Consider the following 56,248-nt stretch of genomic DNA (forward strand, 5'->3'; position numbering starts at 1 on the left):
TGTATTTTTGATTCGTCGCCTGAAGGAGAATACTTTTCGACGCAATTCTATATTTTTAGACCAATTGTTTGTAATTTGTGCGTTCGAATGGGTATTACTGCTGCATGCTCTTGTTATTGCCTGTGTAAAACACTATTGTACTAGCCAACTAGTTCGCAAGTGTGTCAGTAGCGTAGTATGGCAAATACAAGAGAAAATTTTGGATCGAGATTGGGCTTCGTGTTGGCGGCAGCTGGTGCAGCGGTAGGTCTTGGAAATATATGGGGTTTCCCCACTCAGGCTGCGAGTAATGGGGGCGGTGCATTTTTAATGGTGTACCTCTTCATGATCCTTGTCGTGGCTTTTCCTATGTTGGTTGTTGAAATGGCGATAGGACGTCATGGTCAAGCCAACCCAGTCGATAGTATGAAGTCACTTACGGAGAACCCGCTAGGTAAAAAAGTCGGAGGCTTAGTCGGTTGGATTGGTCTTAGCGTACCAAGTGCCGTTCTTGCTTTTTATTCCATCGTGGGTGGGTGGTTAATCTGTTTCTTGTTAGGGGCGATAACCGAGCTGTTCGGTTTTGCGTCCGTAGCTCAATGGTTTAAAGGCTTTAGCGTTGAAAGAAACCTGTTTGGAACATTGGTTTTTTATGTTCTGACTATTTTGATTGTTCAAGGTGGGGTTAAGCAGGGGATAGAAAAGTGGTCGACTCGATTAATGCCCGCGCTGTTTGTTTTGTTTGCATTGCTTTTCGTCTACATCATGATGCAATCAGGTGCGGTAGAAGGGCTTAAGCATTATTTGATTCCTGACTTCGAAAAAATTTGGGATAGAAAACTGATTCTGGCGGCAATGGGACAAGGCTTTTTCTCACTGACGATTGGTGGGTGTTCGATGCTCATTTATGGTTCATACCTGAGCAAAAAAGAAAATCTGCCTAAAATGGCAATGAATGTCACGCTGGTGGATACCGCGGTCGCTTTCATCGCTGGTTTAGTGGTTTTGCCTGCGATGTTCGTTGCCATGCAAAAAGGCGTACAGATTTATGCAGAAGATGGTTCTTTACTGAGCTCTGATACTTTAGTTTTCACTGTTCTGCCTTTGATGTTCGAAAGCCTTGGTTTGCTTGGTCAGCTGTTTGCGATCATTTTCTTCTTACTTCTTACAATTGCAGCGCTCACGTCATCTATCTCCATGCTGGAGTGCCCAGTCGCTTTGGTGAGTGAACGTTTGGAATCGAAACGCAGCACCACAAGCTGGATATTAGGCGGTTTAATTGCACTGTTTAGTGTCGTCATTGTATTTAATTTTGGTGAGCTGTTTGGATTGGTTGCAATGGTTGCGACTCAATATTTACAGCCTACCGCTGCATTAATGTTCTGCCTGTTTGGTGGATGGGTGTGGAATCGACATTCAAAAATTAAAGAACTCGAACTCGGTAACCCAGACTTTCAATTGGGCTGGTTCGGTAAAATTTGGCCAGCGTACGTGAAGTTTGTTTGCCCAGTGCTTGTCGCTACGGTCATCTGGGCTTCATTTGGTTAATAGAAATTAGAAATAAAAAATGCCGCTCAAGTTTGAACTGAGCGGCATTTTTTTATCTGAACTGTCCAGCATCAGGTAAAAAGTCAAAACCTGCTGTTGCCAATCTCGCTTCCAGCTTGCTTTTATCAATGTCAAAAAATACAACGAGCTTGTCGAGGTCGCCGCCAAAATCATCGCGAAGCTTCATATTTACAATGCTCATCAGCATGACGGGGTCCATTGATTCGTAGTTGGCTAAATTCATTATTTGTCCTCAAAATCCGAAATCAATAAATTAGCTGCAGCAAAAGCGGCTTTCTCACGCACTTCGTTAGGGAGGGCTGTGTCTGATGCTATGTCGTTAAAGGTACGAATTGAACATGCAATCGCGTTCGGCACGTAAGCTTGATCACCACTGCCAATTTGAGCGTACATCTGACGAATGAGTTCACAACAATCGAATACTTTCATAAAGATTACCTAGAAAATGAAAACTGGAGTCAATATACAGAGTTACGATATTCACCTCAATATACAAAAAAACAAACTCAAAATAGGAATTTGTCTTAGCGCAATATGGGGAATGGAGTGATTGTTATTTGAGCATTTTAAGGCAGGGTAAAGTCTCAGATGGCTCCTAAAAGGGGGAGCAGAGCCATCTGAGTAAAACGGTTATGTATTAACTTGAGCCTCTAGCTGCAACACTAAGTCATCAGCAAGCCCTAACTGGGTAGCAAGTTCTTTTAAATAACTTCTTTCCATGAAATTTTGCTCGTCAACGACAAGTAATGACGCGAGATAGACTTCGGCTGCTTGCTCTTTATTGGAGACAGATCGAGCGATGTCTGAAGGATCGAGAGGTTTGTTTAACTCCGATTGAACCAATTGGTTGACTGAATCGTCCGCACCGAGCTCTGTGACGGCTTGTTGAATTTTTAATTGTTCCTGTTCATCAACATGACCATCCGCTTTTGCGGCAGCTATCATAGCTTTTAGAATTAAAATACTGTGTTGATCTTCACTCAACTGAGGTGAAGAAGAGGGAGAAGGGGAAGTATTCCCCGGCTGGCTTTTCTGCCAGTCGTTGTACACTTTAAAAGCCAAAGCACCTAAAGCTGCGGCACTGCCGACTCCTAATGCTTTCTTCCCCATTTTACGGGACTTTTTGGATCCCATGAGTAACCCAATTAAACCACCTCCTACTGCACCAGCTCCTAATGTTGCTAACTGGCTTTTGTCTTGACCTAGCTTTTGCGCACTGTTTCCGAGACTTTGTGCACTTTGGCTAAGAGTTTGACTGCCTTGTTTCATCAAATCAGAATTTAGTGCTTGGTTTAATAGGCTTTTGAGATCCATACTCGACTCCGTTTTAAACAACAAACCCAGAATACGTTTCGCAATATGAATTAAAGATGAATGGTGGTCAGAAAAGAAAAAAGAGCAACAATGTTGCTCCTTTGGAAGATTTCGAACTGATGAAAGAAGTCAGTGAATTGTATTAGGCAAGTTGCGCTTGAATATGCTCTATGATGTTATCGATAGCTACAGCTGTTTTCTCACCTTTACGGCGGTTTTTATATTCGAAGTTACCTTCGTCCATACTGCGATCACCGATAACGATAGTATGAGGAACACCCACCAGCTCGATATCCGAGAACATGACACCTGGGCGCTCTTTACGATCATCAAACAGGACTTCAATGCCTGCTGCGGTTAGTTCAGCGTACAGTTTTTCTGCTGCTTCCTTAACACGTTCTGATTTGTGCATGTTCATAGGAACAATGGCAACTTGGAATGGTGCGATAGCATCTGGCCAAATAATGCCGTGTTTGTCGTGGTTTTGTTCTATTGCAGAAGCAACAACACGAGTAACACCAATGCCATAACAACCCATTTCTAGAATGGTATTTTTACCATCAGGACCAAGCACGCCACAATTCATCTTCTCTGAGTAGCTTTTACCTAGCTGGAAAATATGGCCGACTTCGATACCGCGCTTCAGCTGAATTGTGCCTTGACCGCATGGGCTAGGATCGCCTTCGACAACGTTACGTAGGTCTTCGACTTGTCCAAGCTCGACATCACGACCCCAGTTAATACCGAAGTAGTGTTTGTCATCAATGTTTGCACCCGCACCAAAATCGCTCATTGCAGCAACGCTACGATCAACGATGAACGGCAATTCAAGACCAACTGGACCTAAAGAACCTGGACCCGCTCCAATCAGTGCGCGAATTTCTTCTTCAGTCGCCATCTCTAAAGGAGAGGCAACTTGCGCTAGGTTTTCCGCTTTAATCTCGTTAAGCTCGTGGTCACCGCGAATAATAAGCGCAATGATGTCTGCTTCAACTTCGTCAGACGCTTTTACAAATAGCGTCTTAACCGTCTTTTCAATGGCTAGATCAAATTGTTCAACTAGTTCTGCAATGGTTTTTGCATTTGGTGTATCCACCATTGCCATTTCTTGAGTTGGCGCTGCACGTTCTGTTGCTGGGGCGAGTGCCTCTGCTTTTTCAATGTTTGCCGCGTAATCCGACTCTGAAGAGAAAGCGATGAGGTCTTCCCCGCTTTCTGCCAAAACGTGGAATTCGTGGGAACCGTTACCACCAATAGCGCCTGTATCGGCAAGAACAGGACGGTAGTTAAGGCCCATGCGATCGAACGCTTTACAATAGGCGTCGTGCATGGCTTCGTAAGATTTCTGTAGGCCGTCTTTATCGATATCGAAGCTGTACGCGTCCATCATAGAGAATTCGCGTGAACGCATAACACCGAAGCGAGGGCGTCTTTCATCACGGAACTTAGTTTGAATTTGGTACAGGTTTAGCGGAAGTTGCTTGTAAGAATTCACTTCGTTACGCACTAGGCTTGTAATGACTTCTTCAGCAGTAGGGCTAAGTACAAACGGACGTTCATGGCGATCAGTAAGGCGAAGAAGTTCAGCGCCCATCTTTTCGCTGCGGCCTGTTTCTTCCCATAGTTCAAACGGCTGGACAACGGGCATCAAAGTTTCAACTGCACCTGCATTGTTGATTTCTTGACGAACGATGTTTTCGACTTTACGCAATACACGTAGACCAGTAGGCAGCCAGGTGTATAAACCTGAAGCCAGCTTACGGATCATACCTGCACGTAGCATGAGCTGGTGGCTCACTACTTCTGCGTCGTTTGGAGTCTCCTTCAGAGTAGAAAGAAGATAGTTACTGGTACGCATTAAATTTATCCGTTTATCAAAGTTAGATACTCAAGCCGGAGTAGGCTGGAGTATAGGTTTCCCATTCAAGGATGTAGGGTCAATAACCCCAGTTAAGCCGCTTATGATATCAGCCAATTGTGATTGTCAAAAGTGTTCAATTGCCCTGACGACCACTAAGTTGTTGTTGACTGTAAATTTCACGTTTAAATCGAACAAATTAACGGCATATTCTCTGTCGTCTTGTTTGTTTTTCTTGTATGCAGGTCGAGGATCTTGCCCTAAAACCTCGGTGACCACTTGGTAAATTTGCGTGCGATTTGGATGAGTGTCCAATACTTCACATGCCGCAGCGAGAAAACTGACTTCTAACGTTTCAGGTTCTTGGTCTGCGTAACCGCCAGTGGCATTTGGAATCGAGTCGGAGTAGGGGATATAAGGCTTGATGTCCATAATGGGGGTTCCATCGACTAAATCGACACTTCCCAGTTCCAAATATACCTGATCTCCCTCTTTAGTTACGCCTTTGAGCTCTACTGCAGACATACCCATTCCGTTTGGTCGAAATGTTGAGCGCGAGGCGAATACGCCGATTCTTTCATTGCCACCTAATCGCGGAGGACGAACGGTTGGCTTCCAACCTGCGGACAAATTTTGGTCAAACAGAAAAAGTAGCCAAATGTGGCTAAATTGCTCAATTCCTCTGATTGCTTCAGGTGAATTTGCTTTTCCACATAAACGAATTCGAGCTGTCGAGTGTGGCGCTAACCTTGGCTGGCGCGGGACTGCGAACTTTTCTTTGTATGGGGATTCAACAAAACCAATAGGAGAAATAGTGTGATTCATGGTCGGAAATGGAGAGTAGTAATTCAGGAACTAAATGGAACATAACACAAAAAAAACTTGCATTCTCAATTGAGAATCGTTATCAATGTGTTTTGTTATAACATAACGGTTAAGATTTTTTGGAGTTTAACAAATGAAACCGAATATTCATCCTGATTACAGAACAGTTGTATTTCACGATACAAGTGTAGATAAGTACTTTTTGATTGGTTCAACCCTACAAACGGATCGCACCATTGAATGGGAAGATGGCAATACTTACCCATATTACACGCTAGATGTTTCGTCTGAATCACACCCTTTCTATACGGGTAAACAGCGCGTTGTTAATAAAGAAGGTCGAGTGGCCAACTTTAACCGTCGTTTTGGCGGGATGAAATCTGTAGCAAAAGAAGAGGTAAGTGAGTAATGAAAGTTCTAAGTTCTTTGAAAAGTGCGAAACAACGTCACCCAGATTGCCAGATCGTGAAACGCCGTGGTCGTGTTTACGTGATTTGCAAAACAAACCCTCGCTTTAAAGCGGTTCAGGGAAAAGTGAAAAAGCGCAAATAGAAATGCAATAAGTTTCTTAATTGTGTATTTGATATGTCGTAAGTTATAAGATTATTGGATGATTAGTTTAAATAAAATCGTGAAATTGGTTTTAAATTTGTTAATGATTCACTTTTTGTAACACTTATGACTTTAATTTGCTCTCCATGTAACGTAATCTCCGCGTGCTTTTTTGATAGGTATGTCAAAAAGGTTAGGAATTACTACAAGGAGGGAACAGATGAGTTCATCTGCTTCAAATACACAATATCCACCTAAAAAGTCACTATTTACACGTTTTCTTGATGGTGTGGAATATTTGGGGAACCTATTGCCCCATCCGATTACTTTATTCGCTATATTCTGTGTCGCTATTCTGGTTATGTCCGGTATTGCGGGGTACTTTGAAGTCTCCGTAATGGATCCGCGCCCAGAAGGGGCAAAGGGTCGTGCTGCGGACGGCATGATTCAAGTTGTAAGCCTGCTTAATGCAGAAGGCTTGCAACTTATCGTGACTAACCTCGTTAAAAACTTTGTTGGTTTTGCACCGTTAGGAACCGTATTGGTTGCTATGTTGGGTGTCGCGATTGCTGAACATTCTGGTCTACTTTCTGCAGCAATGCGTGGCATGGTTATGGGTGCTTCTAAGCGCATGGTAACCTTCACGGTTGTTTTCGCTGGTATCATTTCCAATACTGCTTCAGAGCTTGGCTACGTGGTACTTATTCCACTAGCGGCAATGCTTTTCCATTCTTTAGGTCGTCACCCTTTGGCAGGCTTGGCAGCAGCATTCGCTGGTGTATCGGGTGGTTACTCAGCAAACCTACTTATCGGTACTGTTGATCCGTTGCTTTCAGGTATTACTGAAACTGCAGCGCAAATGATTGACCCAACATATTCCGTTGGTCCTGAATCAAACTGGTATTTCATGTTTGTTTCTACCTTCTTTATCTCTATAACTGGTGCATTTGTTACCGAGAAAATTGTTGAGCCTAAGTTAGGTAAATACAATTCAGAAGAAGCGTCTGAAGATCTGTCTAAAGATGAAATGGGCAAACTGAGTGCACAAGAGAAAAAAGGCCTGAAGTTGGCCGGTCTTGCTGTTCTTGCGGTGAGTGCTCTACTAGCATGGACTATCGTGCCTGAAAACGGCGTTTTACGTAACCCAGTAACGGGTGAAGTAGCGGGTTCACCTTTCCTAAAAAGTATCGTTGCGTTTATCTTCGTTTTCTTCGCTATTCCGGGTTTTGTCTACGGTAAAGTTGTAGGCACAATGAAAACGGATCGTGATGTTATCGATGCGATGGCGAAATCTATGTCATCAATGGGCATGTACATCGTACTCGTGTTCTTTGCTGCTCAGTTTGTTGCTTTCTTTAAGTGGACTAACTTTGGTCAGGTATTTGCGGTTGCGGGTGCAGACTTCTTGCAGAGCGTAGGTTTAACGGGTCCTATGTTGTTCTTCGCATTTATTCTAATGTGTGGTTTCATCAACTTGATGATCGGTTCTGCTTCTGCTCAGTGGGCTGTAACAGCACCTATCTTCGTTCCAATGCTTATGCTGGTGGGCTACGCTCCTGAAACGATTCAAGCGGCTTACCGTATTGGTGATTCTACGACGAACATCATTACTCCGATGATGAGTTACTTTGGTCTGATTTTGGCTGTTGCGACTCGCTACATGAAGAACTTAGGTATTGGTACGCTTATCGCGACCATGTTGCCGTACTCGATCTGCTTCTTAGTGGGTTGGAGTTTCTTGTTCTATATCTGGGTATTCGTATTTGGTTTGCCAGTTGGTCCTGGCGCAGCGACTTACTATACGCCATAACGAACAACTGTATTGATAACGAAAGCCGAAGCAATTGCTTCGGCTTTTTGTTTTTATTTTATTCAATTACGAGCAACAAACCCTACTTATGCAAGATTACTCGTCTTGGTTATGCGTGGAAAACACAAAGGTATGCCCTTTTTCGTTGAATGCATACACATCGTATTGATCTTTCTTATCGCCATATTCCATGCCTGGCGACCCTAAAGGCATCCCTGGAACGGCGAGCCCCATCGCTTGTTTGGGCGGGTTTTCTAGAAAAGCTTTTATGTCACTTGCAGGAATATGACCCTCAAACACAAAGCCTTGAATTTCTGAGGTATGGCATGAAGCTAACTCTGGAGACACACCAAGCTTTTGTTTTACGGGATTAAGGTTTTTGTGGTCTTTTACATCCACATCAAAACCTGATTCTTTCATGTGTTTCACCCATTCTGAGCAGCATCCGCAATATGGAGATTTATGGGTGACGACCTGAGCCGCCATTGCTGAAGCAGATGTAAGCATTCCGAGTGTAAGTATAAAGCGGGAGATTTTCATAGTTCACCTCATATTATGGTTTATTTTGTGTCGAACAATCGCAAGCGGTTGGCGTTACTCACAACGGTGATTGATGAGAGTGCCATAGCAGCACCAGCAACAACTGGGCTGAGTAAAAATCCAAAAGCAGGGAAAAGTGCACCAGCGGCAATGGGAATGCCTAATGTGTTGTAAATAAAGGCGCCAAATAGGTTTTGTTTCATATTCCTCACAGTCGCTTTCGAGAGCTTGATGGCTTTTGCAACCGTAAGAGGTGACGCGTTCAGAAGTGTCATTTGTGCACTTTCTATGGCTAAATCAGAACCACCACCCATAGCCATACTAACGTTAGCTAAAGCAAGGGCTGGGGCATCATTTATACCGTCACCCACCATCGCAACAGAGAAACCTTGCGCTTGCAAAGATTGAATATGAGAAGCTTTTTGATCGGGCAACACATCAGCAATGACATGATCTATTTTCAGTTCTTTGGCGACAGATTCGGCTACGGTTGTGTTATCGCCAGAGAGCATGGCAACTTTTATTCCCATCTCGTGAAGTAGAGATACCGCGTTTTTAGCGTCAGGTTTAATGGCATCTGCAATGAATATTTTGGCCGCTGGTTGGTTATCGACCAGAACAAATACTTCGGTAAACTCACCTTCAATTTGGTTAGTAACGTTTGGAAAATCTGCTTTAGCTTCAATGAATTTTCGGTTACCAACGTCAATTTGCTGATTATTCACGATCGCAGACAATCCGAGCCCACGATGATTCTGAAAACGTTCAGTAGAAAGTCCGTTGTTTTGATGCTTTTCTGCGAATTGACACAGGGCTTTAGCTAGCGGATGTTCTGAAGCATTCTCCACTGCAAAGATCAAAGGAAGTAAGCTTTCTGGCGTCCAGCTGTCTAAATAATGAGCACTGACCACACTTGGTCGACCTTCAGTCAGTGTGCCCGTTTTATCAAACACCACCATATCCACTTTACTGGCTTGTTGAAGTACATCGGCATCTTTGATTAGGACGCCCATTTCAGCAGCTTTACCTATACCAACAGTAACGGAAAGAGGGGTGGCAAGCCCTAAGGCACAAGGGCAGGCAATAATAAGAACCGTAGTCGCCACAATGAGCATGTAGCTGGCTTTAGGGTCAGGACCAACTGCAAACCAAATCAATGACGCTCCTATAGCGATTGATACGACGATAGGAACAAACACGGCAGAAATGGAGTCGGCAAGTTTGGCTATTTGTGGTTTACTGCTTTGCGCTTGACGAACGAGAGAGACAATACGAGCAAGCATAGTGTTTTCTCCGATTGTCGTCGCTTCAATGACCAAGGATCCATCTTGGTTGAGTGTGCCTGCGGATACCGTGTCTTCAACTTTCTTTGTTTTGGGAACTGGTTCACCTGTTAACATCGATTCATCAATGTAGCTTTCACCTTGGACAATGACACCGTCGACGGGAATTTTTGCGCCCGGTTGGATGCGCAGCCTCATGCCCTTTATGACAGCCTGAAGCGGCAGCTCTTTTTCTGAACCATCAGCATGAATGACGATCGCTGTCTCGGGTTGCAAGTTTATCAATGCTTCGAGTGAGCGGGTGGTTTTTGCCTTTGCTTTAGCTTCTATAAAGTGACCTAACGAAATTAAACCAATGATCATGGCACTGGCTTCGAAGTACACATGTCGCGAAGCCGGGGGAAGCCACTCAGGAAAAAGAACGACGATCATAGAAAATAGCCAAGCAGCACCTGTACCTAGCGCGACCAAAGTATCCATGGTAGCGCGTTTGTGTTGCAGCGATTTCCATGCATTAACGAAGAAATGCTTGCCTGGTACGGCGAGGAGCCATAAACACAATAACCCTATAACACCCCATACCCACTGATCTTGCGAATGGCGAATCATCATGTTGCCGCCCAAAACACCCCATATCATCAGCGGAGCACCGATAGAGAGTGAAAGCAGAGACGCCTTTTTGTGGTGCGTCATAACTTGAGCTGATAACAACGCTTGTTGTTCTCGTCGATCTTGTTCGTTGGTTACCACTTCGGCACCGTAACCGGCATTTTTAACGGAATGGATCAGCTTTTCACTGGTGTCGCTCGAATTGTCATGAACAAAAACTAATGCAGATTGTTCTGCGAGGTTTACTTGTACCTTTTGAGCTGCATCGACGTTCATTAGCGCTTTTTCGACAGAAGATACACAGCTCGCGCAGGTCAATCCTGTTAGCGTTAGTTGAATGGTATTAAGAGCTTCGGATTCCGAGTGCGGTTTGGGCGGAGTTACACGACTCTGCGAGATATCATTTTTTGGACTCTCTTCTTCGAAAGCGCTTCTTGCTGATTCACTATCAACATCAACCGTATCATGGCTCTTCAATGGAGAGGCGGAGTAGCCTGTGTTTTCAACAATCTCTACGATGTCGCGTTCATTTAAAAGACCAACAACTGTGGCTTTCGTTTTTGTTACTTCAAAGCGCGCAATGTGAGAATGTTGTGCAAATTCTTGCTCTAATTTCTTAACACATTTCCCACAATTTAAACCGGATAGCCTAACCTCAGTTTGAACTCCTGCTTGATAGTCTAAACTTTCAATTGAAAGAAAGAGTGCACTTAACGGAGCTGAGCTAACAAGATTGACTTGGTCTTTATCAATTGATATCACGGATGTGTCTGGGATTTTGAGCAAAGCTTTTTCTACTTTCTTTGCACACCCCATGCAGTTCAATCCGTGTAGTGAGATTGAGTAGTCAGTCATAGCGCTTCTCGTCAGATTTTTGATGAGTGCTGAGCATAAACCTTCCATCAAGGGGAAGGTCAACAAGCGTTACATATTTTCTGGGAATGGATTTCTCCCTTATGGATATCAGGAGGCAGTATGAAAGGTTTTTATTTAGTAGCGTGCATTGTAGGAACCGTGGTTCCTTACTCAGCCTTGCTCTCTTGGCTTGGAGAGTTTGGTTTTTCAATTTCTCTCATCATCGAGCACATCAACAGCAATAAAATAGGGTTATTTGCGTGGTTGGACGTATTGATTTCTGCGGCTGTTCTTATTGGATTTATATTGTACGACAGTAAAAAAATTGGCTTTACTCAACCTTGGAAACCCATTTTGGGTACGTGCCTTGTGGGGGTATCTCTTGGGTTGCCTTTGTACCTTCTACTCCGTGAGATGCACCAAGAAACTCAAATGGCACTCCAAAGCACGTCTTAACTCGCCATTCATCTTCATTTTTCCCCATTGTACAATTGCAATTGGGTGTTAAAATGTCGCCAATTTCTATCCTTATTTACGCGGTACCCTATTGGGTGCCGCTTTTAAACACCCAAAGGAAATCCCATGACGGTTAAAACTCGTTTTGCTCCTAGCCCAACAGGCTATCTGCATGTCGGTGGTGCGCGTACCGCACTTTACTCTTGGTTATTTGCAAAGAATCAGGGCGGCGAATTCGTTCTGCGTATCGAAGATACCGATTTGGAGCGTAACTCTCAGGAAGCCGTTGATGCGATTCTAGAAGGTATGAAATGGCTTGGTTTAGAGTGGAATGAAGGTCCTTACTTCCAGTCTAAGCGTTTTGATCGTTATAACGAGCAAGTAGATAAATTGCTTGCTGAAGATAAAGCTTACAAGTGCTATGCATCGAAAGAGCTTCTTGACGAGATTCGTGAAGAACAAGAAGCAAACAAAGAAATGCCTCGTTACGATGCAAATCACCCAAAAATTAAAGCTGCAAATGAAGCTGCGAAAGACGGTGATCCGTGTGTAGTACGCTTCCGCAATCCAAAAGAAGGAAGTGTTGTTTTTGATGACCAAATCCGTGGTCGTATCGAAATCAGCAATGACCAAATGGATGATCTTATCATCCGCCGTACCGATGGTTCGCCAACATATAACTTTGTTGTTGTTGTAGACGATTGGGATATGGGTATTACACATGTTGTTCGTGGTGAAGACCACATCAACAATACCCCTCGTCAAATCAACATTTATGAAGCATTGGGTGCGCCAGTTCCTACGTTTGCTCATTGTGCAATGATTCTTGGTGACGATGGGGCAAAACTGTCAAAACGTCATGGTGCAGTTTCTGTAATGCAATACCGCGACGAAGGTTACCTTCCAAATGCGTTGAACAACTACCTTGTTCGCCTTGGTTGGTCTCATGGTGATCAGGAAATTTTCTCACAAGAAGAGATGATTAAGCTGTTTAGCCTTGACGCGATTTCTAAATCAGCTTCAGCATTTAACACTGAAAAACTGCATTGGTTGAACAACCATTATATTAAAACGTCTGATCCAGCATATGTCGCAGAGCACCTTCAGTGGTACCTAGAGAATCAAAACTTAAGCACTGAAAATGGTCCGGCAATCACAAATGTAATCACTTTGGTTGGTGAGCGTTGCAATACGTTGGTAGAACTTGCAGAGCAAATCCGTTACTTCTACGAAGATTTCTCTGAGTTTGAAGCGGGCGCTGCGAAGAAGCATTTACGTGGTGTTGCAAAAGGCCCATTGGAGCTAGCGCTTGCAAAAGTGGAAGCGTTAGAAGATTGGACAACAGCAAATATCAAAGAAGGTGTTATCTCAGCGGTTTGTGAAGAGCTAGAAATTGGTATGGGTAAAATCGGTATGCCACTTCGAGTTGCGGTAACTGGTGGTGGCCAATCACCATCGGTTGATGCGGTTATGGAACTGATCGGTAAAGATCGTGTTGTTGCACGTATCAAAATGGCATTAGCATTTATTGCAGAACGTGAAGCAAACGCGTAGTTGAAGTACTTCAACGAAAAAGACCGCTATTATGCGGTCTTTTTTTATTTCAAATGCAACTCTCGCTGTACCTAGTATCTTGAGGCGACTTGGGTATTACTATTTCAAATCAATACTGTTAAGACGACCCATATAGGTCAGAATCTCGATATTGTTTTTGTGTGCTTCAAGTAACGCTTTTTTAGTTTGCGTATAAGCAGCAAGTTTACCGTGCTTGTTAATAGAGCAAACTTTGGTTTTGTATTTGTACTCGCCGCTTTCATTGAATTCTCGCCATTTTGCCAAATAACACGCATCCCGATGTTCAGGGTCAGATTTTGTTGGGTTCGGCTTATAAACAATGACAGGTTCCACACTGTGGGGTAAGCGTGTCATTAAGTACGGGTCTTTTAACAAGCGACGCCAAAACTTCCCCCACATTTCTCTACCAAGTTCATTGCGTAGTTTGATGGCTTTTTTCAAACCTTTCTTTTCACCAATGCGCACAAACCCCACAGAGCGATGCATTACAGTGTCATCTGGGGTGTGGATGTGTATTTTAAATGCAGTTTTGCTTTTAGAAATAAACCTGTGCCCGGTACTCGTTGTTAGGCTGCTTTTCTTCATAAAGGACGAAATTGATATGTTTGTTACTTGGCGAAAAGAATAGAAGAATTTTTCACTAGTTTGAAGAGCGTCGCAACTCACACGGCACCCCAGTCACACTTTTACATTAGAAGTGATTCAAGCATCTTATGAACGAAGCAAATCTGAAACTTTCTATTATTTCTGTCAAATTTCTCTACATATGAATCAAGATCTCATCGATAACTAGCTCGATAATTAGAATTGTTATGCAATTAGTATTTTATTTTGTGAGTCTTAATCAGACCTTTGTACGGAAAATATCAATATATAGTCGCATATTTAATGATCTAAACCTCTATTACCTTATATTTCACTATGCTTAAATGATCTTTGGTAATGAGTGTTATTATCAATAAATAAAAACTAAATTAGAAAAGTTAAGGAGCCCCCAAATGAAGAAGTTTCTCATCGCTTTCCTCGGACTGTTTTCATTCAGTGCACTGGCAAACCCTTGCCAAGTGACCGTCGAAGCAACCGATGCCATGCAGTTCAATACCAAAGCAATTAGTGTCCCTGCCAGCTGTGAATCCTTTACCGTTGATTTAAAACATGTAGGTAGTTTGGCTTCCGCAGTAATGGGGCACAATTGGGTATTGACGGAAACGGCAAACTTCCAACCCTTAGCGTTGGATTCGGCAAAAGCAGGACTGGACAATAATTACGTTCCTCCTGGTGACAAGCGCGTACTGGCTGCAACAAAAATCATTGGTGGTGGTGAAAGCACGTCCATTACTTTCTCTACAGCCGAACTAAAAGGTAAAGACCTGACGTTCTTTTGTTCATTCCCAGGACACTGGGCAATTATGAAAGGTTCATTGAAAGTAGAGTAGGTTAGATAAGAGGCGGCAAAATGAATTTGCCGCCTTTCCCGCTAAGCCAGTTATGACTGCTGGTCCCATCAAGTAAGCGACTCCATTCTCAAATTTCAAAAATACACCATGTCGAGCTGAAATAATTGAATTGTTTTTTCATGCCTCTAATCGTTGTATCGAAAATCTTCTAAATAAAGTGAGATTTTTACATGCTGAATCGGTGGCCACTATGCGGGACGTTAAACAAAAAAGCCTTAGCTTGAAAATAAGCTAAGGCTTTGTTTTATATGGCGCTCCCGACAGGATTCGAACCTGTGACCTGCCCCTTAGGAGGGGGCCGCGCTATCCAGCTGTGCCACGGGAGCGGAGTATTTTTATCATACCTATTTTTCTCCCGATGTTAAGCGTTTGGTTTTAGTCGAAAATTTGTTTGTGCATCACATCGCCAATTTGAACGCTTCGAGCGAGATTAGGTTGATTTATTGAAAGCTCAGCACCTTTATCATACACGCGCGTTACGGTAAGCGTAATATCACTCTTAGACACGCGATTACGGGCAATTCCATGCTGATCAACAAAGGCTCCTGTATGCCAAAGCTGCAATACATCGCCTTTTTTCACCCCGTGACGGCGACCTAAGTCGATGGTTACGGTGTTATCTTTTATCGACACAATTTCTGGCAAGGTGATCTTGCAAGACAGCTCAGATTCCAGATCCAGCATTACGTTACGGCTAACACGCATCATCATTTCGCCATAGGTAGAAGACCAGAATCGCGCACCCTTGGTGTCTACTTTACTGGTTTTCGGGAAAGGCCAGAGTGCCACTTCACGATAGTTCTTTGTGTACATTTCATTGCCAGTTTTTCCATCGAACACACTTACTTCCATGGCAAACTGGCGGTTAATGGTTTCTCCCCCAAGCAATGAAGATTCAACTGTGGCAGTGAGATCGGTAATGGCTGCTGTCATAAGGTATTGGGCACCCGTGTCCTGTGCCAGCATTTTGACGACTTCTGGTTGATCTTTTCTAATTTCATATTCTGTTGTCCCTACAGAATAAAAGCTCAGTGATTCTTCATTTAATTGGCGGCTGATGATTGTGCCGTAATCTTTGCCGAGATAATACATGCTGCCCATAACGGCTTGAGTGGGTTCAAGTATATCGATAAGTCCTACAGCAAAAGTCTTTTTATACTGGTCTACATGGCAACCCTTTGCCGAAGGGTAAATGTCCACTCTAACTTTTAACCTGACTTTGCCGCCTGAAGTGTCTTCATTAACGATGCGGACATAACGAACTTCGTGATTGGTAAACTGATATTCCTGTCTTGGATCTTCCAGAAAAGGCTGAATGAAGCTGAGCGTGCCAATGTCGGCACCAGAAAAACTCATTGCTTTATATAGCGCATCCTCTATGGCGTGAATTCTTGCTGCCTCTTTTGTTGACACTATGGTGGCATCGCCATTGACTTCATACCATGCAGCATGAATTCCAGTAGAAAAGATCAAACTGAATATCAACAAGATGGTTCGCAAATCGTATTTTTTCATCAGTGTTTTACCATTTGGGTATGTTTTTTGCTAAATACTTGGTTAGCAGGTTTCGGTGAGTTTTTTCTTAGCGAGCAACTAAGGAAAAGCAAGTATTGTTCCAACAACTGGTAAACACGTTGGAGTAATAACACCAAGTATATCCGGAGATGAAGAGAATGAAGAAATGGTTTGTAGTCGCAATGACAATGCTTTTAGCGTCTTGCGCATTTTCACCAATATACGATGGTAAAGACACGTATCCAGGCAGCCGATTTATGCTGATGGATACGCCTCGTCATACCATGGATTTTTTTGTAGAAAGTTTAACTGAGGAGTTGATTCTTTCTAATACCAGCGTGTCGGCGCGTTCACCAATTGCCATTACATCTTTTGTTGATTTACAAAATATGGACACCACGAATTGGTTAGGGAACTCAGTTTCTGAGGGTTTTATTCATCAATTTCAACGTCGTGGGTTTAAAGTGGTGGATTTTAAAGCAACAGGCTCTATTCGAGTGACGCAAGAGGGCGATTTTGCCTTTAGCCGTGACTGGAAAGAGTTGGCAAGAGAACAAGATGTCAAATACGTTCTGACGGGAACGATGTTGCGTCAAGAAGGTGGTGTGCTAGTAAACGCACGTGTGGTTGGTATGCAAACCCGCATTGTTGTCGCAACAGCACAAGGTTTCTTACCAGCAGATCGTATTGGTCGTGACCTAGAAACTCTTAGAAGCATTCGAACTCAGGATGGTGTGATCATTCGCTCCGATCCAGAGATGAAAACGCAGAACACAATTATTCTACGTCCATAGAATTGCCCAAAGCAGAGATTTAAGGTGAGAGAGATGAAAAAGATATTATTACTAATTACAGTTCTGGTGGCAGTAGGTTGTCAGCCTATCAATAACCGCGGCGAGAACGTTTTGGTTGCCGTAGGATATGCGAGTATTAGTGAGCAAAGAGGGCGCACAGCTGAAGAAAAGCAGGTGCGTGCGTTAAGAGCTTCAAAAGTCGATGCCTATCGTGAACTCGCAGAGCAAGTGTATGGTTTACGTGTTAGCGCACGATCGGATCTTGAAGATCAACGTCTAGGCACCGAGTATGCATCTGGCGCTGTAGACGGTGTGATCCGTGGCGCAGAGGTCGTTAGAACCTATGCGGTAGGTGATAATTACGTAACTGAGCTTAAATTGGACATAGAAAAGATGGACAAGTTACGTGAATACGGTGACGTCCAGCAAGTGCCAATTAAAAAGAAATCGACTCTATTTTGATTGAACAAAACCTCTGTTCTCTTCAGCGAAATATACTATTGCTCTAATCAAACGATCACATCAACTAAAGTGATCGCTTCAAACAAAAGCGGTAACCCATTAGGTTGCCGCTTTTTAAATCCAGTAATATTGTTTATACCCAAGAAGCTAGAAAGAAGTCACTTAGGTATAGGTTTACGCTTTGATATTCGTACCAAGTGTTGAAACCGTATGAGTTTGACCACCGGCATTGTAGGTCATACCAATCTTGCCGCGGCTTTGTTGCATTAGGTTATGCAGTTTATTGAAGCTTAGCTGAGCGCGCTGTAAAGCGTCACCATTGATCTCATTCATCTGTTGGCATTCTGCTACGAGAGATTGCACTTGCTTTACTTTATCTGCAAATGTGGTGTTTGATTGAAGCTGCTCAACGTCAGTATGTTCGGCAATTCGTTGGTCGGTTTGTTGGAGTTGTGATATTAAGGCGAGTTTTTGCTTCGCTAAGGATTCGATGTCTTTAGAAACACGGTTAGCGATCGCGATTTTTTCCTGCTCTAACAGACCCGAAAGGGATTGAGCATTCTGGATTTGATATTCGAGTAGACTATTTAATGTTGCCATAAATTAAGAAATGAAAAAAAGCTGGACTGCAGCTATTACAGTCCAGCTAGTTCATCTTCAAACTTCACCATATTTTCTGCCAGCTTCTCCGGATCTACAGTGTAGGATCCGTTTGCAATTGCCTCTTTAATAGCAGCAACTTTCGCGCTATCAAAGCTGGGCTCGGCAGCCATGGACTGGTGAAGTTGACCGATCGCTTTGCTTTCTTGGCTAAGCGAGACAGCGTCTTTGCCGCCTTTAGGTTCGGCGACAGAATCAGAACGCGACGTAGCGTTTGAATCTGTGCGGGTTTGAGTGCGGCTGGTTGCCACATTCTGCCCGGACCTTAATTGATCAATGCTTGCCATAGTTTGAGCCTTATTCGCAAATTATAAAGAACCTGTACAAATTATATCGACAAGGATTTGGAATACTTTAACTAAAATTTACTCAAAAGATCGAGTTTTTTCATTTTCCAATTTATACAGATCAAAACGTAACAGTTACTTCTGCAATTCCAGTAACTATAGCACTAATTATACGATTTGATTTGGTATTTTTCACTCTTACTTGCTCACCTTGAGCACCATCTGAGAGAGCGGTTCCTTTCGTGGTAATGATTAACTCCCCTTTAACCGCTTTAATTACAACGCTTTCATTACGGCAAACTACACAAATATCTCGACGTTCGATAACGTCACCTTGTCGGATGTTTTTCTTAAGTTTTGCGCCTGCAACTTGATCGATCTGATTAAAACCATACCGACGATAAGCACGTTGTTCGACAAAAGTTATGCTAATATCTGATTTGTTAACTAGTTCACCTCTGGCTAGAGGACGAAGAGCTGTGACTAACGGGCGCACTAAGGTTATTCGCACCGGAACGTACACGCGCCAGTTGTCTTCTACGCACTCAACAAGTACGGTTACATTAGTATTTGAACGAGAATTAGAGGGGGAAGAGGTCACTAAAGGTGATGGACAGCTTGATGCTTTTATGCGCGAATCCAAGTTAGCTGCGTTAAGATCTAACTTGTCCGATGAGGCTGTCTTAAAGGTTGCTTTTACGTGTGCTTCGGCGGCGTTTTGGATATCCTTGATCTGTTGCTCAGTAGCAGCGGAACAATATAGGCTAAAGAAAGTTAAACAAAAGCCGATACTTTTCCCAAACTTTTTGCAGAAAGCTCTACACTTAGATATGGATTGCATACTGAGAATTACCTTATAATACGCTATTTTGTATGTAATGATCTTGGTTGTTAGATTTTCATTATACTTTACTAGAAAACGCTTGAGATGGAGATGCGCTTATGACGGGTATTCTTGATTCGGTGAATCAACGCACACAACTCGTCGGTCAAAACCGATTAGAGCTTTTAACGTTTCGTCTAATGGGACGTCAACGTTATGGCATCAATGTATTCAAAGTTAAAGAAGTACTCCAGTGTCCCAAGCTGACGTCGATGCCTAACTTACACCCTTTGGTGAAAGGTGTCGCGCACATTCGTGGGCAAACCGTTTCTGTTATCGATTTGAGCTTGGCTACTGGTGGTCGCCCAACAACCGATCTGGATAAGTGCTTTGTTGTGATTTCTGAATTCAACCGAACGATCCAAGCATTCTTGGTGAGCTCTGTTGAGAGGATCATTAACATGCACTGGGAGTCGATCCTTCCTCCACCTGATGGCGCTGGTAAAGCTAACTATCTAACAGCCGTTACGAATATAGACAACGAATTAGTCGAAATTCTCGATGTAGAAAAAATTCTTGCAGAAATTTCTCCAATTGATGAAACCATGAGTGAGGACATCAAGGAAGAGATTGCAAGTATTCAAGAAGAGAAAGAGATTGTTCGTCGAATTCTGATTGCAGATGACTCTACAGTCGCACGTAAACAGGTTCAACGCGCTATAGAAGGCTTGGGTTTTGAAGCTATTGCTGTGAAAGACGGTAAAGAAGCTTACGAGAAACTGGTTGAAATGGCGGAAGAAGGTAGCATCTACGAGCAAATTTCATTGGTGATTTCGGATATCGAAATGCCAGAAATGGATGGCTACACATTGACGGCAGAAATTCGTCGTCATAATGGTCTTAAAGATCTTCATGTCATTCTTCATACCTCATTGAGTGGTGTATTTAACCAAGCGATGGTTGAGCGTGTTGGTGCGAATGAGTTCATTGCGAAATTTAATCCTGATGAGCTAGGCTCAGCAGTTAAAGCAGCGGTATCCGGTTAAAGAGAACTGAATGACAGCGATAACTATAAGCGATCAAGAGTATCGCGATTTCAGCCGTTTCCTAGAATCCCAATGTGGGATTGTACTAGGTGATAGCAAGCAGTATTTGGTCAGAAGTCGATTGAGTCCTCTGGTAAGCAAATTTAAAGTTGCGTCACTTTCTGATTTATTAAGAGATGTGATCACAGGCAGAAACCGCGAACTTAGAGTTGCCGCGGTCGATGCTATGACGACAAACGAAACACTTTGGTTTCGTGATAGTTACCCTTTTTCGGTGTTGTCAGACAAATTATTGCCGGAAGTAGCGGCAAACAAGCGCCCAATTAAGATTTGGTCGGCAGCGAGTTCTTCTGGTCAGGAACCGTATTCGATCGCTATGACTATTTTAGAAACACAGTCAAAGAAGCCGGGTATGTTATCTAATGTATCTATTACGGCGACCGATATTTCTTCCAGCATGCTGGATGCATGTCGCGCAGGTATATACGATAACTTAGCACTTGGTCGCGGTCTCTCTCCTGAGCGCAGGAAAACTTTCTTCGAAGATGCTGGTGACAGTAAAATGAAGGTGAAAGATAACGTTAAGCGCATGGTTAACTTTCGCCCTCAAAACTTAATGGATAGCTACGCACTTTTAGGCAAGTTCGACATTATTTTTTGTCGTAACGTTTTGATTTATTTCTCTCCAGATATGAAATCAAAAGTACTTAATCAAATGGCTGGCTGTTTGAATCCAGGAGGCTACTTGCTTCTAGGTGCTTCGGAGTCGTTGACTGGATTAACTGATAAATTCGATATGGTTCGTTGCAATCCTGGCATTATATATAAGCTTAAGTAATCACATTAACAACGTTTCTAAGCCCAGCAATCATTGCTGGGCTTTTTTATACCCTAGCACTCCACAAACACGCATTTACTGACGAAAGACGACGTTAGGTATACACTCAGTAATGACATTCCAAATATTATTGGTCCTATAGAACGTATGATCTACAAGGATCGCTTCAAAGACACGCACAAGATCCTACTGTTGCATAGCCTTTGGCTTAATATTTGCTTGTATTGAAAGTGTGAGTTTATTTTCTTTTGGCTACCTACTAAAACTTGGCACGCAGATTGCAAAATAATTCACAGGTAAGTCAGTTCTTTTTGGTAGAGGCAAGATATGACTATTTCGTTTGATAAAGCTTTAGGGATACACCAGCACACTGTTGGCTTACGTGAGCGCAATGCTGAGGTGATTTCCACCAACATCGCACAAGCGAACACTCCTGGCTTTAAAGCGAAGGGCATGGATTTCGACAAGGCGCTTACAGCGGCAAAGTCGGGGGCAAGCTTTGGTCTTTCTCGTACCGATGGTCGGCACATTCATGCCTCTACTGATATTGCAGGGGATACTCTGTATCGATTACCAACACAACCGGACACGGGTGACGGCAATACCGTTGATGTGGATTTGGAACGTAACTTGTTTATGCAAAACCAAATTCGCCATCAAGCTTCACTGGATTTCTTAGGCAGTAAGTTTAAGAACCTAACTAAAGCCTTAAAAGGGGAGTAAGTAGATGAGCTTATTTAATGTATTCAATGTGACTGGATCTGCCATGAGCGCTGAGTCAGTTCGTCTAAATACCACCTCTAGTAACCTAGCAAATGCAAACAGCGTAAGTAGCTCTGCTGAAGAAACTTACAAAGCGCGCCATGCTGTGTTTGGGGCTGAGTTAAACAAAGCGAAGTATAACCGCGACCACAATGTTCCTGTGAAGGTAATGGGCATCATTGAAAGTGATAAACCACTTGATGCTGAGTACAACCCTGAGCACCCACTGGCAAACGACGAAGGCTACATCTTTAAGTCGAATGTTAATGTGATGGAAGAAATGGCTAATATGATTTCTGCTTCTCGTGCGTATCAAACAAACGTGCAAGTTGCAGATGCAAGCAAACAAATGCTGCTGCGTACGCTGCAGATGGGTCAATAGGGATAAGGAGGTAACGTAATGGCCGGAATCAACAATGTTGGTCAGAGCGGCTTGTCCTATGTTGATCAGCTTAAGAGCCTGCAAGAGCAGAATAAGCCTGAAAAAGTAACGGGACAAAACGATCTTAACCAAGAAGATTTTCTTTCGTTGCTCACCAAGCAACTTGCTCAACAGGATCCTTTTAAGCCGGTCAGCAATGACCAGATGATTGCGCAAATGGCTTCATTTGCGACCGTCGATGGTATCGGGAAGATGAACAATCAGTTCGAAAGTCTGAATTCATCCATGACGTCTAACCAAGCGTTGCAAGCATCGTCGCTGGTTGGTCGTGATGTATTAGTCCCCGGTGCCGCAGGCATTAAACCTGATAACGCTGGCATGTCTGCCATGGTTAAGGTGCCTCAAGCGCTGGACAACATGTTTGTTCGCATTGAGAACGCACAAGGGCAACTTGTTCGTACCCTTGACGTAGGTGCAAAACCTGCCGGTGATAGTAAGGTTGAATGGGACGGGTTAGATGAAAACGGTAATCCATTGCCGGGTGGCAAATACAGCGTGAAAGCGGGTGGTTTGCTAGACGGGGAGTCGCGTGAATTTGAAGTATCAACTTACGCAAACGTGAACAGCGTGCTCCTTGGTAAAGGCGATGGGAATGTACTACTCAATCTGGCTGGCTTTGAATCGCCAGTTCGACTAGCTGAAGTACTAGAAGTTGGAAAAGCGTAAAGCGCTAGCTAGATAGGAGAATTTTGGAATGTCTTATATTGCTTTAAGCGGGTTATCCGCAGCTCAACTGGACTTGAACACAACCAGTAACAACATTGCGAACGCCAACTCATACGGATTTAAAGAGTCTCGTGCTGAATTTGGCGACGTTTACTCAAACTCAATTTTCACCAATGCTAAAACAGCAACGGGTGGTGGTGCTCAGGCACAAAAAGTCGCACAGCAGTTCCATGAGGGTTCTAGTATTTATACGAATAACCCAATGGACTTACGAATTTCTGGTACTGGCTTCTTTGCGGTATCGAAAGATCGTTTAGAACCACAATTGAACGAATTAACTCGTAATGGTGCTTTTCACCTCAACAAAGATAACTACATGGTGACTTCTAACGAAGAATACCTATTAGGTTATCAGGTGAATCCAGATACTGGTGAGGTTGCGTCTTACGAGCCACAGCCATTAAACATTCCAGCAGAATTCGGTCGTCCTAAACCGACAGAAAATATCGAACTAGGCGTTAATGTGCCTGCAAATGGTGAATTGAAAGATCCAGCATTGTTCGATATTACGGATCCGACGACTTATAACCGTTCCACATCTTCGACTATTTATGACTCTATGGGTCAGTCATATAAGATGACGACTTACTACTTGAAAGACGCGAATCAACCAAACACTTGGCACTCGTACTATACGATGACCGATGGCGATGGTGAAAAACCTCTTAACATTCAAGGTGGTGATGCGACTTCTCCGACTGGTCACGTGGGTCACACCATTAGGTTCAACAATGATGGTACGTTAGCAAGTATCAATAACGGGACAAAAGTTGTTTCTGAACCGTTAGGAACTGGCGCAGTACCTATTAACCTAAATGGTGCGGATGTAAACCAACAAATCGAGTTTAACCAGCTTGGGGCAACCCAATATGCAGCTCCATTTGAATTGAATAAATTCAATGAAGATGGTGCTACAACGGGCTTTTTGTCTAAAATTGATTTTGATGAATACGGTAGCGTCATGGGTACTTATTCAAACGGTGAAGCGGTAACGTTAGGGCGTGTTGCGCTTGTACGTGTACCGAATGAGCAAGGTTTGGATAAGAAAGGCGGTACTCAGTGGAATTCAACTCAATTATCTGGCGATAAGATTTGGGGTGAATCGAACAAAGGTTCATTTGGTTCGGTAACCAGCGGTACTCTAGAGCAGTCGAACATCGATATGACTCAGGAGCTGGTGGATCTGATTTCAGCTCAGCGTAACTTCCAAGCGAACTCACGTTCACTAGAGGTACACAATGGTCTGCAACAGAACATCCTTCAAATTCGATAACATCTTCAATCATCTGTCATTGCCGCTTCATGCGGCAATGCTTGTTTGCTCTGCCGGATCTTTTCCGCTTCTACCAATCTATTCTATTCTCTTTTCTATATAAACCATTAAATATCAACTACATAAAAATTGGCATGATGTTTGCTTTTTAGCTTTCATAGACTTTTATGGGAGCACACCATGGATCGTTCACTGTTTCTCGCGATGAGCGGGGCAAAACAAAATATGCAGGCAATGCAGCTAAAAGCCAATAACTTGGCTAACGTCAGCACGACAGGCTTTCGCGCCGATTTGGCACAAGCTCGCTCTATGCAAGCGTACGGAGATGGCTTGCCAACCCGAGTGTTCAGCATGACGGAACGCCCAGGACAAAGCTTTGCCCAAGGCAGTGTGATAACAACAGGGCGTGATCTGGATGTGACCATAGAAGGCAATGGCTGGATTGCCGTGATGGATAAAACGGGTAAAGAAGGTTTAACCCGTAACGGCAATCTACATATCGACCAAACCGGGTTACTGACCAACAGCTCTGGCCATCTTGTTTTGGGTGAGACGGGGGCACCGATAACTTTGCCAATTCCATTGAGTAAAGTCGAAATCGGTCGAGATGGCACGATTTCTGTGATTCCCCAAGGTGCTCCAGCAGATGCGATTGAAGCCGTCGATAGAATCAAATTAACCAACACGGATAACCGTTCTTTATATAAAGACACAAATGGACTTTTCCGTGGAAAAAATGACAACAATGAATACGAAGCTGATGCGAACATCAAAATCATGACTGGGGCTGTTGAAGGCAGCAACGTAAGTGCAGTAGGCGAGATGACCAGTTTGATTGACTTACAACGCCAATTTGAAATGCAAGTCAAAATGATGAGTACGGCAGAAGATATGGACAAAGCGTCTGATTCTCTGTTGCGTTCCAGCTAACCGTTAGAGTGAGGATTTAGTTATGCATCCAGCATTATGGGTAAGTAAAACAGGTTTAGATGCTCAACAAACGAATATCTCGACCATTTCGAATAACTTGGCAAACGCCTCAACGGTTGGTTACAAGAAGAGCCGCGCGGTTTTTGAAGATCTTTTCTACCAAAATATCAACCAGCCCGGTGGTCAGTCATCTCAGAATACTGAATTACCCTCTGGTTTGATGCTTGGCGCTGGCTCAAAAGTCGTTGCTACGCAAAAAGTACACACCAATGGTAATGCACAAACCACAAGTAACGCGTTGGATCTCATGGTTGAAGGCGATGGATTTTTCCAAATCTTATTACCTGACGGCAACATAGGCTACAGCCGAAATGGGCAATTTACGCTTGATGGTGAAGGCGCTGTCGTAACATCCGGATCAGGGTATCGATTAGAGCCTGAAATTGTTATTCCAGATAACGCAATCTCCATTACCGTAGGTAACGATGGTGAAGTCTCCGTTCGAGTTCGTGGTCAGCAAAACAACCAAGTGGTTGGTCAGATTACAACAGTTGATTTCATCAACCCTGGCGGATTAGAGCCTATTGGTCAGAACCTTTACCTACCGACAGGCGCTAGTGGCGACCCTCAAGAAGGTGTACCGGGTTTGGAAGGTTTGGGTTCGATTCGTCAATCTATGCTGGAAACGTCAAACGTGAATGTAACCGAAGAGCTTGTGAATATGATTGAAGCTCAGCGTGTGTATGAAATGAATTCCAAGGTAATTTCATCTGTCGATAAGATGATGAGCTTTGTGAACCAACAATTGTAATAAGGTGGCTGTCATGATGCGTTTACTATTGGTTTTTCTAACTTTGGTGATGGCAGGCTGTACGTCCATGCAAAAGCCGGATGGTACAGATCCAGATGCAGGTACAACCGTTGTCGATGCGATCGAAGGCGATAAGTCTAATGACGGTGGCGGCGGTATTGTTGACACATTACGTGGCAGAACTGATCCAGTTGCCGGCGATCCGGCTTGGGCTCCTATTCACCCTAAGCAAAAACCAGCGCATTACGCGACAGCAACAGGGTCATTGTTTAACACACAGCATACCCAGAACCTTTATGACGACAGCAAACCTCACGGGGTGGGCGATATTGTCACTGTGAATTTGGCGGAGAATACCAAAGCCGCGAAAAGTGCAGATGCCGATCTGAGTAAGTCAAACGACGCGTCTATGGATCCGTTAAACGTCGGTGGACAAGAACTAAAGATTCAGGATTATAATTTTTCTTACGAATTGAGTAATGAGAACAAATTTAAAGGCAATGCGTCTGCAAACCAATCCAACAGTATTAGTGGTTCCATTACCGTGGAAGTAATCGAAGTGTTGGCGAATGGTAATCTGATTATTCGCGGCGAGAAATGGCTAACTCTAAATACCGGGGATGAATACATCCGCTTGAGCGGCACAATTCGACCGGATGACATAGATTTTGACAACACGATTGCTTCGACTCGTATTTCAAATGCACGAATTCAGTATTCAGGCACTGGAAATCAACAAGATATGCAAGAGCCTGGATTCTTGGCACGATTCTTTAATGTATCTCTGTAAGTGAGAGAATTGTCGGAGTTTTGACATGTTAAAGAAATGGGCAGTAGTAGTAGCGGGTTTGATGATGCTGGCAGTCAGTTCAGCTCAAGCAGCGCGAATTAAGGATGTGGCTAAAGTTGCTGGGGTACGTAGCAACCAATTGGTTGGTTACGGCTTGGTAACGGGTTTACCAGGCACGGGGGAGTCCACGCCTTTTACTGATCAAAGCTTTAATGCGATGCTTCAAAACTTCGGCATCCAATTACCACCGGGTACTAAACCCAAAACCAAGAACGTTGCAGCGGTTATCGTGACTGCGGAGCTTCCAGCGTTCTCAAAGCAAGGGCAGCAAGTCGATGTGACCGTATCATCGATTGGTGCAGCAAAAAGCCTTCGAGGCGGAACACTTTTGCAAACCTTCTTAAAAGGTTTGGATGGTGAAGTTTACGCTGTAGCACAAGGTAACTTAGTGGTTAGTGGATTTAGTGCGACAGGGGCTGATGGGTCCAAAATCGTTGGTAATAACCCAACCGTGGGTATCATTTCTAGTGGAGCAACGGTTGAACGTGAAGTGCCAAACCCATTTAGCCGGGGTGATTACATTACCTTTAACCTTTTGGAGTCTGACTTCACGACTGCCCAACGTATGGCGGATGCGGTCAATAATTTCCTTGGTCCACAAATGGCACAAGCGATTGACGCTACGTCTGTAAAAGTACGGGCACCGCGAGAAGTGAGCCAACGAGTGGCCTTCTTATCTGCTGTTGAAAACGTTGAATTTAACCCCGCTGACGGTTCCGCAAAAATCATTGTTAACTCTCGAACAGGCACCATTGTTGTCGGCAAACACGTCCGGTTAAAGCCTGCCGCAGTGACTCATGGTGGTATGACCGTAGCGATTAAAGAAAACCTCAATGTAAGCCAACCTAATGCATTGGGTGGTGGGAATACCGTTGTCGTGCCAGATACTGATATTGAAGTGTCAGAGCAGTCTGGCAAGATGTTTAAGTTTGAGCCGGGCCTCACGCTAGATGACCTTGTGAGAGCGGTGAACGAAGTTGGCGCTGCGCCTTCTGATTTAATGGCTATCTTGCAAGCGTTAAAGCAAGCCGGTGCCATTGAAGGTCAGCTGATTATCATCTAGGAGAGCATGATGGTTAAGAATCCTAACGATATAGGCTTTATTCACGATATTGCATCTCTAGATAAACTTCGTCAGGGAGCGGTGGGTGCAGGAACCGATGAAGAAAAGCAAGCGGCGTTAAAAACAGCGGCAAAGCAGTTTGAGTCAATCTTTACATCCATGCTTTTTAAATCAATGCGTGATGCGAATACGACATTTGAATCTGATTTAATGAAAAGCCAAAATCAAGATTTTTATCGTCAAATGCTTGATGAACAAATGGCAAGTGAAATGAGTGATTCTGGCTCACTTGGTCTTGCCGATATGATTGTTGCTCAATTGAGCGCTGGGGCTGGTGAAGACCAATCTGAAATTGCTATGAGAAATGCAGCAATGGATACATCACTTCGCCTGCCAGTGGACTCAGATAAAGTTCGCGAAGTAACAGCAACACGTGCCGTGAGTGAATCGGCATTTGATAGCCCGCAACAGTTCGTTGATAAATTGAAACCTTATGCTGATAGAGCAGCACGAGCTCTGGGCGTTGATGCTTCAGTCATTATTGCACAAGCGGCACTAGAAACGGGTTGGGGGCAAAAAGTTGTGAAGAATTCTCTAGGATCCAGCAACAACTTATTCAATATCAAAGCCGATAAACGTTGGGATGGCGGTAAAGTCGCAACTCAAACTCTCGAAGTTTATGATGGTGTACCCGTGAAAGAGAAAGCGGACTTCCGTTCTTACTCTTCTTATCAAGACAGCTTTAATGATTACGTACGTTTCTTGAATGATAATCCTCGCTACCAGACAGCACTTCAACATGAAGGGGATAACAAAGCGTTTATTCATGGTATTCATAAAGCGGGATATGCTACCGACCCGAACTACGCTGATAAGGTTCTAAGAGTGAAAGCTCAAGTCGATGATATTCTGAGTGATTGACCAATTTTAAGCTGCACTATTTGTGCAGCTTTTTACTTTAACCCCGCGATAATTCCCCTTTGAATGACCCTACTCTTAACACACGTAGCGTTCTTAGCAATATGTAGGATGTGCACGTGGCATACATATTGCATTAACATTGTTACATGGTTATGCAGTAGCGATTTTACTGAATCTAAGTAATTCTTTTTTGGGGGCATTATGTCATCGGATCTACTTAATGTAGGTACACAAAGCGTCTTGACAGCTCAGCGGCAACTAAACACCACCGGTCACAACATTTCCAATGCGAATACCGAGGGTTACAACCGCCAGTCTGTGATGCAAGCTGTTAATGCCCCTAAGCAATATGGGGGGCAAACCTATGGCATGGGTGTTCATGTGGAAAATGTTCGCCGCTCTTGGGATCAATTTGCCGTCAATGAGCTCAATCTCACCACGACAGAATTTGCTAATAAACTGGATACCGAAGAAAGCTTGGATAACATTACCAACATGCTGTCTTCAGTGGCTTCAAAGAAAATCCCAGAAAACATCAACGAATGGTTTGATTCGTTAAAAACGCTGGCGGATTCACCCAACGACATGGGTGCTAGAAAAGTACTGTTAGAAAAATCGCAACTGATCACACAAAACTTAAATCACTTCCATTCAGTCGTGCGTACAGAAAAAGAAAACATCAACAAGAAGATGCAAAATGCCGTTGAGCATATGAACTCATTGGCCATTGAAATTCGCGATGTACATCGTTTAATGATGCGTACGCCGGGACCACATAACGACTTCCGAGACGAACATGAGCGTCTGATTAATGAGTTGGCTCAATACACCAAAGTAACGGTAACCCCTCGTAAAAACAACGAAGGTTTTAACGTACATATTGGCAATGGACACACTTTGGTCTCTGGGACAGAAGCGAGTCAGTTAACTCTTTTACCGGGTCAACCCGATCCACAACAGCTTCGTATTGGAATGGTTGAGGGGAAAGGGGTAAAAGCCATTAAGCATGATGGTTTAAACGGTAAGCTGTCGGCGTTTTTAAAAGCTCGCGATGAATCCATTCCTAATGTCATGAGTGAACTTGGACGTATTGCTACGGCTATGTCTTTCGGCGTCAATAAGCTTCAATCACAAGGTTTAGACTTACGTGGTGACATAGGTAAAAACGTATTTACAGATGTTAACTCTGCTGAAATGTTGAAGTCACGTGTGATTACTTCGACAGATTCAAAAGCCGATATCGGTGTTTATATTGAAGATATTTCTCAGCTCAGTAGTGGCGAATATTCGGTTAAATACGATGGTTCTAGTTATCGTGTAACGAAACCAAGCGGTGAGAGTATTACCGTTTCCGGTAGCGTATTTGCTAATGGTTTTATTTTGGATGGCATGAGAATCAATGTAAATAATGCGCCAGAAGATGGAGAGCGTTTTCTCATTCGCCCCACCGAAAGTTCAGCCTCTTTAATCAAGGTGGAAATGAACGATCCTGCCAAAATTGCCGCTCAAAGTTACGAAAGTTCTTACACTGATGCGCTGGGCACTGCCAAATTCAATATTCTTCAAGCAGGTAATCTAAGAGAGTTTCAAATCGTTGTTTCTCCAACTGGTGATCAGTTTGCCGTATTGGATATGCAAGGGCAGGTGGTAATGCAACCTCAAGCTTATCCTCCGTCTGGTCCTGTTACCGTCGATGGAACAATATTCGAATTGACGGGTGGGGCAAATGCAAACGACAAATTTGCGGCAAATCTTGTCCCTTCTGAAGGCGACAACGGCAACTTGCTTAAAATGCAGAATATCCAAACGGATAAGGTGATGAATGATGGCAACACAACAGTATTGGGTATTTATAAGGACCTAAATACTGATGTCGGTTTGAAAACATCCACCGCCACGCGACTTGCTGATATTGCCAAACTAGAAAATGAAGCGGCAAAAGAACGTATTGCTTCCATCTCAGGGGTTAACTTAGATGAAGAAGCAGCAAACATGATGAAGTTTCAACAAGCTTACATGGCATCTTCGCGAATCATGCAAACAGCGAATGATACGTTTAACACTATTTTGGCACTGAGATAGGAGGAAGCTAGATGATTAATAGAATAGCCAGTTTCCACAACTATCAAACAGTGCAGAATGACCTTCAGCGTCAAGAGCTGAAAGTTCACAACAACCACGCCCAATTGGCATCGGGTAAAAAATTGCTGAACGCTGCAGATAATCCATTAGCTGCGCACTATGTACAAGGTATAACCCAGCAGACAGAAGAATTACGTCAGTACATGGATTCTATTGTGCTGATTCGTAACCGTCTTGAACACCAAGAGGTGATCATTGCCAATGCCGAGCAACATGCTGATGATGCTAAGCGTTCAGTTATGGAAATGATTAATGGTGCTCTTTCTCCTGAAGATCGTGCAGCGAAAGCACGTGAACTGGAAGAAATGGCGCTAAATATGCTCAATCTTGTTAATACTCAAGACGAGTCTGGTAACTACATATTTGCTGGGACCAAACCGAAAAACCAACCGTTTTTTAAAGATCACAGTGGGGATGTCTCTTATGTTGGGGATACCTATCACCGTAATATGAAAATTGCGAATGGTCTTGAAATTTCGGTGAGCGATCCGGGTAACAAAGTCTTCATGGAAATTGATAACCCTATAGGCGACTACGATCCACAGTATAACCTTCAGGTCGCGTCTGAATTGCTTGTCGAAAGTGCAACGAATTATGACGCCTCTGACACTTCCAATTACAACATTACGTTTGTTGATATGGGAGATGGGAGTTTTGGTTATCAACTAGAAAAAGACGGGTCTGTTGTTAAGTCGGATACCTACGATCATAAAGTGGGCATCCAGCATGAAGATTTGCAAATTCGATTCAAAGGTCGAATTACCCCTGGAGACAGTATTGCTTTCGAGCCTAAGAAAACATTCAGCATTTTTGAGACTTTTCAAAAAGCACAAGAATATTCTCAACGTTCGGTTGCAGATTCAAACGGTACGGCAGAACTCCACCAAGTAACGGAAGAGTTCCATAAGGCCTTTGTTCACATCAATACGGTTCGTACCGATTTGGGCTCGCGCTTAAATACGCTGGACATTCAGGAACAACAGCATGATGACTTCAAGCTTTCTATGGCGAAGTCTAAAAGCAATTTTGAAGATCTTGATTATGCTCAGGCAGTAATCGAGTTCAACGAAAATTCATTAGCATTAAAAGCATCCCAACAAGCTTTCGGTAAAGTGAAAGACTTGACCCTGTTTAATTACATTTAAACTCTGTTCGCAAACTTATGCCTTATGCGCTCTGCCTTAAGTGCCCAGTTTGCCCCTTAGAGGAAAAGGTAAAAGATTGCCGCTAAAGCCATTTGGTGCGGTAAACAGTCGTAAAGGGATTCACTACTTCAGTGTTGATATAATGATTTTTAAGATGAAAAGAAAGATCGTGAATTTAGTTTTAATCTAACTTATTAAAAAATAGGGTAAATAAAATTTAATTCACATTGATGGTAAGGTTGTTGAAAAGTTGGCACACAAGTTGAATGTATTAATGTAACGAAACAACTTAGGTGCAGTTAGAAGTTCACCGTTAATAAGTTGGACTTCTAAAAGTAACTTTCGGTCAGTGCTTATCCAATAAAGTATTAACTGACCGGTTCGCAGAGAAAGCGAACTCAACAGGAGAGCAAACTATGGCTGTAACAGTGAGCACTAACGTTTCCGCAATGACGGCACAACGTTACCTAAATAAGTCGACCAACGACCTTAACACATCGATGGAGCGTCTATCGTCAGGGCACAAAATCAATAGTGCAAAAGATGATGCAGCTGGCTTGCAAATCTCCAACCGATTGACAGCACAGTCTCGTGGTCTAGATGTAGCGATGAGAAACGCTAACGATGGTATCTCGATTGCTCAAACCGCAGAAGGTGCGATGAACGAATCAACCAATGTTCTGCAACGTATGCGAGACCTTGCGATTCAGTCTGCCAATGGTTCGAACTCCGATGCAGACCGCAGAGCTATCAACGAAGAAGCGATTGCGCTGCAGGATGAACTTAACCGTATTGCTGAAACCACATCATTTGGTGGGCGTCGACTACTTAATGGCTCATTTGGTGATGCTGCATTCCAGATTGGTGCTAACTCCGGTGAAGCGATGATCATGGCACTGACAAGTATTCGGGCTGATGATACACGAATGGGCGGCAGCACCTTTGTTGCACCACCAGAAAGTGCCAAAGGCACAGATTGGGGGGTTCCTGCGGACAAATTAGATATCAAGTTTGAGTTCACAACAAAGGCTGGTGAAGCACAAGTTATCGAGATATCAGCGAATGCTGGTGACGATATCGAAGAACTGGCGACATACATTAACGGTCAGTCGGACATGATTAATGCCTCGGTCAGTGAAAACGGTCAAATGCAGGTATTTGTCGCTGAGCCACACTTAGAAGGTGACTTGACCATCTCTGGTACGTTAGCTGGTGAAGTTGGACTGACAGGTGGGCCTGGCTTACAAACTACGGTTCAAGATTTAGATCTTAGAACAGTGGCGGGCTCTCAAAACGCAATTAGCGTAGTGGATGCTGCACTCAAATATATTGATAGCCAACGTGCTGATTTAGGTGCGAAACAGAACCGACTCAGTCACAGTATCAATAACTTAGCGAACGTACGTGAGAATGTGGATGCTTCCAACAGCCGTATCAAAGATACAGACTGGGCGAAAGAAACCACAGAACTTACGAAATCACAGATTTTGCAACAGGCAGGTACTTCCATTCTTGCTCAAGCAAAACAGTTGCCAAACTCAGCAATGCAATTACTTCAATAGTAATGCACGTCATCGCCTGGACAGACGTGGACTGGCGAATGGCGAAGCTAAGTTAGCAAGCGCGGAAGGTACAAAAAACAGGACGCTCTCTCATCTCTCACCTGCGGAATGTTTATTAATTTGTATTGGATGCACCTGGCTAGTTAGGGATATGTTTCATTTCTCTGATCTCCGCATGACTCTGACTAGTAACAGCCCCGGTTCTCTCAAAGGAAAAGGGGCTTTTTTCTTGCCTGAAGAAAATTATTCCTTCACTTTTTAGCCTCATAAATACAAATGGATTTATGAAACAAAGATTCTAGTCTGAGTATCGCTTAGATGACCTTATAGTATTTCTAGTCTATTGATTTCCCTATCGAGCTTATCTGGGAGAATTAATTGCTTGAAATAGGTAGTTATTTGGATTGATGCAACCAAGCGAATTCAGACGAAGGTAATGGTAAAAGTGCTCACTGGTAAAAGTGTAATATTGAAGTGAAAACAAAAAACGCTGCCCGAGGGCAGCGTTTTTAAAGCGATGGTATAACTAAGAAGATTACTTAGTTACACGAAGTACTGTCGTTTCACCAACAGATACCGCGCCAGAAAGTTTGTTCAGCTCTTTGATTTCGTCCATGTTAGAAATAACAACAGGCGTTAGAGTTGATTTCGCTTTCTCTTCTAGAAGTGCAAGATCGAATTCGATAACAGTATCACCAGCTTTTACTGTTTGACCTTCTTCAGCGATGCGAGTGAAGCCTTCACCTTTCAGTTCAACAGTATCAATACCGAAGTGTACAAACAGCTCTACGCCGTCGTCAGACTCGATAGAGAATGCGTGGTTAGTTTCAAAGATTTTACCGATAGTACCGTTTACTGGAGCAACCATCTTGTCGCCAGATGGTTTGATTGCGATACCGTCACCAACGATTTTTTCAGCGAATACTACATCTGGCACGTCTTCGATGTTTACGATTTCGCCAGATAGAGGTGCGATGATTTCAATTGCACCAGCGTCAGCACTGTCGTCAGAAACCAGCTTCTTCAGTTTGTCAAACAGACCCATGTCATGCTCCTAAACGTTAATTTTATTCTGTTGAATTATATTAGCAGTTTGTTTTTTCTGCGATAAATTTTTCTACGTGTGCTTCAATCTCTGCAGCTGTTGGCATTTGAAGAGCTTCTTCTGCCATAGCTTTAACTTCTTCGAAGTTCGCGTTACGAATCACTTTCTTCACTTTTGGAATAGAGATACCGCTCATGCTGAATTCATCTAGACCCATGCCCAGAAGAAGAAGCGTGGCGCGTTCGTCACCAGCAAGCTCACCACACATACCAGTCCACTTACCTTCTGCATGAGAAGCGTCAATCACTTGCTTGATTACTGTTAATACAGCAGGTGATAGTGGGTTGTATAGATGAGAGATTAACTCATTACCACGGTCTACTGCTAGAGTATACTGAGTTAAGTCGTTAGTACCAATACTAAAGAATGATACTTCTTTCGCTAAGTGGTGAGCAATTGCCGCTGCTGCTGGTGTTTCAACCATTACACCGATTTCGATGTTTTCGTCGAACGCTAGACCTTCAGAGCGCAGTTCCACTTTGTATTCTTCAATTGCCGCTTTAAGCTCGCGAATTTCTTCAACAGAAATGATCATTGGGAACATGATGCGTAGCTTACCGTGAGCAGAAGCACGTAGAATGCCACGTAGCTGGTCACGTAGGATTTCACGGCGGTCCAAGCTGATACGAACTGCACGCCAACCTAGGAATGGGTTCATTTCTTTTGGTAGATCCATGTATGGCAGATCTTTATCGCCACCGATATCCATTGTACGGATGATTACGGATTCACCATGCATCGCTTCCGCGACGTCTTTGTAAGCTTGGTACTGCTCTTCTTCAGTCGGAAGCGCATCACGATCCATAAACAGGAATTCTGTGCGGTACAGACCAACACCTTCACCGCCGTTGCGGTTGATGCCATCACAGTCTTTTACTGTACCGATGTTGCCGCAAACTTCGACGTTGTGTCCGTCTAAAGTTGTTGCTGGCAGATCTTTTAGCTTTGCAAGCTCTTCTTTTTCCGCTAGGAAAGCATCACGGATTGATTGTGCTTCAGACATTTCAGCGTCTGTAGGATTTACGATAACTTTGTTGTTCATCGCATCCAGAATCAGCATGTCGCCGTTTTTAATTTGCTTGGTGATGTCGTTCGTACCAACAATCGCTGGAAGCTCAAGAGAACGAGCCATGATAGATGTGTGTGATGTACGACCACCGATGTCACAAGCGAAACCAAGAACGTAATCTAGATTGATTTGCGCAGTCTCTGATGGAGTCAGATCGTATGCAACAAGAATAACTTCTTCATCAATATCACTTAGAGAGACGATGTTGATACCAAGTGCATTTTTAACAAAACGCGAACCAATGTCACGGATGTCTGTCGCACGTTCTTTTAGGTATTCATCATCTAGTGACTCAAGGGCAGTGGCTTGCTCTTCAATCACAGAGTAAATAGCGTTGTCTGCTGAAAGCTTATCGTTTTTGATCAGTGCTAAAATTTCTTCTTCTAGCTCTTCATCTTCAAGAAGCATGATGTGACCTTCGAAGATCGCTTCTTTCTCTTCACCGAATGTTTCAAGTGCTTTCTGCTTGATAATTTCAAGTTGGTGGGAAGATTTGTTACGAGCGTCGTAAAAGCATTGTACTTCTGCTTCTACTTGATCGTCGGTGATGGTGTTTGTGTTTAGGACAATTTCATCTTCTTGAAGAAGCAGTGCTTTGCCAAAAGCAATACCAGGAGATGCCAGGATGCCTGAAATCATAGCCTTACCTTAAGTTGGTCAACAATAAACGGGAAAATGTTTGACTAAAATGCTAACGAGTAGTTGTAGCGTAAAAAGACTTCATATTCAAATAAAGCCATTTTGTGTTAACAAAATGGCTTTAATAAGATCTTTCTAATTAGTGAAGTTGGTCCATAAGAGCAACTAGGTGGTCTACTGCGTTTTGAGCTTGTGGGCCTTCAGCAGAGATAGTAACAACAGTACCTTTCACCAAACCTAGAGTTTGCAATTTGAACAGACTCTTTGCACTTGCACTTTTACCGTTAGAAGTAACAGTGATGTCAGCATCAAAGCCTTTTGCTTCTTTAACGAACTGAGCCGCTGGACGAGTGTGAAGACCGTTTTCTGCAGTGATTTCTACTTGCTTCTGATACATGTGATATACCCCAATTGATTTATTTTTGTGTCTGTAGTCGGCAGCGTGTTGAGTATTCATAACCAGTGCTAGTCCAGAGGATATGAAACCGCAAAACCGATATCAGTGTTTTCAACTCGCTTTGCTTGTATTCATATGATACCGCAAAGTTGAGTGATTCTTTAGTTAGTGCGCTTCTTTTATTTTGAAGCGAAAAATAAAACTGAGGTGATATTACCAAAGGTGAGGCAGGGATCAACAAAAAAGCCCCTTAACGGGGCTTTTTTAGACTAAAAATTGATTTCAACACAGTTTTATTACGTCTTTATTGCTGGTTTTCTTTCTCTGTGAATAGACCTGCAAATAGTGCTGTGCTGAGGTAACGCTCACCAGAGCTCGGAAGAACCGTTACGATAGTTTTCCCTGCAAATTCAGGTAGTTCTGCAACACGATTTGCTGCAACAACTGCGGCACCAGAAGAAATACCAGCTAGGATACCTTCCTCTTCCATTAGGCGACGAGCCATCTCAATCGCTTCTTCTGAAGTAACGGACTCTACACGGTCAATTAATTCTAGATCTAAGTTGCCAGGGATGAATCCAGCACCGATACCTTGAATTTTGTGAGGAGCAGGTTGAATTTCTTCGCCCGCAAGTGCCTGGGCAATTACTGGAGATTCTGCTGGTTCAACTGCAACTGTGGTGATGGCTTTACCTTTTTCACCTTTAATGAAACGGCTAGTACCTGTTAGCGTGCCACCAGTACCTACACCAGATACAAATACATCAATCTCGCCGTCGGTTGCTTCCCAAAGCTCTGGTCCAGTTGTTTTTTCATGGATTGCTGGGTTAGCTGGGTTATTAAACTGCTGAAGAAGCAGGTATTTCTCAGGGTTGCTAGCAACAATTTCTTCAGCTTTAGCAATAGCACCTTTCATACCTTTGGCCGCTTCAGTTAGCTCAAGGTTTGCACCCAAAGCTTTAAGCAGTTTACGGCGCTCAAGACTCATTGACTCAGGCATAGTAAGAGTCAGTTTGTAACCACGAGCTGCTGCTACGAATGCAAGAGCGACACCTGTGTTACCACTCGTAGGCTCTACAAGCTCAACACCAGCTTTTAGAGTGCCAGCTTTTTCAGCTTCCCAGATCATGTTTGCGCCAATACGGCATTTAACACTGAAGCTTGGGTTACGTGCTTCAATTTTCGCTAGAACGTTGCCTTTACTTACGCGGTTAAGACGAACAAGTGGAGTGTTACCAATAGCTTGCGAGTTATCTTCGTAGATTTTGCTCATGTTGATGTTCCTTCATTACACGGGGTAGGGTGCACAATGCACTCTGTGTTTATACTGATTAAGCATAAAGTGCTAATAATCAACCGAAAAAGAATAAATGGTTATAACTTATAGGGTGGATACGATATGCAATAATCCAATTCTTTGATTGTGGAAATGGTCAAGCCAAGTAACAAAAAGGCTGACGAGTGTCAGCCTTAATAATTGCAGAAATCATTATCTCACATACTGTAGACGGTATTTATCAACCCACATTGCAGTAGCACCACAAACTGCTACTGGCATCACAAACAGGTTGAGAATGGGAATCATAGTAAACACAGTCACCATAAACCCGAAGCCATAAGAAGCGGATTGATTTTGTTTCAAATCGTTTCTCATGTCCTGAAAGGAGACTTTATGGTTATCGAATGGGTAATCACAATATTGTATTGCCATCATCCAAGCAGAAAATAGGAACCAAAGTATCGGCCCTATGGTCTGACCTAACGCCGGGATAAGCAGTAAAATGAAAAGTCCGAGTGCTTTTGGCAAGTAGTACATCAGCTTTCGCCACTCACGCCCTAGAATACGTGGGACATCTTTGAGTAGTGAAAGTACCGATTGATCACTAAGTTTCTTTCCTGTCAGCTTTGCTTCAAGCTGTTCAGCGAGTAAACCGTTAAATGGTGCGGCAACGAAATTTGCAATGGTGCTAAACAAATAGGTAAAGGTGGCCAGTATTGCAAGTGCTAGCAAAGGCCAAAGCAGATACGATAACCATGAAAGCATATCTGGCAAGTAGCCAAGCCAAGCATCAATCCATTGATTCAGGTTTGAAAACAGTAAATAGATGGCTCCACCAATTAATAAAATATTTACTAGAAGAGGCAAAATCACAAAACGTCTGATACCGGGCTGAAATGCGAGCTCAAACCCGTGAAAAAAGTATCCGATGCCACTTCGATTGTTTGTTGTCATAAATTTGATCTTCCTAGATTGCTCTATCAGGGATTCTAACGTATACCCAAGTAACCTCAAGGAGTTAGCTTGAAAGGTTTTGTTCATGTTTAGATTATAAGTCTGACTCGAACGTTTGATGTAACTTGGTATAAAATACGTTATATGAATAGAAGCTGAATTTTATTCATGCCTTATATTTACAGCAAAATAAAATAAAAGCGTGCAGAAGGTCACGCGATGCTTGTTAGCGTCTACATATATTTATTCAAATTTCTCAGAGACTTTTGGTAAAGTAACACACATAAATGATAAATAAGCTGCAGCTTGAACACTTATTCAGCGATGCAGAGAACAGAGAGTGAAAAATGCAGGAATTGCGACTAGTACTTATCATCGTAGGCTTACTTGCCATTGCCGCTTTGCTATTCCACGGTTTATGGACAAGTAAAAAAGAAGGTAAAGCCAAGTTTGGTAATAAGCCTCATCGTAAGCTCGGAAATGCAGAGCAAGAAGAAGAGCCTGATTATGCCGCGACTCGTGCGTTTGCTCCAGAAGATGATTTCGAGATTATTCGCAAGCCACGCAAAGAGCCTGAATTTAACAGCGACGATACCGAAAAAGACACGCCATCTTTTGACCCACTCGTCGACAGCGATGAGCCCTTACCGTCTTTTTCATCCATCGATGATAACGATGTTGCAGCAAAATCTGATGTGGAAGAACCTTTAGAGCCTTCTGAAGTCATGGTTTCGGAATCTAGCAAAGACGCCGAGTCTAATGCTCAGGAAGAGGAATTTGTCCAAGTTACAGAAACCGAAGCTAAAACCCAAGAGCAAGCTAATAAAGAAGTAGAGCCAGAGAAAGAAATGGAAGTACTGGTTTTAAACGTTCACTGCGCTGGCGAAACGCCTTTTGTTGGAACAAGCCTGTTTGAAAGCATGAAACAGAATGGTTTGCTTTACGGAGAAATGGATATCTTCCACCGTCATGCGGATATGTCTGGAACAGGGAAGGTTTTGTTTAGTGTCGCGAACATGATGCAACCTGGTACTCTGGCACATGATGATCCAGCAACGTTCGAGACTAAGGGGATCTCCTTCTTTATGACCCTGCCATGTTTTGGTGAAGCAGATCAAAATTTTAAATTGATGTTGAAAACGGCTCAGCAAATTGCGGATGACTTGGGTGGGAATGTCCTAGATGATCAGCGCAATTTAATGACACCTGATAGGCTGGATGCATACCGCAAACAGGTCCGTGATTTTTACGACAGCTAGTGTTGTAATTCACGAGTAACAGATAGAATAAAACAATCAGGGCTCACATAGAGCCCTTTTTACTGAGCAAGACAGAGCAAGTTATGACTAAGAAGACTGAGCAGCTTTACTCCGAATTGAAGCAAACCCTTCACCACTATGCTGTAAAATATTATGTGGAAGATAACCCAGAAGTACCTGATGCTGAATATGATCGGTTGATGCGGCAACTGCAGGAGATTGAGGGCGAGCACCCTGAGTGGGTGACGGTCGATTCCCCAAGCCAGAGAGTGGGTGGAGCCGCATTAGATAGCTTTACCTCTGTCGCTCATGAAATCCCAATGCTTTCTCTTGATAATGCGTTTGACGACGCTGAAATACAAGGGTTCTATCGCCGAGCGAAAGAGCGAGCGGTTGGTTCTGATTTTTCCACATTCAGTTGTGAGCCCAAGCTAGATGGCTTAGCCGTTAGTTTATTGTATGAAAATGGTTTGCTTGTTCAGGCGGCTACTCGTGGGGATGGCGCGACGGGTGAAAACATCACAGAGAATGTTCGTACAATTAATTCAATCCCCCTTGTGCTTCAAGGAGATGATTGGCCAACACGCATTGAAGTTCGCGGTGAGGTGTTTATGCCAAAAGCGGGTTTCGACAAAATGAACGAGCAAGCAATCAAAAAAGGTATGAAACCCTTTGTAAACCCGCGCAATGCAGCCGCAGGCAGCCTACGTCAACTCGATTCCAAAATTACAGCTACTCGCCCACTCAGCTTTTATGCATACAGTGTAGGCGTTGTTGAAGAAGGCACTCTTTCTGAAAGTCATTACGAACGCTTCCTCCAATTAAAATCTTGGGGCTTACCCATGTGCCCTGAAACCCGAAAAGTTGAAGGTTTAGAGAATGTTTTCGATTTCTATCGGAATATTCAAACAATACGTGACGACCTTCCTTATGAGATAGATGGCGTCGTTATCAAAATCGATGATATTGCCATTCAAGAGGAGTTGGGTTTTGTTGCTAGAGCACCGAGATGGGCTATCGCCTACAAGTTTCCAGCGCAGGAAGAAATCACGATATTGAATGATGTCGAATTTCAGGTTGGGCGAACTGGGGCTATTACACCGGTTGCCAAGTTAGAACCCGTATTTGTTGGCGGTGTAACAGTAAGTAATGCCACTTTACATAACGCAGATGAAATTGAGCGTTTAGGCGTTAAAGTCGGAGACAGTGTCATTATTCGACGTGCAGGGGATGTGATCCCTCAAGTAACAGGCGTAGTGATGGATCGTCGCCCAGCGAATGCCTCTGAAATTGTCTACCCAACAGCGTGTCCTGTGTGTTCTTCCGAAGTTGAGCGTCTTGAGGGGGAAGCGGTAACTCGTTGCACGGGCGGATTGATTTGTCAGGCGCAAAGGAAAGAAGCATTAAAGCATTTTGTTTCGCGTAAGGCGCTCGACGTCGATGGGTTAGGCGTGAAAGTTATCGAGCAACTGGTCGATAGAGAAATGGTCGAAACACCCGCTGACCTTTTTAAACTGACTGCAGGTGTTATTACTGTTCTAGACAGAATGGGCCCCAAATCTGCACAAAACGTAGTCGATGCTTTGAATAAATCGAAAGAAACGACACTTCCTAGGTTTTTGTATTCGCTTGGGATTCGTGAAGTGGGTGAAGCGACTGCGGCTAACTTGGCTAGCCATTTCAAAACTTTAGAGGCCATTCAAGCTGCTTCAAAAGAACAGCTTATTGAAGTCAATGATGTAGGGGAAATCGTAGCAACTCACCTCAAGCATTTTTTTGAGTCGGCAACGAACTTAGATGTTATTGCTAAATTGCGGGAACACGGTGTTCATTGGAATGATGTAACAGACCAATCGAGTAGCCAACCTCAAGTGCTTGAAGGAAAAACAGTCGTTATTACAGGAAGCTTCTCTCGCTTGAATCGCAACGATGCAAAAGCAGCACTTCAAGCGTTAGGTGCAAAGGTGACAGGGAGTGTTTCTAAAAAGACAGATATCTTATTTGCGGGTGAAGCGGCGGGCTCTAAATTGGCCAAAGCGCAAGAACTGAGCATTGAAATCCAAGATGAGGAAAGCCTAGCAGAGTTGCTTGGTTTGTAGCCTAAAAAGAGTTCAATCATAGAATAAGGCGAGCCAATGAGCTCGCTTTTGTTTTCTACTTTAAAAAGCTTCACGCAGTGGTGACGTTGTTACGATTAGATTAGCGTGTAAGGATCTTCATGCGTTCAACACGACTTACTCTTTACTCTGACATATGCGTTGCCATTAAAAATCAGGTAGTTAGCGTTTGATGAGTGTGTTTTTGTAAAAGTTAGTATTTTTTAGGATTTAAGAGAGAAGTGAAAATAACTCAAAAACCTATGCAACTAACTCTAAAAATATTTGTCTATCAAAATAAGTATTAGCAATAAGATAACTATCTACTAAATATTTAGTGAGTCTTTTATACACCTTGCCTAACCATTAATTCTCATTGTGAATAAAGATATTAATTGTCAGTGATCACTATCTGATTTTGATATCTAGCACATATTGATATTTCTCATTTTCGAGCCACTTCAACTTTCTCTAAATTCGTTCTAATCTAAGTTATTGAAATATATCGATATGGTCTTTATTTCTAAGCTCAAAATTAATAACTGTGATTCATATCATTAAGTGGGGAAAAGTTTGCTCTCCTTCATATTTTTTTAGATAAAAAATAAGTTCTCATTGATGTTTTCCACCACGAAGTTAGTCTTGCTTCTTATGGATACACACTGTGTATGCAGGAGAAAAATCGATAGAGCTAATAGTATTTGGTTCTTCGATAAAATAGGAACATTACCCTTACTCGCAGCGGCCAACTTAGAGTTAGGGGTAATAAAAACAGCTATATCCATTTTCGGGAGTTTTTCCATGGACAAATTTTTCAAACGTACGCTTCTTGGTGCTGCAGTATCTGCGGTAGCACTATCTGGCGCTTCAAATGCAGCGATTGACCTAAACGGCAAAGCTGTTCAATTCTACGGTCAAGCGGCTGGTAACATCACGTTGATCGATCCAAAAGCATCTGGTTCTGATAACAGCATTGGTGCTGACATCGAATCTCGTATTGGCTTCCGTGGTGTTGTTGAGTACGATGACTTCGGTCCGAACATTGTTTGGCAAATCGAAGGCGGTAACGCGAATAACGGTGACAAGTCTGGTGCGCTTGGTGCACGTGATACATACCTTGGTCTAGATTTTGAAGGTGTTGGTACATTTAAGTACGGTCGCCAACTGGTTGCTGCATACAACTACGTTGACTGGCCACACTCTAACCCTGGTCTTGGTAATGTTTTTGACTGGAATAACGACCTAGGTGTGAGCTTCCAAGATCGTGCAGACAGTGTATTACGATTTGATTCGGCTTCTTTCGGCGGTTTCTCGTTGCAAGCGACTGTAAGTGGCATGGCTAACTCTACTGAGCAAAACGTGGTAAGCGTTGCTGGTGCTTATGCACACGAGAAATTTAATCTTCACGCAGGCTACTACACTCGTGGTGAGTACAAAGCTGCTCCAGAAGGTGATAACCCGAAATTTATTTTCGATAAAAATGGTAATGTGATTCCAAACCCTGATTACATTGATGGTGATGAAACTCATTACGCAAATTCTTACGCGATTGTTGGTGGTAGTGTTTACCTTGGCGACCTAACGTTGACAGCGGCTTATAAAGCAATGCAAGCAGATACAGCTTCTGGCGACAATAAGCAAAATGCAGTATCAGCAACAGCTCAATATGTACTTGACGGTAAGTGGGTATTCAAAGGTGGTTACGCTATGACTAGTGACTCCACAGATGGTACTGATGACGGTGATACAGCAATCACTGGTCGTCTAGGTTACTTGCTACCTAGCACATACCTATACACTGACATCCGTCACTACAACATGGATGGTTCGTCTGATGCTAAAGACGGTACTCGCCTACTTCTAGGTATGGAATACTACTTCTAAATTACTGCCTAATATCCACAGCTAGTAATATTCTTAGTAGCGAGTACCATCATTGGTACTCGCTTTTTTAATTTAAGGAAAGAGAATGAAATTGTTGTATAAAGTATTAACTACAAGTGCTGTTCTGCTATCTTTTCAGGCTCAAGCAGATGTGAAAGTTCATTTGCATCGAGACCTAGCACCGGTTGTGGTCGATGGCGAAGAAGTTGGTTTTAGCTTTGGGGCAAAAAGCCCACTTGTGCTTAAAGATGGAAAGAATCAAATTGTTGTTCGCGTTTCTAAGCTTGTTGCTAAGCAAGGAGAGCACGAAAAATTCAATTCAGAACCAATTGTTGTGACATTTGAAGCTGCCAATAAAGAATTGACGTTAAACCCTGCAAAAGTTATTACACGTTCCGACCAAGTGGGCTCTTTTGGAGATAATCCTAAAGTGAAAATGTTAGACGTAGCAGGACACTCCTATCCTATAGATCAAGGAATTTTGAAACGTGGAAGTGGACTCACTCGTGATTACGAAAGAGAGCTGACTAAGTTTAATCAAAAAAACGGCATTAAAATCGCCACTGCAACCGCTGCAACCGCTGCAACCGCTGCAACCACTGCAACCACTGCAATTACAACTTCCTCTATGTCTAAAAACACCTCTTCAACATTGTCTGATTTGAAGGCTGATTTTGGGAAATTGAGTTCCACTGAAAAGAAAGAATTTTTAATGTGGGCGGTTGGTCAGTAACATAAAGTTTATTCCGCGACAAACAGCGTTTATAGTTGGCTGATATAATCAGATTACAATACGTTAATATGAATATCAGCCAAGTATCTAAACTCACAGATCTCACCCCTAAATCTATTCGGTTTTACGAATCGAAAGGCATCACTTCTCAAGCCATACGCAGTGCTAATGGTTACCGCACTTATTCCGAAAAACACATAGAAGAGTTGCAACTGGTTGCGCGAGCAAGATCGGCTGGATTCAGCTTGGATGAATGCAAGAGTTTACTGGAACTTGCGTTCAATCCGTCGCGAACAAGCGCGGAAGTGAAAGCGAAAACACGGGATAAACTCGTTGAAATAGAAACCAAAATCGCAGAGTTGAATTTGATGAAGAATCAATTAGAAAGTTGGATGTCTGAGTGTCCAGGGGATGAAGGAAAAGAGTGTCCGATTATTGATAATTTGTGTGGGCATAAAAAATAGGTTTGCCACCAGACAAACCTATTTCATTGTGAACGCCAATTTACAGCAGTGTGTTACTCTACAGCTTCAATAGTAAGGACTATTCCGTCAACGGCGGTGACTTTAACAGTGGTGCCTGCACTAAGAGAGCGCTCACTCATTGCAGACCAAGTGGTATCACCCATTCGGATGCGACAGCGTCCTGCTTCTATGTCTTCTTCTAGACGAGTTATTTGACCTACAAGCTGTTTGTCTCGTTGATTTAAGTTCGTCTCTTCTTCATCTAAGACGTCTTTTTTGTGTTGGTAGCGCCACCAAAGCCAAGTGGTTACGAGTGAGAAAACAGCGAAACATACCCATTGAAGTTCCCAGCTGATTGGAATAAGCAGTTTCACGAGCCCCACTAAGATGGCTGATATACCAATCCACAGCAGGTAGCCTGCTGTGCCAAGTAATTCTCCACATAACAGCACCAAACCTAGAGCAATCCAGTGCCAGTGGTTCATCTGGTTAAGGATTTCTATCATATTATTTCTCTTTCGAGTCTTTGAACATTTCTGCAATACCTGCCACAGATCCCATTAAGCCTGTTGCTTCTAGTGGCAGCATAATGATCTTTCCATTTTCAGCCTGACCGATGGACTTAATGGCTTCAGTGTAACCTTGGGCGATAAAGTAGTTTACGGCTTGCATGTCGCCTTGTGCGATGGCGGTTGAAACCATTTCTGTGGCCTTTGCTTCAGCTTCAGCTGCGCGTTCTCTTGCCTCTGCTTGAAGAATTGCTGCTTGCTTATCACCTTCAGCTTTTAGAATTTCAGCCTGCTTTTGACCTTCTGCACGCAAAATTTCAGCTTGTCGAACCCCTTCGGCTTCAAGTACTTCAGCACGTTTATTACGTTCGGCTTTCATTTGAGCATTCATTGCGGCGGTAAGGTCGGCCGGTGGCTGAACATCTTTGATTTCAATACGAGTCACTTTTACTCCCCATGGATTGGTTGCTTCATCCACGATAGAAAGTAATCGAGTGTTTATCATGTCTCGTTGGCTTAGCATTTCATCTAATTCTAGCGAGCCTAAAACAGTTCGAATATTCGTGAGTGTTAAGTTTCGAATCGCGTGTTCTAGGTCATTCACTTCATAAGCGGCCTTTGGGGCGTCCACTACTTGTACGAAACAGACGGCATCAATGGTCACGTTGGCATTGTCTTTTGAAATCACTTCTTGCGCGGGAATATCCAGCACACGTTCCATCATGTTTACGCGGTGTCCGACGGAATCGATAAATGGGATAATAAGGTTTAAACCTGGTTTAAGGGATTGGGTGTAGCGACCAAAGCGCTCTACAGTCCAGTTATTGCCTTGAGGAACGGTTTTTACACCAGCTACGATAAAGATTATGGCGACAAAAATAAGCACGCCAACGGTGATGAGAATATCGAGTTCCATGACTATATCCTTAATATATATTGGATAAACCAGAATACAGTGAACCGAATTAATCTGAAACTTAATTTATGAAACGAGTTTGATTTTTGCGCTGCATTTAGCACACAAATATACCCAAGCATCCTGAGGTTACTGGGTATATAAACTAAAAGGGAGAAAAATTTAAAGGCAGCGCATCAAGTACCGATAGTTCCTTGCAAGCCTTGCTGCCAGTGAGTTTTAGAACTACTTAGCTTAAATCACTTAGTACAATAATGAATAAAGCTTTCGTCTATATTGACCGGCGAATGCATGCCCTTGCCCAAGTGCTGCCAATATATCCATAAAGGATTTCTTTAGGTCACCATTAAGTGCATTCAAGTCTTTTGACAGGAATGACCAAAGTAGCTCTAACGCTTCTTCATCTCGACCAACTTGGTGGTATTGTAAACCTAGGTCATTTGCTAGTTGAGGATCGTTTGGTGATTGTTGAAATTGTTGCTCTAACGCCTGAATTTCTGGGCTGTCAGCCGCTTGTTTTTGCAGATCCAGTTTAGCAACTAGGCTTTTATAGTAGTTATCTTGATATTCCAATGGGATTGTTGATAAAAGCTGTTCGGCTGACTCAAATTGATTGGTTTCTAACAAACAATCTGCAGTGACCAATTTAACATCACCACGTTGTTTGAATTCCTCTTCTAAAGTCGAGATATCAGCTAATGCTTCAGAATACTGCTGTGCTTGAATCTTTTCTTGAATGGCTTTGAGCGCAAGTTCGTCTTGACTAGGTAAATGTTTTGCGAGCATTTCTTTAATTTGCTCAATCGTTTGAGGACCGCCTAATCCATCAACTGGTTGACCGTTTACAAATAGGGCGATCGTTGGCAAAGCCTGTACGCCAAATTGACCCGCAATCATTTGCTCTTGTTCACAGTTCAATAAAGCAAGAGTAAATGCACCTTGGTATTGGTTAGCTAAAGTTTGCAGATCAGGAATGATTTGCGCACTTTCTTGGCTCATCGGAGCCCAAAAATGTATTAGTACAGGTGATTGAGCTGAACCTTCGAGTATCTGGCGAAAATTCTGCTCATTCAATTCAACGATGTAATCAGACGACATGGTCTTTCCTTAATTGTGGGCACTCCCTATTAGGTAAGGGTAATTAGGCGAGAAATCAAGAGGAAATGCCACATGATGTGGCACTTGGGTAATAAGCAAGCAAAGGAGTAAGTCACAGTATTAAAATAAGAAGCACTACACCTATGCTCAGCCAGTTCAGCTGGTTTAGTGTCATTGTTTCCTCAACAGGTATTGCTAGGAGAGACGGGTAAAGCAGAATCTTCTTCAGTATTAATACTAGAGAAGAATTATTAACGTTTAATGACACTATTGAAATTAATGAGTGGAGATAACAGGCTCAAAAGAGTACATGGTGCTAGTTAATTGTTTTGAAAAGATTTAACTGTAAGCTATGCCGCTTTTGAAAGGATTCTATCCAATAAACGAGTCGAGAGAATACGTTTTAGGATGGCAAATACTTTGGTTGGTGTGGTTACTCGATAGCGAATCTTGGGCTTAGTTGACTCTATCGCATGAATAAGTGGTGCAATAATGGATTCTGCGGGTAAGGTAAATGCATTGCCCGATTTGTCATTTGCTAAGCGTTGAAGTTGCAACTCGTATTCTGCTTTATGGAGACTCGATTCTACAGGAATCCATTGTTTAAAATGCTTAAGGGCATTAGCTCTAAATTGAGTCTCGATCGGGCCGGGTTCAATCAAAGAGATATGAATCCCCGAACCTTTCAGTTCCAATCGGAGGGTGTCTGTCCAGCCTTCTAGGGCAAATTTTGAAGCATTATAGGCTCCCCGATATTTCATTGCTGCAAACCCGAGTACAGAACTGTTTTGGATAATTCGCCCAGCTCCCTGTTTACGCATGATTGGCAATACTTGTTTCACCAGTTCATGCCAACCAAAAACGTTGGTTTCAAATTGCTCTCGAAGTGCTTCAGTAGGAAGATCCTCCAGCGCGCCAGCTTGACCGTATGCACCGTTATTAAAAAGGACGTCAATTTTACCTTCTGTGAGTTGCAGCGCTTCTGAAAGGCCACTGGTAATGCTGTCTTGCGCGCTTACATCCAATTGGACACACATGAGACCTTCTGAGCGAAGTCTTTCTACATCATCCTGGCGGCGACATGAAGCAATAACCTTGTAGCCTTCTTTGTGCAGTGCGTGAGCACAAACGTAGCCGATGCCAGTAGAACAACCAGTAATAAGAACGGAGGCTTTCATTAAGTTTCCTTGTGGGGTTTGAGGTTAGGATTTTGTTCCATTTCTTTGTTAAAGAATTGGAAAGAGCTCATCGCTATATGCCATCTTTCCTTTGAGTTAGAGCAGAATATGAGCTCCCAAGGGCTAGTTTAACTGGCTTTCATACTGCGTTATCGATTCTTGATTTAGAACCACTAGATCTTCAAATCGATGCCTTGCCTGAAAGCCAGTTAACTCTCGCTGAACCTAGCATCTTGAGGTTACTTGGGTATAGTAACCATAAATGGTCAGCAGACCCTAATCTTGGTGTTGCAAAATATTTTTGAGTGCTGGCTCAAGGCGAGAGTAGGTAAATATAAAACCAAGTTCCGTTAAGTGCTTAGGTTTAGCTCGAATACTATCAAACAGCAAAGATGAAGCCTCGCCCAGTGCGAGTTGAATAACCCATTTAGGGGTGAATAAGATGTGAGGTCGATTCAAGACCTTAGCTAGGGTTTTGCTGAAAAGTTGATTTTGAACAGGGTGAGGCGCACACAGATTAAATACGCCATGCGCATAGTCTGTTTCGAGTAAATACATGATGGCTCGTACCATGTCTTGGAGGTGGATCCATGGCATATACTGTTTTCCGCTGCCTATTGGTCCACCTAGCCCCATTCTGTAAGGAAGGATCATTTTTTCGAGCGCCCCGCCGTTGGTACCAAGCACGATACCTGTTCTGAGCAGGCAAACTCTCGTTCTGTCAGACTCGGCTCTTTTGGCGATAGTTTCCCATTTTGAACACACTTGGTGAGCAAACTGCTCTTGGTGAACATGGAGGTTTTCATCGAATGGATGAGACTGTTGATCTCCATAGTAGCCGACAGCAGAGCCACTAATAAAAACAGAGGGCGGCTGGGTACTTGCGTGAACAAGTGAAACCACTTGTTTGGTTATGTCCCAGCGACTATCACATATCTTCTGCTTTTGAGTGTCTGACCAGCGCTTATCTGCGATGGGCTCGCCAGCAAGATTGATCACAGCATCGAAATCATTGAGATCGGAGAACGAATCGAAATCAGCGATGTATTCGATATTGCCAAAGTCGGCATGGGTGAGTACTTCTCTAGCCTTTTCAATATTTCGAGTAAGAACGACGAGCTGATGACCAGCTAAGTGCTTTACGAGTTCCTTTCCAATAAAACCGGTTCCTCCGGTCAACAACACTTTCATGTTCTTCCTCATTGTCTTCTTCCGTTCTTCATTATAGACGTTGGTCGCTAAGATAGATCAAAGTGGCGTTTGAGAATCAAGAGCCGTGATCGCATAAAGCTTGGGCAATTCGGATAATTGAGCATTACGTGGACAACACATCTCACAAATAATTCCTTCTTAAATTTCATCACTCCAGCAGTGTCACATTTTCTTACATATTTATGTGCCATGCTGTATATGTCCAAGTCATTTTGAATGTCTTGGTTTACATCCATGTTAAAGAAACAGATATCGACTAGAGCTTTATCTATGTAATTAGGTTCGTTTTACAGAATGTGACTATAAAGATGAGTTTTGAGTAACCACAGAATATATAACATCTGTTCTTATGGGTGCACTGCTTGCGACTTACGTTTACACAGGGGGTGTGATGGCTGCCATTTTTGCGCTTGCTAAGTCCATGTTATCGAGTTTACGGGATCTGATGCCAATTATTTTGGTGATCGGATTTTTTCAACTGGTTGTCCTCCAAGAACCTCTTCCTAATTTGTTGTCCATCTTGTTTGGCTTACTGCTTGTGGTCTTGGGGCTCACTTTCTTTATTTTTGGTCTAGAAATGGGGCTTTTTCCAATCGGCGAGTCTATGGCTCAGGCTTTTGCTCGTAAAGGAAGTGTAGTTTGGCTGCTCATTTTTGCCTTTAGTTTAGGATTCGGGACGACCATTGCAGAGCCCGCGCTTACTGCAGTCGCACAAGAAGCATCGGAAGTTGCGGCTGAAGGTGGAGTGATTGAGCATACTGAAGAGGCGATGGAAAGCTACGCAGATGGTCTTCGGTTAACGGTCGCACTTTCTGTTGGTGTGGCCATTGTTATTGGGGTGATCCGCATCTTAAAAGGGTGGCCTATTCACATTATGATTATCGGTGGCTACATCGGCATCGTTATTCTCACGGGGTTTGCTCCAGATACCATTATTGGCATCGCTTATGATTCTGGAGGGGTGACCACATCGACGATTACTGTACCGCTAGTAACAGCGCTTGGCGTCGGTTTGGCCTCTGCGATTAAAGGCCGCAACCCCATGATAGATGGATTTGGTCTGATTGCTTTTGCTTCTTTACTCCCAATGATGTTCGTCATGATCTATGGGATGGTGCTGTCATGATCAGTGTGTCTCTGTTTGTTGATACCTTTGTTAGCACTGTGACTGATGTTATTCCCATTGCCTCGATTATCTTTGGCTTTCAATTTGCCGTGCTTCGAAAGCCTATAGCTAATTTGACGAAAGTCATCTTGGGGTTTGTTTATGTGTTGATCGGACTTTCGCTCTTTTTGATTGGGCTTGAACTGGCATTATTCCCACTAGGGGAAACCATGGCAAGCCAACTTACCGAGCCCCAATTTTTGCAAGAATTTAAAGTGTCTATTGGCCAGTCTCTAGAGTGGATAGATTACTACTGGGTGTACTTATTTGCGTTTTTTATTGGTTTCAGCACCACGGTTGCAGAGCCATCCTTGATTGCCGTTGCAATTAAAGCAAATCAGGTATCTGGCGGATCCATTAGTGTCAATGGATTACGAATTGCCGTTGCACTGGGTGTCGCGGTAGGCATATCACTGGGCAGCTATCGAATTGTGGTAGGCGATCCAATCCATTACTACATCATTTCTGGGTATATCGTGGTGGTTATCCAAACCTTTTTTGCACCAAAGCTGATAGTGCCACTGGCATACGACTCTGGCGGTGTGACCACATCGACCGTTACGGTTCCCTTGGTTACGGCGTTGGGGCTAGGACTTGCTTCAACTGTGCCAGGACGAAATCCAGTAATTGATGGCTTTGGTTTGATTGCTTTTGCCAGCCTATTTCCGATTATTTCAGTTATGGGGTATGCACAACTTACCCAGTGGCTGAATCAGCGTGCTTCGTCTAAGGAGAAAGAAAATGCGCTTTAAACTCATTATTGCTTTTGTCGAAGAAAGCAAAACAGATGTGGTTCTTGATGCTGCTCGCGGAGCGGGTGCTACTGGAGCAACGGTAATTAATCACGCAAGGGGAGAAGGCGTTAATAAGAAACGCACTTTCCTTGGGCTAACATTAGAGGTTCAAAAAGATGTCCTCTTATTTGTTGTTGAAGAACATTTGTCTCGCCATATATTAGAAAAAATCAGTGAAGTGGGTGAGTTTGATGAAGCATCGGGGCAGGGGATTGCGGTGCAAATTGATGTTGAAGATGCGGTTGGGGTCGCGCACCAAGTTGAAACCTTAACCCGTGTGGTAGAGGAAAAGCTATGAGTATGCAGGTGATGATTCAAGTTAGAGAGGTAATGTCGAACTCTTATGTCATTGTGGATGGTTTGACGACAGTTCAGGAAGCGATTCATTTGGCAAAAGAGCACGAAGTAAAAGCGTTGCTGGTGGATAAACGATATGAAGACGATGAATACGGCATTGTGTTGATGAACGATATCGCTAAACGTGTTTTGGCGCAAAATCGCTCGCCAGAGCGTACCAATATATATGAAATTATGACCAAGCCAGCCCTGTCGGTGAAACCAACAATGAACGTGAAATACTGCGCTAGGTTGTTCGAACGCTTTGGCATTAGCCGAGCCCCCGTGGTGGAAGCAGGGAAGGTAATCGGTATGGTTAGCTATAACAACATCGTCATCAATGGTATGTCAAAGCTATCTAGCTAGGGTCTGTTGATCTTTCGTGGTTAAATTTTGTTCGAGTTCTATGCCTTTTAATCGCGACGCAAGGTGTGTAGCCTAGTCATTCTAAGCAAATACCTTGCAACAAAGAGTAAAAGGCATAGAAGCGAACCCTTTGGGCAGCATTTGTGGCTTATTTCTACTGCGTTATCACTCATTGATGTAGAGCGACTACACCGAATGAGCTCTGCCTTGTATAAATACCCCACAAATTGCTGCAAAAATCATCTCGAAAGATCAACAGACCCTAAATACCAAGGTAACTGGGTCACAATATGTTCCTAGCAAAATAGGCTTAATTAGGTATAGAATCCCCTCACTATTTGTGGGTTTAGAGCGTGCCTAAACTCAATATTTAAATGGGAAAGCTAACTAATGAGTAACCTGTTAAATGGGAAAGCAGTTAAGTGATAAAGCTATGAAGCTATTTTTTGCCTCGGACATACATGGTTGTGAACATGCGACCAATAAAGTTATTGATGCGTATTTGAAATCAGGCGCGGACCATTTCATTTTGTTGGGTGATACGCTAAACCACGGTCCAAGAAATCCAATTCCAGAAGGCTATAATCCACCTGAAGTGGCGAGAAAGCTAAACGATTACGCGCAGCACATCATTGCCGTTAGAGGAAACTGCGACAGTGAGGTGGACCAAATGCTGCTCTCTTTCCCAATGATGATGGATTATTCGTGGGTGCTGCTAGAAAGTGGCAAGCGACTGTTTTTGACGCATGGGCATTTATTCAATACCAAAAAGCGGCCACCATTGAGAGAAGGTGACATTCTTTGCCATGGGCATACCCACCTCCCCATTGCTGAATTAGATCAAGGGATAGTCGTGTTTAATCCAGGTAGTGCCACTTTCCCTCGGGATGGATTCAAAGCCAGTTATGGGCTTTATGATAGCGGAGTGTTATCTGTGCTCACCTTTGATGGAGAGCAAATCGCTCAATGTAAAGTGTAGGTTGCATCCTACGGGTTACTTTGAGTCTGAATGACCCAGATCTCTTTCTGGGTCAATAACATCGCGAACCTTCTGTTTGAGCACCTTTGCTTCTGGGAAGCCGCCATCTTGCTTCCTTTCCCAAATCACGTTCCCATTACAATGAATTTCGAAGCGCCCACCAGTATCAGGGTGCAGAGAAACCGTTTCGATTTCTTCGCTGAACGTATGCAATAGTTCCTGACTTAGCCATGTGGAACGTAACATCCAATTACACTGTCGGCAGTAGTATATATCTATAATGGCTTTTTTCATGAGTCGCTCCTTAAAGCGCTGAATAAATGAGTTTCAGGCTGACCAAAATGGTCAGGATTTCGAAGGCTAACTTGATGACCGAATTAGGAAGCCGCTGCGTTGCAATGGCACCGAGCCATCCGCCTAAAAAAGAACTCAGTAATAAAATAGGCACCCATGCCCAGTGGGGGGCTACGCCAACTTGAACGATGGCGATCGCCCCAATTCCATTCCAAAATAAACCAACGCAAACCAATGTAAGAGCGACAGCTTGTTTGTAGCTGAATCCAAACCATCGAACGAGAAACAAGGTAACAACCAAACCAGAGCCTGCCGTCAACGATCCATTAAATATGCCGAGCAGAAAAAGCGCGAAGCCGCCAATTATCCATCCACGGTGATCTCTGTGAGTGGGAATCTCTTCTTTTCCCATATTTTTCTTAACACGCGAATAGATACCAAGAGAGAAAATGATGATGCCTAACAGAAGCTCTCCTGCTTTACCCGGCAGCATAACCACCACATGCGCTCCAACAACCACTCCGAAGCAGCCGTAACGACAAGATAGCTGGCCAGTTTTAAATCAAACTGCCTCGCTTTGAGGTGAGAAAATGCGGCACCTAACCCCATGGCTACGGTGGCAATTTTATGTGTCGCTAATGCGGTTTGGAAGCTTAATCCAAGGAAAATAAGAAGTGGGAACTGAAGCAAGCCAGCACCACCGCCAGCAATAGAAGAGAGAGTGCTGGCGGTTAGCGAGCCAACAAATAGGTAAGCGGTTTGTATCCAGTCCATAGCCATATTAAGAAAAGGGAGACATTCCATGCCTCCCTTTGAAAGTTAGTGAGAATATAAAACCGTGGAACCATGATCTAAGCTGGTCATCAACAGGGCTTTCGCGTTAATAATTTCAACTCGTCGGCTCTGCTGCGCGTCCATCTTGAAGATTTGCGTGATGACTTTGAGTTGCTTATTTGTAAAATCTTCACCTTGGTTTGAAGAGATATCTTTAAACTCATTCGGTTCGATCAGTAGGTAGTTATCACTCAGCTCCCATGAGCCATTTTCCGAGACATTGATAGTGGAAGAGGTTTGTTTTTCATGGGTTCCAGTGTACAAGTTAATTCTTGATACACGTAGGTAGGTCCCATTTGGCAAGTATTTTACGTTGGAATCAATGGTCGCTTTACGTAAAGGCCCTATGACTTTGTCTTTCTCAGTATCTGACTCAATAAACAAACGCGTGACCATACGCGACTGCCACTCACGAGATGTGAGCACGTTTTCTACCTTGGCGCCGAATTGCGTGTAAATCCAAATACTGGTTAGCGCAGACACAATTACCATGACAATCGCGATTTTCAGATTTTTAGATATATTCATTAGTTACACACCTGAGCAAAATCTGGTTTAGTAGAAAAAATACGCAATGTGACGTTTTCGCTAGAATAATTAATCGAGTGAATATAGTTCAAAATGATTTGACCGTTTTGACCACCAGTCGCTATCACCTGAACTGGTGATAATTCCCCTTCGTGCCTCATGGCGTAGTGCTCAATACACCGTTCAATGTTGGGTAAGGATTGAGCCATACTAGGGTGGTTTTCTGGTATTTTTACAGGGATACCACTCACTTCTGAGATGGTCACAAACGTTGATGGCTTTTCCTGAGTGCCAAAAAAAGTCAGCACTGGAATTAGGATTGCCAAGAAAGCAGAAATCCAAAGGAGTTTACTTGGTTTCTTCGTTGTGATCTGTGAATCAGAAGAAGTAGGTGCCGTGTTTTCATTTTCATCACGGATTTCTATT

Annotated in this window: 58 protein-coding genes, 1 tRNA gene and 1 pseudogene (1 of these 60 running past the window's edge); 33 read left to right on the forward strand and 27 right to left on the reverse strand. The window is 43.3% G+C overall.

Going from position 1 to position 56,248, the window contains the following annotated elements; all coding sequences use genetic code 11:
* Positions 1-177: 177 nt before the first annotated feature.
* Positions 178-1,527: a sodium-dependent transporter gene (locus VPNCDNU1_RS03755; protein ID WP_104399129.1), complete on the forward strand. Its 1,350-nt coding sequence runs from the start codon at positions 178-180 to the stop codon at positions 1,525-1,527.
* Positions 1,528-1,579: 52 nt separating this feature from the next.
* On the opposite strand, the gene VPNCDNU1_RS03760 is transcribed toward VPNCDNU1_RS03755, so the two are convergent.
* The 5 genes from VPNCDNU1_RS03760 to tsaA all read right to left on the reverse strand — a co-directional run bounded on the left by VPNCDNU1_RS03760 (position 1,580) and on the right by tsaA (position 5,545).
* Positions 1,580-1,771: a DUF4250 domain-containing protein gene (locus VPNCDNU1_RS03760; protein WP_104399130.1), complete on the reverse strand. Its 192-nt coding sequence runs from the start codon at positions 1,769-1,771 to the stop codon at positions 1,580-1,582.
* Positions 1,771-1,977 (reverse strand): YaeP family protein, encoded by a 207-nt coding sequence (locus tag VPNCDNU1_RS03765; protein WP_104399131.1) that lies wholly within the window; start codon positions 1,975-1,977, stop codon positions 1,771-1,773. Before VPNCDNU1_RS03765 ends, VPNCDNU1_RS03760 begins: the two co-directional genes overlap by 1 nt.
* 201 nt (positions 1,978-2,178) lie before the next feature.
* Positions 2,179-2,862, reverse strand: coding sequence for a tellurite resistance TerB family protein (locus VPNCDNU1_RS03770; protein WP_104399132.1), 684 nt, complete (start codon positions 2,860-2,862; stop codon positions 2,179-2,181).
* 142 nt (positions 2,863-3,004) lie between these two features.
* Entirely contained in the window at positions 3,005-4,720 is a 1,716-nt protein-coding gene (locus tag VPNCDNU1_RS03775; protein ID WP_104399133.1) for a proline--tRNA ligase, read from the reverse strand.
* Positions 4,721-4,846: 126 nt separating this feature from the next.
* Entirely contained in the window at positions 4,847-5,545 is a 699-nt protein-coding gene (tsaA, locus tag VPNCDNU1_RS03780) for a tRNA (N6-threonylcarbamoyladenosine(37)-N6)-methyltransferase TrmO (RefSeq protein WP_104399134.1), read from the reverse strand.
* 133 nt (positions 5,546-5,678) lie between these two features.
* Here tsaA and VPNCDNU1_RS03785 point away from each other — a divergent pair, with 133 nt between their 5' ends.
* The 3 genes from VPNCDNU1_RS03785 to VPNCDNU1_RS03795 all read left to right on the forward strand — a co-directional run bounded on the left by VPNCDNU1_RS03785 (position 5,679) and on the right by VPNCDNU1_RS03795 (position 7,907).
* On the forward strand, positions 5,679-5,954 hold the full coding sequence (locus tag VPNCDNU1_RS03785; protein WP_101113438.1) for a type B 50S ribosomal protein L31: 276 nt from the start codon (positions 5,679-5,681) through the stop codon (positions 5,952-5,954).
* A complete protein-coding gene (gene ykgO, locus VPNCDNU1_RS03790) occupies positions 5,954-6,097 on the forward strand; it encodes a type B 50S ribosomal protein L36 (RefSeq protein WP_004401614.1) in 144 nt (47 codons plus the stop codon). Before VPNCDNU1_RS03785 ends, ykgO begins: the two co-directional genes overlap by 1 nt.
* 220 nt (positions 6,098-6,317) lie before the next feature.
* On the forward strand, positions 6,318-7,907 hold the full coding sequence (locus VPNCDNU1_RS03795; RefSeq protein ID WP_104399135.1) for an AbgT family transporter: 1,590 nt from the start codon (positions 6,318-6,320) through the stop codon (positions 7,905-7,907).
* A gap of 96 nt (positions 7,908-8,003) precedes the next feature.
* Here the strand turns inward: VPNCDNU1_RS03795 and VPNCDNU1_RS03800 are convergent, their stop codons facing one another.
* A complete protein-coding gene (locus VPNCDNU1_RS03800) occupies positions 8,004-8,447 on the reverse strand; it encodes a DUF411 domain-containing protein (RefSeq protein WP_104399136.1) in 444 nt (147 codons plus the stop codon).
* 20 nt (positions 8,448-8,467) lie between these two features.
* Complete coding sequence (locus tag VPNCDNU1_RS03805) at positions 8,468-11,194, reverse strand: copper-translocating P-type ATPase (protein ID WP_104399137.1); 2,727 nt, start codon at positions 11,192-11,194, stop codon at positions 8,468-8,470.
* A 120-nt stretch (positions 11,195-11,314) separates the two neighbouring features.
* Between VPNCDNU1_RS03805 and VPNCDNU1_RS03810 the strand changes: the two genes are divergently transcribed.
* Together VPNCDNU1_RS03810 and gltX are read left to right on the forward strand one after the other, a co-directional pair.
* Positions 11,315-11,650, forward strand: coding sequence for a DUF2834 domain-containing protein (locus VPNCDNU1_RS03810; RefSeq protein WP_101113442.1), 336 nt, complete (start codon positions 11,315-11,317; stop codon positions 11,648-11,650).
* A gap of 126 nt (positions 11,651-11,776) precedes the next feature.
* Complete coding sequence (gene gltX / locus VPNCDNU1_RS03815; protein WP_104399138.1) at positions 11,777-13,204, forward strand: glutamate--tRNA ligase; 1,428 nt, start codon at positions 11,777-11,779, stop codon at positions 13,202-13,204.
* A gap of 99 nt (positions 13,205-13,303) precedes the next feature.
* Here the strand turns inward: gltX and VPNCDNU1_RS03820 are convergent, their stop codons facing one another.
* A complete protein-coding gene (locus tag VPNCDNU1_RS03820) occupies positions 13,304-13,810 on the reverse strand; it encodes a Fe3+-citrate ABC transporter substrate-binding protein (protein ID WP_101113444.1) in 507 nt (168 codons plus the stop codon).
* 413 nt (positions 13,811-14,223) lie between these two features.
* Here VPNCDNU1_RS03820 and azu point away from each other — a divergent pair, with 413 nt between their 5' ends.
* On the forward strand, positions 14,224-14,661 hold the full coding sequence (gene azu / locus VPNCDNU1_RS03825) for an azurin (RefSeq protein ID WP_104399139.1): 438 nt from the start codon (positions 14,224-14,226) through the stop codon (positions 14,659-14,661).
* 270 nt (positions 14,662-14,931) lie between these two features.
* On the opposite strand, the gene VPNCDNU1_RS03830 is transcribed toward azu, so the two are convergent.
* Both VPNCDNU1_RS03830 and VPNCDNU1_RS03835 read right to left on the reverse strand, forming a co-directional pair.
* A tRNA-Arg gene (locus VPNCDNU1_RS03830) sits at positions 14,932-15,008 on the reverse strand.
* 49 nt (positions 15,009-15,057) lie between these two features.
* Positions 15,058-16,197 carry a flagella assembly protein FlgT gene (locus tag VPNCDNU1_RS03835; RefSeq protein ID WP_101113457.1) on the reverse strand — a complete coding sequence of 380 codons (1,140 nt, stop codon included), beginning with the start codon at positions 16,195-16,197 and terminating at the stop codon, positions 15,058-15,060.
* Positions 16,198-16,355: 158 nt separating this feature from the next.
* Between VPNCDNU1_RS03835 and VPNCDNU1_RS03840 the strand changes: the two genes are divergently transcribed.
* Entirely contained in the window at positions 16,356-16,991 is a 636-nt protein-coding gene (locus VPNCDNU1_RS03840) for a FlgO family outer membrane protein (RefSeq protein ID WP_104399140.1), read from the forward strand.
* Between the two features lie 33 nt (positions 16,992-17,024).
* Positions 17,025-17,453, forward strand: coding sequence for an LPP20 family lipoprotein (locus tag VPNCDNU1_RS03845; RefSeq protein ID WP_104399141.1), 429 nt, complete (start codon positions 17,025-17,027; stop codon positions 17,451-17,453).
* A 174-nt stretch (positions 17,454-17,627) separates the two neighbouring features.
* Here VPNCDNU1_RS03845 and VPNCDNU1_RS03850 read toward each other — a convergent pair whose 3' ends face one another.
* From VPNCDNU1_RS03850 to flgA, 3 genes are all read right to left on the reverse strand, one after another.
* Entirely contained in the window at positions 17,628-18,053 is a 426-nt protein-coding gene (locus tag VPNCDNU1_RS03850; protein ID WP_104399142.1) for a flagella synthesis protein FlgN, read from the reverse strand.
* A gap of 35 nt (positions 18,054-18,088) precedes the next feature.
* Positions 18,089-18,400 carry a flagellar biosynthesis anti-sigma factor FlgM gene (gene flgM, locus VPNCDNU1_RS03855; RefSeq protein ID WP_101113461.1) on the reverse strand — a complete coding sequence of 104 codons (312 nt, stop codon included), beginning with the start codon at positions 18,398-18,400 and terminating at the stop codon, positions 18,089-18,091.
* 121 nt (positions 18,401-18,521) lie between these two features.
* Positions 18,522-19,241, reverse strand: coding sequence for a flagellar basal body P-ring formation chaperone FlgA (gene flgA, locus VPNCDNU1_RS03860; protein ID WP_104399143.1), 720 nt, complete (start codon positions 19,239-19,241; stop codon positions 18,522-18,524).
* A 101-nt stretch (positions 19,242-19,342) separates the two neighbouring features.
* Here flgA and VPNCDNU1_RS03865 point away from each other — a divergent pair, with 101 nt between their 5' ends.
* The 14 genes from VPNCDNU1_RS03865 (at position 19,343) to VPNCDNU1_RS03930 (ending at position 33,734) form a co-directional block, all read left to right on the forward strand.
* Positions 19,343-20,269 carry a chemotaxis protein CheV gene (locus VPNCDNU1_RS03865; protein WP_104399144.1) on the forward strand — a complete coding sequence of 309 codons (927 nt, stop codon included), beginning with the start codon at positions 19,343-19,345 and terminating at the stop codon, positions 20,267-20,269.
* A gap of 10 nt (positions 20,270-20,279) precedes the next feature.
* Positions 20,280-21,107, forward strand: coding sequence for a protein-glutamate O-methyltransferase (locus VPNCDNU1_RS03870; RefSeq protein ID WP_104399145.1), 828 nt, complete (start codon positions 20,280-20,282; stop codon positions 21,105-21,107).
* A 327-nt stretch (positions 21,108-21,434) separates the two neighbouring features.
* Entirely contained in the window at positions 21,435-21,830 is a 396-nt protein-coding gene (gene flgB / locus VPNCDNU1_RS03875) for a flagellar basal body rod protein FlgB (RefSeq protein WP_104399146.1), read from the forward strand.
* Positions 21,831-21,834: 4 nt separating this feature from the next.
* On the forward strand, positions 21,835-22,251 hold the full coding sequence (gene flgC, locus VPNCDNU1_RS03880) for a flagellar basal body rod protein FlgC (protein ID WP_104399147.1): 417 nt from the start codon (positions 21,835-21,837) through the stop codon (positions 22,249-22,251).
* A gap of 18 nt (positions 22,252-22,269) precedes the next feature.
* Positions 22,270-22,977 carry a flagellar hook assembly protein FlgD gene (locus VPNCDNU1_RS03885; protein WP_104399148.1) on the forward strand — a complete coding sequence of 236 codons (708 nt, stop codon included), beginning with the start codon at positions 22,270-22,272 and terminating at the stop codon, positions 22,975-22,977.
* A gap of 28 nt (positions 22,978-23,005) precedes the next feature.
* A complete protein-coding gene (gene flgE, locus VPNCDNU1_RS03890) occupies positions 23,006-24,310 on the forward strand; it encodes a flagellar hook protein FlgE (protein ID WP_104399149.1) in 1,305 nt (434 codons plus the stop codon).
* A 180-nt stretch (positions 24,311-24,490) separates the two neighbouring features.
* Positions 24,491-25,240 carry a flagellar basal body rod protein FlgF gene (locus tag VPNCDNU1_RS03895; protein ID WP_101113469.1) on the forward strand — a complete coding sequence of 250 codons (750 nt, stop codon included), beginning with the start codon at positions 24,491-24,493 and terminating at the stop codon, positions 25,238-25,240.
* Positions 25,241-25,262: 22 nt separating this feature from the next.
* Entirely contained in the window at positions 25,263-26,051 is a 789-nt protein-coding gene (gene flgG / locus VPNCDNU1_RS03900) for a flagellar basal-body rod protein FlgG (protein ID WP_101113470.1), read from the forward strand.
* Positions 26,052-26,064: 13 nt separating this feature from the next.
* Positions 26,065-26,841, forward strand: a complete 777-nt coding sequence (flgH, locus tag VPNCDNU1_RS03905; protein WP_104399150.1) for a flagellar basal body L-ring protein FlgH — start codon at positions 26,065-26,067, stop codon at positions 26,839-26,841.
* A 25-nt stretch (positions 26,842-26,866) separates the two neighbouring features.
* Positions 26,867-27,964 (forward strand): flagellar basal body P-ring protein FlgI, encoded by a 1,098-nt coding sequence (locus VPNCDNU1_RS03910; RefSeq protein WP_104399151.1) that lies wholly within the window; start codon positions 26,867-26,869, stop codon positions 27,962-27,964.
* 9 nt (positions 27,965-27,973) lie between these two features.
* Positions 27,974-28,885 (forward strand): flagellar assembly peptidoglycan hydrolase FlgJ, encoded by a 912-nt coding sequence (gene flgJ, locus VPNCDNU1_RS03915; RefSeq protein ID WP_104399152.1) that lies wholly within the window; start codon positions 27,974-27,976, stop codon positions 28,883-28,885.
* Positions 28,886-29,086: 201 nt separating this feature from the next.
* A complete protein-coding gene (gene flgK, locus VPNCDNU1_RS03920) occupies positions 29,087-30,967 on the forward strand; it encodes a flagellar hook-associated protein FlgK (RefSeq protein ID WP_104399153.1) in 1,881 nt (626 codons plus the stop codon).
* Between the two features lie 11 nt (positions 30,968-30,978).
* Positions 30,979-32,172: a flagellar hook-associated protein FlgL gene (gene flgL / locus VPNCDNU1_RS03925; protein ID WP_104399154.1), complete on the forward strand. Its 1,194-nt coding sequence runs from the start codon at positions 30,979-30,981 to the stop codon at positions 32,170-32,172.
* A gap of 416 nt (positions 32,173-32,588) precedes the next feature.
* The gene (locus VPNCDNU1_RS03930) at positions 32,589-33,734 is read left to right on the forward strand and encodes a flagellin (RefSeq protein WP_104399155.1); all 1,146 of its coding nucleotides are present in this window, start codon (positions 32,589-32,591) and stop codon (positions 33,732-33,734) included.
* A 535-nt stretch (positions 33,735-34,269) separates the two neighbouring features.
* Here the strand turns inward: VPNCDNU1_RS03930 and crr are convergent.
* The 5 genes from crr to cysZ form a co-directional block, all read right to left on the reverse strand.
* Entirely contained in the window at positions 34,270-34,779 is a 510-nt protein-coding gene (crr, locus tag VPNCDNU1_RS03935) for a PTS glucose transporter subunit IIA (RefSeq protein WP_101113477.1), read from the reverse strand.
* A 40-nt stretch (positions 34,780-34,819) separates the two neighbouring features.
* A complete protein-coding gene (ptsI, locus tag VPNCDNU1_RS03940; RefSeq protein ID WP_104399156.1) occupies positions 34,820-36,547 on the reverse strand; it encodes a phosphoenolpyruvate-protein phosphotransferase PtsI in 1,728 nt (575 codons plus the stop codon).
* Between the two features lie 139 nt (positions 36,548-36,686).
* Positions 36,687-36,944 (reverse strand): HPr family phosphocarrier protein, encoded by a 258-nt coding sequence (locus VPNCDNU1_RS03945; protein WP_101113636.1) that lies wholly within the window; start codon positions 36,942-36,944, stop codon positions 36,687-36,689.
* 304 nt (positions 36,945-37,248) lie between these two features.
* Complete coding sequence (gene cysK / locus VPNCDNU1_RS03950; RefSeq protein WP_104399157.1) at positions 37,249-38,217, reverse strand: cysteine synthase A; 969 nt, start codon at positions 38,215-38,217, stop codon at positions 37,249-37,251.
* Between the two features lie 216 nt (positions 38,218-38,433).
* Complete coding sequence (cysZ, locus tag VPNCDNU1_RS03955; RefSeq protein ID WP_104399158.1) at positions 38,434-39,177, reverse strand: sulfate transporter CysZ; 744 nt, start codon at positions 39,175-39,177, stop codon at positions 38,434-38,436.
* 347 nt (positions 39,178-39,524) lie between these two features.
* Between cysZ and zipA the strand changes: the two genes are divergently transcribed.
* From zipA to cueR, 5 genes are all read left to right on the forward strand, one after another.
* Positions 39,525-40,436 (forward strand): cell division protein ZipA, encoded by a 912-nt coding sequence (gene zipA, locus VPNCDNU1_RS03960; protein ID WP_104399159.1) that lies wholly within the window; start codon positions 39,525-39,527, stop codon positions 40,434-40,436.
* Between the two features lie 83 nt (positions 40,437-40,519).
* A complete protein-coding gene (gene ligA, locus VPNCDNU1_RS03965; protein ID WP_104399160.1) occupies positions 40,520-42,535 on the forward strand; it encodes an NAD-dependent DNA ligase LigA in 2,016 nt (671 codons plus the stop codon).
* Between the two features lie 798 nt (positions 42,536-43,333).
* Positions 43,334-44,416: a porin gene (locus tag VPNCDNU1_RS03975; protein WP_104399162.1), complete on the forward strand. Its 1,083-nt coding sequence runs from the start codon at positions 43,334-43,336 to the stop codon at positions 44,414-44,416.
* 85 nt (positions 44,417-44,501) lie between these two features.
* The gene (locus tag VPNCDNU1_RS03980; protein ID WP_104399163.1) at positions 44,502-45,149 is read left to right on the forward strand and encodes a YccT family protein; all 648 of its coding nucleotides are present in this window, start codon (positions 44,502-44,504) and stop codon (positions 45,147-45,149) included.
* Between the two features lie 68 nt (positions 45,150-45,217).
* Positions 45,218-45,613 carry a Cu(I)-responsive transcriptional regulator gene (gene cueR / locus VPNCDNU1_RS03985; RefSeq protein WP_104399164.1) on the forward strand — a complete coding sequence of 132 codons (396 nt, stop codon included), beginning with the start codon at positions 45,218-45,220 and terminating at the stop codon, positions 45,611-45,613.
* A gap of 53 nt (positions 45,614-45,666) precedes the next feature.
* Here cueR and VPNCDNU1_RS03990 read toward each other — a convergent pair whose 3' ends face one another.
* From VPNCDNU1_RS03990 to VPNCDNU1_RS04015, 5 genes are all read right to left on the reverse strand, one after another.
* Positions 45,667-46,119 carry an NfeD family protein gene (locus VPNCDNU1_RS03990; RefSeq protein ID WP_104399165.1) on the reverse strand — a complete coding sequence of 151 codons (453 nt, stop codon included), beginning with the start codon at positions 46,117-46,119 and terminating at the stop codon, positions 45,667-45,669.
* Between the two features lies 1 nt (position 46,120).
* Positions 46,121-47,038, reverse strand: coding sequence for an SPFH domain-containing protein (locus VPNCDNU1_RS03995; protein ID WP_104399166.1), 918 nt, complete (start codon positions 47,036-47,038; stop codon positions 46,121-46,123).
* 243 nt (positions 47,039-47,281) lie between these two features.
* On the reverse strand, positions 47,282-48,136 hold the full coding sequence (locus tag VPNCDNU1_RS04000) for a co-chaperone YbbN (protein ID WP_104399167.1): 855 nt from the start codon (positions 48,134-48,136) through the stop codon (positions 47,282-47,284).
* Positions 48,137-48,486: 350 nt separating this feature from the next.
* Positions 48,487-49,314, reverse strand: coding sequence for an SDR family oxidoreductase (locus VPNCDNU1_RS04010; protein ID WP_104399168.1), 828 nt, complete (start codon positions 49,312-49,314; stop codon positions 48,487-48,489).
* A 276-nt stretch (positions 49,315-49,590) separates the two neighbouring features.
* Entirely contained in the window at positions 49,591-50,505 is a 915-nt protein-coding gene (locus VPNCDNU1_RS04015; protein ID WP_104399169.1) for a TIGR01777 family oxidoreductase, read from the reverse strand.
* A gap of 412 nt (positions 50,506-50,917) precedes the next feature.
* On the opposite strand from VPNCDNU1_RS04015, the gene VPNCDNU1_RS04020 reads away from it, so the two are divergent.
* The 5 genes from VPNCDNU1_RS04020 to yfcE all read left to right on the forward strand — a co-directional run bounded on the left by VPNCDNU1_RS04020 (position 50,918) and on the right by yfcE (position 54,166).
* Positions 50,918-51,652, forward strand: a complete 735-nt coding sequence (locus VPNCDNU1_RS04020) for a DUF1538 domain-containing protein (RefSeq protein WP_104399428.1) — start codon at positions 50,918-50,920, stop codon at positions 51,650-51,652.
* Positions 51,649-52,443: a DUF1538 domain-containing protein gene (locus tag VPNCDNU1_RS04025; protein WP_104399170.1), complete on the forward strand. Its 795-nt coding sequence runs from the start codon at positions 51,649-51,651 to the stop codon at positions 52,441-52,443. Before VPNCDNU1_RS04020 ends, VPNCDNU1_RS04025 begins: the two co-directional genes overlap by 4 nt.
* Positions 52,433-52,783: a P-II family nitrogen regulator gene (locus VPNCDNU1_RS04030; protein ID WP_104399171.1), complete on the forward strand. Its 351-nt coding sequence runs from the start codon at positions 52,433-52,435 to the stop codon at positions 52,781-52,783. The genes VPNCDNU1_RS04025 and VPNCDNU1_RS04030 overlap by 11 nt, the downstream gene beginning before the upstream one ends.
* Positions 52,780-53,187: a CBS domain-containing protein gene (locus VPNCDNU1_RS04035; protein ID WP_104399172.1), complete on the forward strand. Its 408-nt coding sequence runs from the start codon at positions 52,780-52,782 to the stop codon at positions 53,185-53,187. The genes VPNCDNU1_RS04030 and VPNCDNU1_RS04035 overlap by 4 nt, the downstream gene beginning before the upstream one ends.
* Before the next feature lie 433 nt (positions 53,188-53,620).
* The gene (gene yfcE / locus VPNCDNU1_RS04045; protein WP_104399429.1) at positions 53,621-54,166 is read left to right on the forward strand and encodes a phosphodiesterase; all 546 of its coding nucleotides are present in this window, start codon (positions 53,621-53,623) and stop codon (positions 54,164-54,166) included.
* Positions 54,167-54,181: 15 nt separating this feature from the next.
* Here yfcE and VPNCDNU1_RS04050 read toward each other — a convergent pair whose 3' ends face one another.
* From VPNCDNU1_RS04050 to VPNCDNU1_RS04065, 4 genes and pseudogenes are all read right to left on the reverse strand, one after another.
* Positions 54,182-54,460 carry a SelT/SelW/SelH family protein gene (locus VPNCDNU1_RS04050; RefSeq protein WP_104399174.1) on the reverse strand — a complete coding sequence of 93 codons (279 nt, stop codon included), beginning with the start codon at positions 54,458-54,460 and terminating at the stop codon, positions 54,182-54,184.
* A gap of 10 nt (positions 54,461-54,470) precedes the next feature.
* Positions 54,471-55,234 (reverse strand): annotated as a pseudogene (locus tag VPNCDNU1_RS04055) (sulfite exporter TauE/SafE family protein).
* A 45-nt stretch (positions 55,235-55,279) separates the two neighbouring features.
* Positions 55,280-55,822 carry a regulatory protein ToxS gene (locus VPNCDNU1_RS04060; protein WP_104399175.1) on the reverse strand — a complete coding sequence of 181 codons (543 nt, stop codon included), beginning with the start codon at positions 55,820-55,822 and terminating at the stop codon, positions 55,280-55,282.
* Positions 55,822-56,248, reverse strand: partial view of a winged helix-turn-helix domain-containing protein gene (locus VPNCDNU1_RS04065; protein WP_104399176.1) — the end only. 440 nt of this gene lie beyond the right edge of the window; the window shows 427 of its 867 coding nt (coding positions 441-867); its start codon lies off the right edge, out of view; the stop codon is at positions 55,822-55,824. Before VPNCDNU1_RS04065 ends, VPNCDNU1_RS04060 begins: the two co-directional genes overlap by 1 nt.

This window comes from Vibrio penaeicida (genome assembly GCF_002933855.1).
GTDB classification, from domain to species: Bacteria; Pseudomonadota; Gammaproteobacteria; order Enterobacterales; family Vibrionaceae; genus Vibrio; species Vibrio penaeicida_A.

What these genes read in the sequence shown, in the direction of transcription:
- crr (WP_101113477.1), bottom strand. Translation starts at nt 34,779, where the DNA reads ATGGGTCTGTTTGACAAACTGAAGAAGCTGGTTTCTGACGACAGTGCT.
- VPNCDNU1_RS03850 (WP_104399142.1), bottom strand. Translation starts at nt 18,053, where the DNA reads ATGGCAACATTAAATAGTCTACTCGAATATCAAATCCAGAATGCTCAA.
- cueR (WP_104399164.1), top strand. Translation starts at nt 45,218, where the DNA reads ATGAATATCAGCCAAGTATCTAAACTCACAGATCTCACCCCTAAATCT.
- ligA (WP_104399160.1), top strand. Translation starts at nt 40,520, where the DNA reads ATGACTAAGAAGACTGAGCAGCTTTACTCCGAATTGAAGCAAACCCTT.
- flgG (WP_101113470.1), top strand. Translation starts at nt 25,263, where the DNA reads ATGCATCCAGCATTATGGGTAAGTAAAACAGGTTTAGATGCTCAACAA.
- VPNCDNU1_RS03990 (WP_104399165.1), bottom strand. Translation starts at nt 46,119, where the DNA reads ATGATAGAAATCCTTAACCAGATGAACCACTGGCACTGGATTGCTCTA.
- azu (WP_104399139.1), top strand. Translation starts at nt 14,224, where the DNA reads ATGAAGAAGTTTCTCATCGCTTTCCTCGGACTGTTTTCATTCAGTGCA.
- VPNCDNU1_RS04000 (WP_104399167.1), bottom strand. Translation starts at nt 48,136, where the DNA reads ATGTCGTCTGATTACATCGTTGAATTGAATGAGCAGAATTTTCGCCAG.
- cysZ (WP_104399158.1), bottom strand. Translation starts at nt 39,177, where the DNA reads ATGACAACAAACAATCGAAGTGGCATCGGATACTTTTTTCACGGGTTT.
- flgM (WP_101113461.1), bottom strand. Translation starts at nt 18,400, where the DNA reads ATGGCAAGCATTGATCAATTAAGGTCCGGGCAGAATGTGGCAACCAGC.
- VPNCDNU1_RS04015 (WP_104399169.1), bottom strand. Translation starts at nt 50,505, where the DNA reads ATGAAAGTGTTGTTGACCGGAGGAACCGGTTTTATTGGAAAGGAACTC.
- VPNCDNU1_RS03765 (WP_104399131.1), bottom strand. Translation starts at nt 1,977, where the DNA reads ATGAAAGTATTCGATTGTTGTGAACTCATTCGTCAGATGTACGCTCAA.
- zipA (WP_104399159.1), top strand. Translation starts at nt 39,525, where the DNA reads ATGCAGGAATTGCGACTAGTACTTATCATCGTAGGCTTACTTGCCATT.
- flgJ (WP_104399152.1), top strand. Translation starts at nt 27,974, where the DNA reads ATGGTTAAGAATCCTAACGATATAGGCTTTATTCACGATATTGCATCT.
- VPNCDNU1_RS04035 (WP_104399172.1), top strand. Translation starts at nt 52,780, where the DNA reads ATGAGTATGCAGGTGATGATTCAAGTTAGAGAGGTAATGTCGAACTCT.
- VPNCDNU1_RS03980 (WP_104399163.1), top strand. Translation starts at nt 44,502, where the DNA reads ATGAAATTGTTGTATAAAGTATTAACTACAAGTGCTGTTCTGCTATCT.
- VPNCDNU1_RS04060 (WP_104399175.1), bottom strand. Translation starts at nt 55,822, where the DNA reads ATGAATATATCTAAAAATCTGAAAATCGCGATTGTCATGGTAATTGTG.
- ykgO (WP_004401614.1), top strand. Translation starts at nt 5,954, where the DNA reads ATGAAAGTTCTAAGTTCTTTGAAAAGTGCGAAACAACGTCACCCAGAT.
- VPNCDNU1_RS03795 (WP_104399135.1), top strand. Translation starts at nt 6,318, where the DNA reads ATGAGTTCATCTGCTTCAAATACACAATATCCACCTAAAAAGTCACTA.
- tsaA (WP_104399134.1), bottom strand. Translation starts at nt 5,545, where the DNA reads ATGAATCACACTATTTCTCCTATTGGTTTTGTTGAATCCCCATACAAA.
- VPNCDNU1_RS04030 (WP_104399171.1), top strand. Translation starts at nt 52,433, where the DNA reads ATGCGCTTTAAACTCATTATTGCTTTTGTCGAAGAAAGCAAAACAGAT.
- flgC (WP_104399147.1), top strand. Translation starts at nt 21,835, where the DNA reads ATGAGCTTATTTAATGTATTCAATGTGACTGGATCTGCCATGAGCGCT.
- VPNCDNU1_RS04025 (WP_104399170.1), top strand. Translation starts at nt 51,649, where the DNA reads ATGATCAGTGTGTCTCTGTTTGTTGATACCTTTGTTAGCACTGTGACT.
- gltX (WP_104399138.1), top strand. Translation starts at nt 11,777, where the DNA reads ATGACGGTTAAAACTCGTTTTGCTCCTAGCCCAACAGGCTATCTGCAT.
- flgB (WP_104399146.1), top strand. Translation starts at nt 21,435, where the DNA reads ATGACTATTTCGTTTGATAAAGCTTTAGGGATACACCAGCACACTGTT.
- cysK (WP_104399157.1), bottom strand. Translation starts at nt 38,217, where the DNA reads ATGAGCAAAATCTACGAAGATAACTCGCAAGCTATTGGTAACACTCCA.
- VPNCDNU1_RS03760 (WP_104399130.1), bottom strand. Translation starts at nt 1,771, where the DNA reads ATGAATTTAGCCAACTACGAATCAATGGACCCCGTCATGCTGATGAGC.
- flgL (WP_104399154.1), top strand. Translation starts at nt 30,979, where the DNA reads ATGATTAATAGAATAGCCAGTTTCCACAACTATCAAACAGTGCAGAAT.
- VPNCDNU1_RS04050 (WP_104399174.1), bottom strand. Translation starts at nt 54,460, where the DNA reads ATGAAAAAAGCCATTATAGATATATACTACTGCCGACAGTGTAATTGG.
- VPNCDNU1_RS03785 (WP_101113438.1), top strand. Translation starts at nt 5,679, where the DNA reads ATGAAACCGAATATTCATCCTGATTACAGAACAGTTGTATTTCACGAT.
- VPNCDNU1_RS03895 (WP_101113469.1), top strand. Translation starts at nt 24,491, where the DNA reads ATGGATCGTTCACTGTTTCTCGCGATGAGCGGGGCAAAACAAAATATG.
- VPNCDNU1_RS03770 (WP_104399132.1), bottom strand. Translation starts at nt 2,862, where the DNA reads ATGGATCTCAAAAGCCTATTAAACCAAGCACTAAATTCTGATTTGATG.
- VPNCDNU1_RS03995 (WP_104399166.1), bottom strand. Translation starts at nt 47,038, where the DNA reads ATGGAACTCGATATTCTCATCACCGTTGGCGTGCTTATTTTTGTCGCC.
- VPNCDNU1_RS03775 (WP_104399133.1), bottom strand. Translation starts at nt 4,720, where the DNA reads ATGCGTACCAGTAACTATCTTCTTTCTACTCTGAAGGAGACTCCAAAC.
- VPNCDNU1_RS04020 (WP_104399428.1), top strand. Translation starts at nt 50,918, where the DNA reads ATGGCTGCCATTTTTGCGCTTGCTAAGTCCATGTTATCGAGTTTACGG.
- VPNCDNU1_RS03930 (WP_104399155.1), top strand. Translation starts at nt 32,589, where the DNA reads ATGGCTGTAACAGTGAGCACTAACGTTTCCGCAATGACGGCACAACGT.
- VPNCDNU1_RS04010 (WP_104399168.1), bottom strand. Translation starts at nt 49,314, where the DNA reads ATGAAAGCCTCCGTTCTTATTACTGGTTGTTCTACTGGCATCGGCTAC.
- VPNCDNU1_RS03885 (WP_104399148.1), top strand. Translation starts at nt 22,270, where the DNA reads ATGGCCGGAATCAACAATGTTGGTCAGAGCGGCTTGTCCTATGTTGAT.
- VPNCDNU1_RS03840 (WP_104399140.1), top strand. Translation starts at nt 16,356, where the DNA reads ATGAAGAAATGGTTTGTAGTCGCAATGACAATGCTTTTAGCGTCTTGC.
- VPNCDNU1_RS03910 (WP_104399151.1), top strand. Translation starts at nt 26,867, where the DNA reads ATGTTAAAGAAATGGGCAGTAGTAGTAGCGGGTTTGATGATGCTGGCA.
- ptsI (WP_104399156.1), bottom strand. Translation starts at nt 36,547, where the DNA reads ATGATTTCAGGCATCCTGGCATCTCCTGGTATTGCTTTTGGCAAAGCA.
- VPNCDNU1_RS03975 (WP_104399162.1), top strand. Translation starts at nt 43,334, where the DNA reads ATGGACAAATTTTTCAAACGTACGCTTCTTGGTGCTGCAGTATCTGCG.
- VPNCDNU1_RS03755 (WP_104399129.1), top strand. Translation starts at nt 178, where the DNA reads ATGGCAAATACAAGAGAAAATTTTGGATCGAGATTGGGCTTCGTGTTG.
- flgA (WP_104399143.1), bottom strand. Translation starts at nt 19,241, where the DNA reads ATGCAATCCATATCTAAGTGTAGAGCTTTCTGCAAAAAGTTTGGGAAA.
- yfcE (WP_104399429.1), top strand. Translation starts at nt 53,621, where the DNA reads ATGAAGCTATTTTTTGCCTCGGACATACATGGTTGTGAACATGCGACC.
- flgH (WP_104399150.1), top strand. Translation starts at nt 26,065, where the DNA reads ATGATGCGTTTACTATTGGTTTTTCTAACTTTGGTGATGGCAGGCTGT.
- VPNCDNU1_RS03865 (WP_104399144.1), top strand. Translation starts at nt 19,343, where the DNA reads ATGACGGGTATTCTTGATTCGGTGAATCAACGCACACAACTCGTCGGT.
- VPNCDNU1_RS03810 (WP_101113442.1), top strand. Translation starts at nt 11,315, where the DNA reads ATGAAAGGTTTTTATTTAGTAGCGTGCATTGTAGGAACCGTGGTTCCT.
- VPNCDNU1_RS03820 (WP_101113444.1), bottom strand. Translation starts at nt 13,810, where the DNA reads ATGAAGAAAAGCAGCCTAACAACGAGTACCGGGCACAGGTTTATTTCT.
- VPNCDNU1_RS03845 (WP_104399141.1), top strand. Translation starts at nt 17,025, where the DNA reads ATGAAAAAGATATTATTACTAATTACAGTTCTGGTGGCAGTAGGTTGT.
- VPNCDNU1_RS03945 (WP_101113636.1), bottom strand. Translation starts at nt 36,944, where the DNA reads ATGTATCAGAAGCAAGTAGAAATCACTGCAGAAAACGGTCTTCACACT.
- VPNCDNU1_RS03805 (WP_104399137.1), bottom strand. Translation starts at nt 11,194, where the DNA reads ATGACTGACTACTCAATCTCACTACACGGATTGAACTGCATGGGGTGT.
- VPNCDNU1_RS03800 (WP_104399136.1), bottom strand. Translation starts at nt 8,447, where the DNA reads ATGAAAATCTCCCGCTTTATACTTACACTCGGAATGCTTACATCTGCT.
- flgE (WP_104399149.1), top strand. Translation starts at nt 23,006, where the DNA reads ATGTCTTATATTGCTTTAAGCGGGTTATCCGCAGCTCAACTGGACTTG.
- flgK (WP_104399153.1), top strand. Translation starts at nt 29,087, where the DNA reads ATGTCATCGGATCTACTTAATGTAGGTACACAAAGCGTCTTGACAGCT.
- VPNCDNU1_RS03870 (WP_104399145.1), top strand. Translation starts at nt 20,280, where the DNA reads ATGACAGCGATAACTATAAGCGATCAAGAGTATCGCGATTTCAGCCGT.
- VPNCDNU1_RS03835 (WP_101113457.1), bottom strand. Translation starts at nt 16,197, where the DNA reads ATGAAAAAATACGATTTGCGAACCATCTTGTTGATATTCAGTTTGATC.